Annotated in this window: 54 protein-coding genes, 1 tRNA gene and 1 rRNA gene (1 of these 56 only partly in view); 23 read left to right on the top strand and 33 right to left on the bottom strand. The window is 62.0% G+C overall.

The features are described 5' to 3' along the window. Window positions 1-165: the start of a hypothetical protein gene (locus ACB033_RS21575; protein ID WP_371140742.1), read on the bottom strand. The gene continues 282 nt to the left of window position 1, outside the view; 165 of the gene's 447 nt are visible here — the first part of the coding sequence; the start codon lies at window positions 163-165; the stop codon falls past the left edge of the window. A 553-nt stretch (window positions 166-718) separates the two neighbouring features. Between ACB033_RS21575 and ACB033_RS21570 the strand changes: the two genes are divergently transcribed. Continuing rightward, window positions 719-1,150, top strand: coding sequence for a hypothetical protein (locus ACB033_RS21570; protein ID WP_371140741.1), 432 nt, complete (start codon window positions 719-721; stop codon window positions 1,148-1,150). Window positions 1,151-1,259: 109 nt separating this feature from the next. Here the strand turns inward: ACB033_RS21570 and ACB033_RS21565 are convergent, their stop codons facing one another. Further along, complete coding sequence (locus ACB033_RS21565; protein WP_371140740.1) at window positions 1,260-1,766, bottom strand: AAA family ATPase; 507 nt, start codon at window positions 1,764-1,766, stop codon at window positions 1,260-1,262. A 567-nt stretch (window positions 1,767-2,333) separates the two neighbouring features. On the opposite strand from ACB033_RS21565, the gene ACB033_RS21560 reads away from it, so the two are divergent. The 3 genes from ACB033_RS21560 (at window position 2,334) to ACB033_RS21550 (ending at window position 3,986) form a co-directional block, all read left to right on the top strand. Next, on the top strand, window positions 2,334-2,714 hold the full coding sequence (locus tag ACB033_RS21560; RefSeq protein WP_158198263.1) for a hypothetical protein: 381 nt from the start codon (window positions 2,334-2,336) through the stop codon (window positions 2,712-2,714). A 272-nt stretch (window positions 2,715-2,986) separates the two neighbouring features. Further along, entirely contained in the window at window positions 2,987-3,394 is a 408-nt protein-coding gene (locus tag ACB033_RS21555; protein ID WP_005307387.1) for a hypothetical protein, read from the top strand. Window positions 3,395-3,506: 112 nt separating this feature from the next. Then, a complete protein-coding gene (locus ACB033_RS21550; protein ID WP_139753628.1) occupies window positions 3,507-3,986 on the top strand; it encodes a DM13 domain-containing protein in 480 nt (159 codons plus the stop codon). 95 nt (window positions 3,987-4,081) lie between these two features. On the opposite strand, the gene ACB033_RS21545 is transcribed toward ACB033_RS21550, so the two are convergent. Next, window positions 4,082-5,620 carry an AexT-like T3SS ADP-ribosyltransferase toxin gene (locus ACB033_RS21545; RefSeq protein WP_371140739.1) on the bottom strand — a complete coding sequence of 513 codons (1,539 nt, stop codon included), beginning with the start codon at window positions 5,618-5,620 and terminating at the stop codon, window positions 4,082-4,084. A 198-nt stretch (window positions 5,621-5,818) separates the two neighbouring features. On the opposite strand from ACB033_RS21545, the gene ACB033_RS21540 reads away from it, so the two are divergent. Beyond that, window positions 5,819-6,175 carry a CesT family type III secretion system chaperone gene (locus ACB033_RS21540; RefSeq protein ID WP_139432720.1) on the top strand — a complete coding sequence of 119 codons (357 nt, stop codon included), beginning with the start codon at window positions 5,819-5,821 and terminating at the stop codon, window positions 6,173-6,175. A gap of 105 nt (window positions 6,176-6,280) precedes the next feature. Here ACB033_RS21540 and ACB033_RS21535 read toward each other — a convergent pair whose 3' ends face one another. The 6 genes from ACB033_RS21535 to norV all read right to left on the bottom strand — a co-directional run bounded on the left by ACB033_RS21535 (window position 6,281) and on the right by norV (window position 12,645). Beyond that, window positions 6,281-6,580, bottom strand: coding sequence for a hypothetical protein (locus tag ACB033_RS21535; RefSeq protein ID WP_005307369.1), 300 nt, complete (start codon window positions 6,578-6,580; stop codon window positions 6,281-6,283). A gap of 177 nt (window positions 6,581-6,757) precedes the next feature. Further along, the gene (locus ACB033_RS21530) at window positions 6,758-7,978 is read right to left on the bottom strand and encodes an aromatic amino acid transporter (RefSeq protein ID WP_005307366.1); all 1,221 of its coding nucleotides are present in this window, start codon (window positions 7,976-7,978) and stop codon (window positions 6,758-6,760) included. Between the two features lie 288 nt (window positions 7,979-8,266). After that, window positions 8,267-9,484 carry a 4Fe-4S binding protein gene (locus tag ACB033_RS21525; RefSeq protein WP_371140738.1) on the bottom strand — a complete coding sequence of 406 codons (1,218 nt, stop codon included), beginning with the start codon at window positions 9,482-9,484 and terminating at the stop codon, window positions 8,267-8,269. A gap of 120 nt (window positions 9,485-9,604) precedes the next feature. Continuing rightward, complete coding sequence (locus tag ACB033_RS21520; protein WP_041218431.1) at window positions 9,605-9,946, bottom strand: DUF1971 domain-containing protein; 342 nt, start codon at window positions 9,944-9,946, stop codon at window positions 9,605-9,607. Window positions 9,947-9,997: 51 nt separating this feature from the next. Then, window positions 9,998-11,164, bottom strand: coding sequence for an NADH:flavorubredoxin reductase NorW (norW, locus tag ACB033_RS21515; protein WP_268037795.1), 1,167 nt, complete (start codon window positions 11,162-11,164; stop codon window positions 9,998-10,000). Then, entirely contained in the window at window positions 11,161-12,645 is a 1,485-nt protein-coding gene (norV, locus tag ACB033_RS21510) for an anaerobic nitric oxide reductase flavorubredoxin (RefSeq protein WP_010635554.1), read from the bottom strand. Before norV ends, norW begins: the two co-directional genes overlap by 4 nt. 170 nt (window positions 12,646-12,815) lie before the next feature. On the opposite strand from norV, the gene norR reads away from it, so the two are divergent. Then, window positions 12,816-14,342 carry a nitric oxide reductase transcriptional regulator NorR gene (gene norR, locus ACB033_RS21505; protein ID WP_371140737.1) on the top strand — a complete coding sequence of 509 codons (1,527 nt, stop codon included), beginning with the start codon at window positions 12,816-12,818 and terminating at the stop codon, window positions 14,340-14,342. Between the two features lie 78 nt (window positions 14,343-14,420). Here norR and ACB033_RS21500 read toward each other — a convergent pair whose 3' ends face one another. Next, on the bottom strand, window positions 14,421-15,128 hold the full coding sequence (locus ACB033_RS21500; protein ID WP_010635556.1) for a GntR family transcriptional regulator: 708 nt from the start codon (window positions 15,126-15,128) through the stop codon (window positions 14,421-14,423). A gap of 284 nt (window positions 15,129-15,412) precedes the next feature. Here ACB033_RS21500 and ACB033_RS21495 point away from each other — a divergent pair, with 284 nt between their 5' ends. Together ACB033_RS21495 and ACB033_RS21490 are read left to right on the top strand one after the other, a co-directional pair. Further along, window positions 15,413-16,999: an alpha-glucoside-specific PTS transporter subunit IIBC gene (locus ACB033_RS21495; RefSeq protein ID WP_324008381.1), complete on the top strand. Its 1,587-nt coding sequence runs from the start codon at window positions 15,413-15,415 to the stop codon at window positions 16,997-16,999. A 2-nt stretch (window positions 17,000-17,001) separates the two neighbouring features. Then, window positions 17,002-18,321, top strand: coding sequence for a 6-phospho-alpha-glucosidase (locus ACB033_RS21490; protein ID WP_371140736.1), 1,320 nt, complete (start codon window positions 17,002-17,004; stop codon window positions 18,319-18,321). Between the two features lie 69 nt (window positions 18,322-18,390). Here ACB033_RS21490 and ACB033_RS21485 read toward each other — a convergent pair whose 3' ends face one another. Continuing rightward, the gene (locus ACB033_RS21485) at window positions 18,391-19,395 is read right to left on the bottom strand and encodes a substrate-binding domain-containing protein (RefSeq protein ID WP_371140735.1); all 1,005 of its coding nucleotides are present in this window, start codon (window positions 19,393-19,395) and stop codon (window positions 18,391-18,393) included. 435 nt (window positions 19,396-19,830) lie between these two features. Here ACB033_RS21485 and ACB033_RS21480 point away from each other — a divergent pair, with 435 nt between their 5' ends. From ACB033_RS21480 to ACB033_RS21455, 6 genes are all read left to right on the top strand, one after another. Then, window positions 19,831-20,952 (top strand): branched-chain amino acid ABC transporter substrate-binding protein, encoded by a 1,122-nt coding sequence (locus ACB033_RS21480; protein WP_005307334.1) that lies wholly within the window; start codon window positions 19,831-19,833, stop codon window positions 20,950-20,952. 64 nt (window positions 20,953-21,016) lie between these two features. After that, a complete protein-coding gene (gene livH, locus ACB033_RS21475) occupies window positions 21,017-21,943 on the top strand; it encodes a high-affinity branched-chain amino acid ABC transporter permease LivH (RefSeq protein WP_005307331.1) in 927 nt (308 codons plus the stop codon). Then, window positions 21,943-23,211, top strand: coding sequence for a high-affinity branched-chain amino acid ABC transporter permease LivM (locus ACB033_RS21470; RefSeq protein ID WP_019841062.1), 1,269 nt, complete (start codon window positions 21,943-21,945; stop codon window positions 23,209-23,211). Before livH ends, ACB033_RS21470 begins: the two co-directional genes overlap by 1 nt. A gap of 100 nt (window positions 23,212-23,311) precedes the next feature. Beyond that, on the top strand, window positions 23,312-24,085 hold the full coding sequence (gene livG, locus ACB033_RS21465) for a high-affinity branched-chain amino acid ABC transporter ATP-binding protein LivG (RefSeq protein WP_005307326.1): 774 nt from the start codon (window positions 23,312-23,314) through the stop codon (window positions 24,083-24,085). A gap of 10 nt (window positions 24,086-24,095) precedes the next feature. After that, on the top strand, window positions 24,096-24,797 hold the full coding sequence (locus tag ACB033_RS21460; protein ID WP_005307325.1) for an ABC transporter ATP-binding protein: 702 nt from the start codon (window positions 24,096-24,098) through the stop codon (window positions 24,795-24,797). Window positions 24,798-24,800: 3 nt separating this feature from the next. After that, on the top strand, window positions 24,801-25,634 hold the full coding sequence (locus ACB033_RS21455; protein WP_010635561.1) for an AraC family transcriptional regulator: 834 nt from the start codon (window positions 24,801-24,803) through the stop codon (window positions 25,632-25,634). Here the strand turns inward: ACB033_RS21455 and ACB033_RS21450 are convergent. Next, window positions 25,631-26,317, bottom strand: a complete 687-nt coding sequence (locus tag ACB033_RS21450; RefSeq protein WP_139726395.1) for a LysE family translocator — start codon at window positions 26,315-26,317, stop codon at window positions 25,631-25,633. The genes ACB033_RS21455 and ACB033_RS21450 overlap by 4 nt on opposite strands. A gap of 70 nt (window positions 26,318-26,387) precedes the next feature. Between ACB033_RS21450 and glpE the strand changes: the two genes are divergently transcribed. Beyond that, the gene (glpE, locus tag ACB033_RS21445; RefSeq protein WP_005307320.1) at window positions 26,388-26,711 is read left to right on the top strand and encodes a thiosulfate sulfurtransferase GlpE; all 324 of its coding nucleotides are present in this window, start codon (window positions 26,388-26,390) and stop codon (window positions 26,709-26,711) included. After that, the gene (gene glpG, locus ACB033_RS21440; protein ID WP_005307318.1) at window positions 26,708-27,541 is read left to right on the top strand and encodes a rhomboid family intramembrane serine protease GlpG; all 834 of its coding nucleotides are present in this window, start codon (window positions 26,708-26,710) and stop codon (window positions 27,539-27,541) included. Before glpE ends, glpG begins: the two co-directional genes overlap by 4 nt. Window positions 27,542-27,679: 138 nt before the next feature. Here the strand turns inward: glpG and ACB033_RS21435 are convergent, their stop codons facing one another. Next, window positions 27,680-30,097, bottom strand: a complete 2,418-nt coding sequence (locus ACB033_RS21435; RefSeq protein ID WP_139726396.1) for a VolA/Pla-1 family phospholipase — start codon at window positions 30,095-30,097, stop codon at window positions 27,680-27,682. A 301-nt stretch (window positions 30,098-30,398) separates the two neighbouring features. Here ACB033_RS21435 and ACB033_RS21430 point away from each other — a divergent pair, with 301 nt between their 5' ends. After that, window positions 30,399-30,656 (top strand): accessory factor UbiK family protein, encoded by a 258-nt coding sequence (locus ACB033_RS21430; protein ID WP_139726397.1) that lies wholly within the window; start codon window positions 30,399-30,401, stop codon window positions 30,654-30,656. A 131-nt stretch (window positions 30,657-30,787) separates the two neighbouring features. Here the strand turns inward: ACB033_RS21430 and fre are convergent, their stop codons facing one another. The 5 genes from fre to trxA all read right to left on the bottom strand — a co-directional run bounded on the left by fre (window position 30,788) and on the right by trxA (window position 36,081). Continuing rightward, window positions 30,788-31,486, bottom strand: a complete 699-nt coding sequence (fre, locus tag ACB033_RS21425; RefSeq protein ID WP_017780576.1) for an NAD(P)H-flavin reductase — start codon at window positions 31,484-31,486, stop codon at window positions 30,788-30,790. A 168-nt stretch (window positions 31,487-31,654) separates the two neighbouring features. Further along, window positions 31,655-33,124: a 4-hydroxy-3-polyprenylbenzoate decarboxylase gene (gene ubiD / locus ACB033_RS21420; RefSeq protein ID WP_005307312.1), complete on the bottom strand. Its 1,470-nt coding sequence runs from the start codon at window positions 33,122-33,124 to the stop codon at window positions 31,655-31,657. 30 nt (window positions 33,125-33,154) lie between these two features. Continuing rightward, entirely contained in the window at window positions 33,155-34,174 is a 1,020-nt protein-coding gene (locus ACB033_RS21415) for a hypothetical protein (RefSeq protein ID WP_139726398.1), read from the bottom strand. A gap of 107 nt (window positions 34,175-34,281) precedes the next feature. Then, entirely contained in the window at window positions 34,282-35,547 is a 1,266-nt protein-coding gene (rho, locus tag ACB033_RS21410) for a transcription termination factor Rho (RefSeq protein WP_005307308.1), read from the bottom strand. A 207-nt stretch (window positions 35,548-35,754) separates the two neighbouring features. Continuing rightward, a complete protein-coding gene (trxA, locus tag ACB033_RS21405; protein ID WP_005307306.1) occupies window positions 35,755-36,081 on the bottom strand; it encodes a thioredoxin TrxA in 327 nt (108 codons plus the stop codon). A 113-nt stretch (window positions 36,082-36,194) separates the two neighbouring features. On the opposite strand from trxA, the gene rhlB reads away from it, so the two are divergent. From rhlB to ACB033_RS21385, 4 genes are all read left to right on the top strand, one after another. Continuing rightward, window positions 36,195-37,484, top strand: coding sequence for an ATP-dependent RNA helicase RhlB (gene rhlB, locus ACB033_RS21400; protein ID WP_005307299.1), 1,290 nt, complete (start codon window positions 36,195-36,197; stop codon window positions 37,482-37,484). Between the two features lie 13 nt (window positions 37,485-37,497). Further along, window positions 37,498-38,988 carry a guanosine-5'-triphosphate,3'-diphosphate diphosphatase gene (gppA, locus tag ACB033_RS21395; RefSeq protein ID WP_139726399.1) on the top strand — a complete coding sequence of 497 codons (1,491 nt, stop codon included), beginning with the start codon at window positions 37,498-37,500 and terminating at the stop codon, window positions 38,986-38,988. 195 nt (window positions 38,989-39,183) lie between these two features. Further along, on the top strand, window positions 39,184-40,164 hold the full coding sequence (locus ACB033_RS21390) for a DUF4382 domain-containing protein (RefSeq protein ID WP_162852115.1): 981 nt from the start codon (window positions 39,184-39,186) through the stop codon (window positions 40,162-40,164). Between the two features lie 26 nt (window positions 40,165-40,190). After that, window positions 40,191-40,460: a Rho-binding antiterminator gene (locus ACB033_RS21385; protein WP_139432698.1), complete on the top strand. Its 270-nt coding sequence runs from the start codon at window positions 40,191-40,193 to the stop codon at window positions 40,458-40,460. Between the two features lie 60 nt (window positions 40,461-40,520). On the opposite strand, the gene ACB033_RS21380 is transcribed toward ACB033_RS21385, so the two are convergent. Next, window positions 40,521-41,267, bottom strand: a complete 747-nt coding sequence (locus tag ACB033_RS21380) for a class I SAM-dependent methyltransferase (RefSeq protein WP_026141124.1) — start codon at window positions 41,265-41,267, stop codon at window positions 40,521-40,523. A gap of 76 nt (window positions 41,268-41,343) precedes the next feature. Between ACB033_RS21380 and ACB033_RS21375 the strand changes: the two genes are divergently transcribed. After that, the gene (locus tag ACB033_RS21375) at window positions 41,344-42,084 is read left to right on the top strand and encodes an ABC transporter substrate-binding protein (protein ID WP_010635569.1); all 741 of its coding nucleotides are present in this window, start codon (window positions 41,344-41,346) and stop codon (window positions 42,082-42,084) included. A gap of 3 nt (window positions 42,085-42,087) precedes the next feature. On the opposite strand, the gene ACB033_RS21370 is transcribed toward ACB033_RS21375, so the two are convergent. The 12 genes from ACB033_RS21370 to ACB033_RS21315 all read right to left on the bottom strand — a co-directional run bounded on the left by ACB033_RS21370 (window position 42,088) and on the right by ACB033_RS21315 (window position 55,327). Continuing rightward, window positions 42,088-44,631: a putative bifunctional diguanylate cyclase/phosphodiesterase gene (locus tag ACB033_RS21370; protein WP_371140734.1), complete on the bottom strand. Its 2,544-nt coding sequence runs from the start codon at window positions 44,629-44,631 to the stop codon at window positions 42,088-42,090. A 204-nt stretch (window positions 44,632-44,835) separates the two neighbouring features. Further along, entirely contained in the window at window positions 44,836-46,878 is a 2,043-nt protein-coding gene (gene prlC, locus ACB033_RS21365) for an oligopeptidase A (RefSeq protein ID WP_371140733.1), read from the bottom strand. Window positions 46,879-47,105: 227 nt separating this feature from the next. Continuing rightward, window positions 47,106-48,125, bottom strand: coding sequence for a porphobilinogen synthase (hemB, locus tag ACB033_RS21360; protein ID WP_042052090.1), 1,020 nt, complete (start codon window positions 48,123-48,125; stop codon window positions 47,106-47,108). Window positions 48,126-48,128: 3 nt separating this feature from the next. Beyond that, complete coding sequence (locus ACB033_RS21355; RefSeq protein WP_139726403.1) at window positions 48,129-48,914, bottom strand: TatD family hydrolase; 786 nt, start codon at window positions 48,912-48,914, stop codon at window positions 48,129-48,131. A gap of 111 nt (window positions 48,915-49,025) precedes the next feature. Continuing rightward, on the bottom strand, window positions 49,026-49,781 hold the full coding sequence (gene tatC, locus ACB033_RS21350; protein WP_005307280.1) for a twin-arginine translocase subunit TatC: 756 nt from the start codon (window positions 49,779-49,781) through the stop codon (window positions 49,026-49,028). Next, the gene (gene tatB, locus ACB033_RS21345) at window positions 49,778-50,227 is read right to left on the bottom strand and encodes a Sec-independent protein translocase protein TatB (RefSeq protein ID WP_139726404.1); all 450 of its coding nucleotides are present in this window, start codon (window positions 50,225-50,227) and stop codon (window positions 49,778-49,780) included. The genes tatC and tatB overlap by 4 nt, the downstream gene beginning before the upstream one ends. A gap of 3 nt (window positions 50,228-50,230) precedes the next feature. After that, window positions 50,231-50,482 carry a Sec-independent protein translocase subunit TatA gene (gene tatA, locus ACB033_RS21340; RefSeq protein ID WP_005307275.1) on the bottom strand — a complete coding sequence of 84 codons (252 nt, stop codon included), beginning with the start codon at window positions 50,480-50,482 and terminating at the stop codon, window positions 50,231-50,233. A gap of 41 nt (window positions 50,483-50,523) precedes the next feature. Next, window positions 50,524-52,164, bottom strand: a complete 1,641-nt coding sequence (gene ubiB / locus ACB033_RS21335) for a ubiquinone biosynthesis regulatory protein kinase UbiB (protein ID WP_017783285.1) — start codon at window positions 52,162-52,164, stop codon at window positions 50,524-50,526. Then, a complete protein-coding gene (locus ACB033_RS21330; RefSeq protein WP_017783286.1) occupies window positions 52,164-52,772 on the bottom strand; it encodes an SCP2 domain-containing protein in 609 nt (202 codons plus the stop codon). The genes ubiB and ACB033_RS21330 overlap by 1 nt, the downstream gene beginning before the upstream one ends. 8 nt (window positions 52,773-52,780) lie before the next feature. Next, window positions 52,781-53,533: a bifunctional demethylmenaquinone methyltransferase/2-methoxy-6-polyprenyl-1,4-benzoquinol methylase UbiE gene (gene ubiE / locus ACB033_RS21325; protein WP_010635575.1), complete on the bottom strand. Its 753-nt coding sequence runs from the start codon at window positions 53,531-53,533 to the stop codon at window positions 52,781-52,783. A gap of 65 nt (window positions 53,534-53,598) precedes the next feature. Continuing rightward, window positions 53,599-53,976 (bottom strand): fluoride efflux transporter CrcB, encoded by a 378-nt coding sequence (crcB, locus tag ACB033_RS21320; RefSeq protein WP_005307266.1) that lies wholly within the window; start codon window positions 53,974-53,976, stop codon window positions 53,599-53,601. Between the two features lie 85 nt (window positions 53,977-54,061). Continuing rightward, window positions 54,062-55,327, bottom strand: coding sequence for a cytosine deaminase (locus tag ACB033_RS21315; protein WP_139726405.1), 1,266 nt, complete (start codon window positions 55,325-55,327; stop codon window positions 54,062-54,064). 92 nt (window positions 55,328-55,419) lie between these two features. Between ACB033_RS21315 and ACB033_RS21310 the strand changes: the two genes are divergently transcribed. After that, complete coding sequence (locus tag ACB033_RS21310; RefSeq protein ID WP_010635577.1) at window positions 55,420-55,674, top strand: hypothetical protein; 255 nt, start codon at window positions 55,420-55,422, stop codon at window positions 55,672-55,674. Between the two features lie 48 nt (window positions 55,675-55,722). Here the strand turns inward: ACB033_RS21310 and ACB033_RS21305 are convergent. Both ACB033_RS21305 and rrf read right to left on the bottom strand, forming a co-directional pair. Beyond that, window positions 55,723-55,798: transfer RNA gene (locus ACB033_RS21305), tRNA-Thr, on the bottom strand. 47 nt (window positions 55,799-55,845) lie between these two features. Further along, window positions 55,846-55,953: ribosomal RNA gene (rrf, locus tag ACB033_RS21300) — 5S ribosomal RNA — on the bottom strand; the annotation flags it as partial.

Here is a 55,953-nt window from a genome sequence, read left to right as displayed (position 1 = left end):
CAAATCACTTAATTTAGACATTGATGGATATTCTTTTAGGATACGTCTTCTAAATTCATCCAATGACACATGTTCAAAAAGCTCGTCATAGTTATCAAAATAAATATAATCAATAACATTGTTCATTGACTCAATTGCGTTAACAAAATACCTGAATACTTCCATATCAAACTCAATCGTATCGGTTATCCTGTCTCGAGTATAATACTGATTAAAGTCCCTTCCATTAGGGAGTACGATATAACCTATATATTCAACGTGATTACTAAAACATCCAAGCATATAAACTAACACCTAATTAATTACAAGCTGTTTAATTATATAGAAGATCTCACTTATAAATTGAGTGAGATCTCACGAAACCCGTATATTCAATTAGTCTGTAGGTTCGATTAGCCGTCAGGCGTAATCGGACTTTCGCGTAAATGGATTCCCCCCTCATAACGGCCAACCGAATTTTCCAATTTTCTGGCCGCCAGCTGATTGGCAGGAATAGGTGGAAAAACAGCATATCAGTCATCCGACTGATAACTCGCTAATCTGACCCATGACGCCTTTGCCAGCAAAGTGGATAGATTCCGGGATCCACATCCTTTGCTACCAATATATTTCTCATATATCTCTTTACGAGATAACAAAACATCCCTCATATGGATACTTACTAAAAACATTAATTAACGTACCATATCAAATGCTTTATTATGCATAGGAGATTAACATGAAATATTTAGCCAGAGCACTACTACTTGTACCTAGTTTTTCATTCGCAGGGTCAGCAATAATTCCAGACTTTTATACCTTGGAGCAAGTAGGTCAGACATGTATTAAGATATCAAATGTTTCTGGAGAGCCAGCTCAAGTATCAGTAAAAATATATGGTAAAAATGGTGAGAATTTTAATGGTACTTTTGTCCCTTGGAACATTATTCCGGGCCTCAACACTCCATTTGTTCTTGAACCAAGAAAAACTGCTCATTTTTGCCTTCGCGATGCTCAAAAAATAACACCGGGGTATGGTGTGATTGATAGCCAACCTCTCGATGGATCTACAGGACAAGTATTTGTGGTGGCTAGTGGATACTATGGAAGTGCGTCAAAAGACTACAGCATGGGGTTCTTGATTCCCATCAATGGAGGCCTTCCATTCTAATCGCCATAATGGCCAGCCGAATTTCTCCCTCTGGCTGGCCGATCCTGCTTCACGGCAACAACCGCCATCAAAGCCTCTCAATCGTCCAATTAGGCAGCGCTAATCGAACCTACGATTCCTGTGCCAACGCGGCGACAATCTTTTCCACGCTCTGGGTGACCGACAAGGTGGCGCTATCCAGTACCAGACGCTCACTGCCCCAGGGTTGATAGTCGCGGTCGATCACCGCCTGCCAATCCGGCAATGCCAGCCCCTCGATATCCACCGTCCGGTTTTCGACCCGTTCGCGGTGCAACTTCAGATTGGAGCAGATCACCTCGACATCGAGACAGGGCACCCCGACCGAGAGGGCGATGTCGTGGTAAGCATCCCGAGTGAGCTGGATGGGGTTAACTGAATCCGTGATGACGATCGAGCCAAGTGCCAGGTTCTCTCGAGCCAGCCCATAGGCGACGAAATAACCGGCGGACCCCATCTCGTTATCTGCCTGCTCAGCGGCACGAATGGCCTGCTCTATGGTATCGATGCGCAGGTAGACGGCCCTCAACCGCTGGGCCAGAGCCCGTGCTATGGTGCTTTTTCCGCTGCCCGGCAAACCACTGAAGATGATCAGCATGTCCCATTCCCGTGATAAAAGAAGAATCCGAGCCATAGGGTATCGGATTGCCATCGCGCCTACAGCGTCTTAGTTCAGGGCTGCACGGGATATGCCCGCCAGCGGCTTCTCTTGCTCGACAGCCATCATCGAATACGCGCGAAGATAAGCCTGCCTCTCTACCGATCATCCAAATTCATATGCAAGCTGGCTGATGGATAGCAATAACCACAAAAGATATTTGGTACGCCCCATTTCTTCTTGTTGCGCCTCATCAATCGAGCTGTTTTTTATGCCAAGACATACCTAAAAATAAACAACGCAGCATTAAAATGGCGTTATTTTATATATCCCGCGATCTTTCATCTCACCGTGATGATGAAAAATGGTGACATCCACATTCAAAAACAAACCATTGAAAATCAATTGGTTATCGTTAAACCAAAATGCATAATCCAAACAGGTCAATCAAAAATCAATATATAAAATCAACATCAGACTTATCAAAATTAAATAGACATGGCCTTTTCCACCTCCCCATTTTAATTTCCGCCATTCACCCAAAACACACAGATGGAGATGTGTAGAATGATAATGAAACAGAAATTCGTTATGTTGGCCGCCTTGTCCACCCTGATGTTATCTACCAGTGCCTTGGCCACTTACCGGGTCGACGTGCAGTGTCTTGATCGGGTCATGTTGACCGATGTGCATGCCGGCTATATCAAATCGGCCAGTGGCGGCCCCGACGCCGGCAATGCGGTGGTGATTTCATGGGAAAAGAATTATGAGCAGGGCAGCACGAGCTTCCATGTCTTCAAGAACCTGAATGATTACCCCGGCAGAGGCATGTTCGAGATGGCCCTGCTGGCGCTGGAACGCGGCCTGCCGGTCAGCGCCTGGGGCAATGATGCCCAGTGCTCCGGCGGGATTCATCAGCTGAAGATCACCCGCAGCTTCAACCCCTAATCCTGCCCGCGCACAGATTGGTGCGGTAAAGGGAGTGAACACCAAGCCGGGCCAGTCAGCTGCGCCCGGCTTTAACAACCCGCGCGACCGTCGCTTGCCTTGCGCTGCAACATGCGAGGATAGGGTCGCCAGGTATCTCACCCGTTCGCACCACATCTGCCCCATCGACACATCTGACCCGACCACCACCCGGATAGCCAGCCCGCCGATTTAGTCATATCTTGTCAGGGCGGCTCTGCCAGGGTGACAGGGCCCCTTCACGAGGTGCAACGATGAAACGAGCAATTCAGGCCGCCCTGCTGGCCGTCACCATGGCCGCCGCCGGTGCGCAGGCCGCCGACAAGATCACCACGGTCCCGGTGCAGTTTGCCAAGGGGGCCCACAGCGCCCAGCTCAAGGGCAGCTTCGCGGGTTACGACACCATCCACTACACCCTGGTGGCCAAGGCGGGCCAGACCATGACGGTCAAGATCGGCGGCAGCAGCAACGCCAACTTCAACGTCTTCGCCCCCGGTGCCCAACCCGGTCAGGCCGAGGCGCTGGGCCGCAACGATGGCGATGGCCAGTGGCAAGGTGCCCTGCCCGCCTCCGGCAAGTACCTGATCCAGGTCTATCAGATGCGCGCCTCCGCCCGCCGTGGCGAGCAGGTGCCCCACACCCTCTCGGTCAGCATCCAGTAAGCCCCGCCAACGCGATGCCCGAGCAACCACCGTCATGCCCTCCTCCCGGGCTGGGCATGACGGCGGCCTGCTGGTAGGGTGGAGCCATCAATTAATCAACGACCGAGACACTATGCAACGCAAGACCCTGACCCTGCTGCTGGCCAGCCATCTGCTGGTGGGCGCCGCCGGCTTTGCGGCCGGCATCTATGCCCTGCCGATCCTGATCGCCCCGCCCGCCCCCGCCAACGAGCAGGTTGCCGCCCGGCAGGCTCAGGCCAGCTTTCACGGCACCTTTCGCCGGGATCTGCAAGACAGCGACCGGCTGCACTGGGGCGAAGGGCAGGTCAGCATAGGGCCCGATGCCATCAGCCTGATGGGCAGGCTGGCGCCTGGCCCCGACTACCAGCTCTACCTGTCGCCCACCTTCGTCGAGACCGAGGCCGACTTTGCCCGCCAGAAGGAGAAGATGGTGAAGATCGGGCCGGTGAAGACTTTCGACAACTTTATCGTCCCCCTGCCTGCCGATGTGAACCCGGCCGACTATGACAGCGTGATCATCTGGTGCGAGACCTTCGGCCAGTTCATCACCGCCGCCCGCTACCGGCCGTAACTTTACAACCGGCTCATTCTCCATAAAAAAACGGACACCAGAAGGTGTCCGTTTTAACGCCATGAATCTTGCCTTACGGGTAACGAGCAAGCTTGTTACAGATAGTCGGCCCCGACACCGATATGGGCCAGAGCCGCCAGCTCCAGCGGAGTCAGCTGGCTGACGGAGTCGATCATGGTCGGCTCACCGCGTGCTGACTCGGGCAGCTGAAGGCGTGCCTTGAGTTCGTCGGTCAGGCTGCCCACCAGATTGCCCATACGGGTCAAGCGGGAGACCAACACGGCTTCCGGGCTGCTCTCGCTGTCGGCAAAGGTAGAGACCTGTGCCACCGCGAAATCACAGATAGCCTTGGCTCGATCACCAAAATCCCCCTCCAGCTGTTGCAGTACCTGCCGAGCCGCACTGTCATCAAGGCGGGCCAGTTCAGCCTTCATGTGGCCGGTGTCAAAGCGCAGTCGCGCCCCTGCATCGAGTCGATCTTCCGGCTTGCCGGCGGTCTGGTCTGCCCATGCCTGGTCGGTCTGACCTGCAAACTGCATCAGACCGCCCAGCACCAACCGCTGGTTGGGACGCGCCGAGGCGAGACTGTCGAGTGCATTGCCCAGAGAAGCGCCATTGGCATCGCTGCCGCTCGCAAGAGAGAGCGCCAATGTACGCAGGATCTGCAGATCACCTCGGGTTTGCAGCTTGGCCATATGGGAGCCATTGATGGAGCCATCGGCAATGTGTTGGTGCAAGGCGTTGAGGTCATCACTGCTCAGGGTAACCTCGGTCGAAACCTGATCCCGCAGCAGATAGCTGGCCTGGTAGCTGATGAGCTCCAGCGCCTGCTTGTAACCGGTGACCTCGGTCTGGCGCGCCATGGCGACGGTTTCACGGGCGGCAGGCTTGGCCTCACCATGTGGGGCCACCACAACCTCGGCACTGGTGGCAGCTGGCAATGGTTCACCGGCAACTTCGGCCTTGACCGCGCGTTGCAGGTCGGCCACTTCCGCCATCACGGCGTGCAGCTGGCTCATTGCCTCTTGTAACTGCTCCGGAGTCGCGTTGGCGATCAACTCCGTCACCTTGCCACCCACAGTCCCCCATTGCTGGAGCGGGATGCCGGCGATGGGACGTTCAAGCAACCCGGCCGCCAAGGTTTGGCTCTCCTGCCGCATGGAGCCATCCTTGATCCCGTTCAGTGAGGTTGCCAGCGAGCGCAGAGCGCCATTGCCTGTCGCCAGCCGGGCATGTTCCAGCCCCAACTGCTGTGCATCTATGTTATTGAGCTCGTTCGCCTTATCGAGACCGCCCAGGGTAAAGGGCAATGCCTTTTGCAGCAGCAGACGCTTTTGATCGACCAGGGAGAGGCTGTCTGCCGGTGGGGCAGAGTGTGCGGGCGCTTCGCTACGGGCCCCCAGCAGATTGCCGATCCACTCTTTCAGCGCCACAAACGGACGAGCCAACTGGGCCCCCAAACGGGCCAGCAGCCCCTGTCCTTTTTGCGGTTCACTGCGGTTGCCCAGCTGAAGGGCATCCTGACTGGTAGCAACCTGACGAGCCTCCAGCTGGCCCAGTCGGCCAACCTCCGCTGTAGCGTCATTATGCTGGGCGACGGCCTGCAAGCCGCTGGTATGTGTTTGAATCTGCATGGCGTTTATCTTCTCGTGATGTGTCGTGGCCAGTCTAGGAGAGGCAGTGGGTGCGGACTATCGCGAGTGGTCGGGATTTTTGCACTGAACGCGGCACACCACCCCACCAGCCGGAAAGCTAAAAAAACAGAGCCACCATTAACAGTGTCGTCACCGGTGAGCTGCTCTAATTGCCCCATCACCAACTTGGAGCCCTCGATGAACCCTCTTTATCACGCAGCCCTCCATCAGCTGTTTCTTTCCCTCTCTCTCCCCATGCCAGCACAGGAAGAGAGCGTCACCACCCTGCAGATCGGCGAGCATACCTACCACCTGACCGAACACCCGGCCAACTACCTACTGATGTTTACCCGCCTGGAAGCCGCCACCAGCGCACAAGCCGCAGCCCAGAACCTGTTTAGCCAGGACCCTTGCAAACCGGTTCTGGCATTCGATCCGGATAGCCTGACCCCGGTACTCTGGAGTCGTCAGCCACTACAACAACTCGATCGCGGCCAGATCCATCATCAGCTGGAGCAGTTGGTACATGCCGCCCGCGAGATTGGCCAGATCTGACTCGCCCACAGCAATGCCGCATGACCCACTGCTGACCACGCTGTGGCGGCTGAAAGCCAATAAAAAAGGCGCCATCAGGCGCCTTTTTGCACGCAACCAGACCACTCAGCCCGGCGGAAAATGGCCACCAATGCTGATTACGCTGACCTGCTGCAGGGTGCTGTTGATGGTAAAGGCGACCCTGTGCTCCTGACTGAGGCGGATCGTGTAGATCCCCTTGTGCTTGCCGCCCAGCTGTTCGTAGTGCATGTCGCCCACCTTGTCGGCGGCGTTCTTGGGGTCCGTGCCTCGCACTATCTCCCGCCGCCACTCGTGGTATTTGCTCATGGCCGACGCCGTCACGGCTACGTGCTTGTCCTTGTTGTAGAGGATGCGAGGTTGAGAATCATCGATAGTCCATGCCATAGCCAGCTCCTATTTTTGGCTCCAAAAAGAACCAAACTATAGTGCACACCCGCCAGCCGGCCAGCCCGCCCAACCCCAACCTGTCTGTCTGAGTCACAATCTGGCATGCAAAACGGCGCCATCAGGCGCCGTTTTTTGTCGCAGCCTGCCGCGGCAGACCGGGGAGATTCAACCCCTTCAGCCGGTATAGACCGGCAGCAGGCCCGCCATGTTGAGCAGGTGGAAGGCGGCGGTCAGCACCCCGAACAGGAAGACGCCGACGATCATCGGCATGCCGCCCGGTGCGCGGAAACCCTCGTCCTTGCCCTCCTGCTTGCCGGCCCGCACCTTCCAGGCCAGCAGCGCCGGGATGATGCAGGTCCACAGGGTGGCCACGGCGCCCGCGTAGCCGATGGCCATCAGGAAGCCGAACGGGAACAGCAGGGAGAGCAGCAGCGGCGGCAGGAAGGTGGCGGCCCACGACTTGGCGCGGCCCTGGCGGCTGTTGTCGAACTTGAACAGATCCGCCAGATAGTCGAACACCCCCAGCCCCACTCCGATGAAGGAGGAGAGGATCGCCGCCATGGAGAAGGCGTTGAGGGCGCTGGCGACCGCCTCGGATTCAATCACCGAAGCCAGCGCCTTGAGCAGCACGTCGACGTTGCCGCCCTGCGCCACCACGGGCCCGAACTCGCTGCGCGGCAGGTTGCCGAACACGCTCACCAGCCAGATGAGGTAGAACAGCAGCGCGATGGCGGTGCCGCCGAGGATGGCGTAGCGGGCACGGCGCTCCTCACCGTAGTAGGCGCGCATGGAGGAGACAGAGTGGTGATAGCCGAACGAGGTGAGCGCCACCGGCAACATGGCCAGCGCATAGGGGGCATAGCTGGCATGCTGGCTCAGGGTGTCGAACAGCAGGGTCGGCTTGATGTTGATGGAGAGCCCGGAGATGCCAAACACGAAGCTCAGCCCCATAGCGATGACCAGCACCACGGAGATGCGATCCACCGCCCGGGTGGAGTGCCACACCAGGCCGGAGAAGCCCAGGGTAAACAGGATGGAAGCCCACTGGCTGCCGATGCCGGTCATGCCGTCTATGATGAGGCCGGCCGAGGTGATGTAGGCGTAGAGCAGGATGCCGCCGACGAAATAGACGGTGAGGTTGTTGAAGGCGTTGACCTTCTCCCCCAGCAGCTCACGGGTGACGGTATCGAACGACACGCGCAGCGGATAACCCTGATAGGACTCCAGCAGCATCCAGCCGGAGACTGTCATCACTATCATGGTCAGGGTGATGGCCAGTACCGACCAGAGGGTCCAGGCACCTGCCCCCGCACTCGGCAAACCCAGCATGCCAGCCCCGACACAGACGCCGGCAATGATGCATGCCCCGCCTACCAACGATGGTTTCTGTCCCATTTACTTCTCCAAAGACGATTGTGGATCTGATCGCGACCGCGGACCGTTGCATTTGCTACGCCGGTTGTCATGGTAGATCGCGCTCATCTAGGTGCCGGCGCCCGGCGCTGGCTGCTTCGAAGGGGAAGCGAGGTGCGCTCAGGGCTGACTGCCGGCCCGGCACGGCTGCAGAGCCGCCATGTCGGGGAAGGGACTTTACCCTGCTCCCCCTCAGGTATCAAATTTGGGTGCATTTTCAGGCAGCCCGGCCCCCCCTGGGCAGACCGCCTTTGACCGGCGTGTCGGTATTCAATGGGTCAACTGCGGCAGCAGTTGCAGCAGCTGAGCCCGCACCTCGAGCGGTGTCTGGCTGACCCAGATCCCCAGCAGGCCATAACAAAGCAGTGGCAACACCAGCAGCAACAGACAGAGCAGCCCCAGCAAGCGTGGAGGACTGAGCCTGCGCCGTGGCGTGCCAAGATGCAGCGCATCGGCCCGCTTGGGGCAGGCGGCCACGCAGCTCAGACAGCTGGTGCACTCGAGGCTGCGCACCGCGATGAGCTGGTGCACCTGGATGCGCGACGGGCAGGCCCGGCTGCACTTGTCGCAATCGTGGCCGGCACTGCGCAGGCAGCGAGCCGGGTCGCGGCGGATGCGCAGCACCGTCAATAGACCGAGCAGGGCCAGCCAGGCGCCATAGGGGCAAAGATAGCGGCAGAACCCCTGGCGGAAGGTGGCGGTGAGCAGCAGCACCCAGCCAAGGCACAGACCCGAGATCAGGGTCAGGTTGAAGAAGAAGGCCCCCATCTTCATGTCCGCCGCCTGATGGTAGGGGCTGGTGAAGTAGCCGGGCAGGGCAGCGCCTGGCACCGCGATCAGCACGATAAACAGCAGGAAAGCGAGCACCATGAACTTCTGGCCGCGCAGCACGACATCGAACCAGCGTGGCGGCGTCCACTCCCCCGTTATCCATCGGCTGCGCAAGCCGTGCAGCCATTCACCCACCAGTCCGAGCGGGCAAAACCAGGCACAGAATGCCCGTCCCAGCAGCAGGGCCGACAGCGAGAGCACCAGCACAGTCACGGTAGCCGCCGGATGGTGCGGATCCACCAGCCCCTGCCCGAGCCAGGCCCGCAGCCCGAGCCCGCCGGCGATGGGCAGGAAGCCGTCCACCACGTCAGGGCGCACCAGCCAGGGGCTCATCCCCTGCCCCAGCTGCCAGACATGCAGGCCGTACTGCAGCGTCACCAGCCCCCAGCAGAGCAACAGCAGCTGGCGTGTACGCGCTCGCAGCCGCTGACCGTCGAGCGCCTCGAGGGCGGGCAGCGGCCGCTGGTGGTGCCAGAGAGCAAGCGCGCCGGCCACCAGCCCCAAGCCGAGCCAGAGCAGACTGTCCGCCGCCAGCAACCAGAGCATGAGCAGCAGGCCGAGGGCAAGACGCCACGGCCAGCCCGATCGCGCCTGCCATGCCAGCAGCACCAGATAGGCCAGGCTGGCGGCCATGGTCACGGCTTCGATCACGCTCATGTTTCCCTCACTGCCTCATCCACCACTGGCGGCAAGGATAACGGACATCTGAGTTGACTGTTTTGATCTGCATGGGCAGAGAGGGCATTTGCGCCCAATGCCCCTCCCCATGGTTGAACCTTATGCCTTGCGGCTGTTGAACAGCGGCTGGTCGGATTCGGCCTGCTCGGCCCAGAAGTGGATGTTGAAGCGGGCATCCTCCGACAGCTCGACCCTGTGCCAATACTGGGGCGGGCTGGTAGCAAACTCCCCGGCCCGGATCACCAGGCTCACCTCGGGCTCCTCGGCCTGCTCGTTGGCAAAGCCGTGATAGGTGACGGTGCCCTCCATCACGCAGAGCTGGCCGAACACCCCGGCCGCGGTGTTGTGGTGGGTGAGCAGGGCCTGGGGCACATTCTGGCGGGTGAAGAAGGGGGTGGAGCGACGCACCACCCAGTGAGACGGAATCAGTTGCATGGCCATATCAGTTCTCCTCGAGTGGCCGGGTCGACCCGGCCGGTGCAATAAAAGGGGTTAACGGGGCAGCTGACGCAGCAGCGGGAAGGCGGCGCTCATCTGGTCGCCCCCCACCACGAAACCGCACAGCTCGCCGGCTTCATCGCGCGCCTCGGCCACCATGCCGTGGCTGTTCCAGCGGCACTGCCAGGCGAGATCCTCGCCCTTGGTGCGGCCGGCCAGTTGCAGCGGGTAGCGCGGCGTCTTCACCTTTACCAACATGGGCGGCAGGGTCAGCGGGGTCGGCGTGCCGAGCAGGGTGCGCGCCAGCGCATTGGCCCCCAGTACTATGGGTTGCAGGAAGGGAAGCAGCTGACCTTGCCACTGCACGCAATCCCCCAGCGCGAAGATATGGGGGTCGCTGGTCTGCAGCCGCTCGTCGACCAGGATGCCACGCTCCACGGCCAGCCCGGCCCCGCGGGCCAGGGCCAGATTCGGCCGCAGGCCGATCGCGGCGATCACCAGATCCTGCTCGCTTATGCGGCCGTCACTCAGGGTGACACGCCAGCCATCCCCCGGCTGGGCATCCATCCTGGCGAGACCTGTCCCGAACTGCAGACTGACCCCCTGGCTGCGCAGCGCCTGTTGCAGCGGCTGGGTCAGGACGGCGGGCAGCAGGGTGCTCAGCGGGCTGTCGGCCAGATCCAGCAGGGTGACCTCGCAGCCATCGCTCGCCATGTCCATCGCCAGCTCGCAGCCGATGAGGCCGGCCCCCAGCACCAGAATGCGGCGGGCCTGCTGGATTGCCCCCTCGGCGGCGGCATACTCCTGCTGGCTGTTGAGGGTGACCAGATGCTCGCTGCCCGGCAGCTCGGGGCGTACCGCACTGGCGCCGGTGGCCAGCACCAGCCGGCCATAGGGGAATTCCCCCTGCTCGGTCAGCACCAACCGCCGGGCAGGGTCGATGCCGAGCACCGGGCAGTGGGGTAGCAGCGCGATGCGCTGCTGCTCGGCAAAGTCGCAGCCACTCTGGCGGGTCATGGCCGCGGCGGCGCAGCCCCGGCTCACCACGTGGCTCAAGTCGGGCTTGTTGTACTCGTCGCCACTGTCGGCGGTGATAAGGCGGATGGGCTGTTCGGCGTCCAGCTTGCGCAGGCTCTTGACCAGCTGCTGGGCGGCGAAGCCGCTGCCGATCACCACTATCTCCCGGCTGATGCCGGCGTCACTCTGCGTTGCTGCGTTCATACACAGGCCTCCACGGCGCAGGGTTCGAATACCTCCTTGCCGATGCCGCAACCCGGGCAGAGGAAGCTGTCCGGCACCTGGGCCCAGGGGGTGCCCGGCGCAACCAGCTGATCCGGCTCGCCCTGGGCCGGGTCGTAGACCCACTGGCAGACGGTGCAGAGCATGGCCTGGTCGTCATCCCACTCGGCGACAGCCGCTGCGGCTTTCGGCTCAGCAGCGGGCATCAGGGGGGCAGGTGTCACCGCCGCCTGAGTGGGGGTGATCGGGCGGGGCGCGTCCAGCGGATGCAGCGCCCACTGACGGGCGAGCTGGCGGCCGTGCTCGCGGCATTCCGCCAAGGCGGAACCATCCGGGCGCCACTTGGCCTTGAGGGAGATGCTGATGTCAAAGCCCGCATCCATCAGCCGGGTCTGGATCCGGTCCACCGCGCCGCCGGTCCAGCCGTAGCTGCCGAAGGCCGAGGCCCGCTTGTTACGGAAGCGCAGGCCGGTGATCTCTTCGAGCATGCCCGCCACCTTGGGCATCATGACGTTGTTCATGGTGGAAGAGCCCACCAGTATCCCCTTGGAGCGGAACACCTGGGTCAGGATCTCGTTCTTGTCGTGGCGCGCCACGTTGTAGATCTTCACCGCCACGCCCGGATCCACCTCGTGGATGCCCTGGGCGATGGCGTCGGCCATCATGCGGGTGTTGTTGGACATGGAGTCGTAGAAGAGGGTGATACGATCTTCCTGATAGTGGTCGGCCCACTCCAGGTATTTCAGGATGATCTGGGTGGGGTCCTCGCGCCAGACGATGCCGTGGGAGGTGGCCACCATGCTCACCGGCAGGTTGAAGCCCAGCACTTCCTTGATCTTGGCGGTCACCAGCGGGCTGAAGGGGGTGAGGATGTTGGCGTAATAGCGCTGGCACTGCTCCATCAGCTCGGTCTGATCCACTTCGTCGTTGAACAGGTGCTCGTCGCAGTAGTGCTGGCCGAAGGCGTCGTTGGAGAAGAGCACCGCATCCTCTGTCATGTAGGTCATCATGCTGTCGGGCCAGTGCAGCATGGGGGTCTCGATAAATACCAGCTGCTTGCCGTTGCCGATGTCCAGGCTGTCCCCTGTCTTGACCGGGTGGAAGTTCCACTCCGGGTGGTGATGATGGCCAGTGATGGAGTCGATGGCGTTGTGGGTACAGTAGATGGGGGTGCCGGGGATGCGGGCCATCAGCTCGGTCAGGGCACCGGCGTGATCCTCCTCGGCGTGGTTGATCACCACATAGTCGATGGCGGCGAGATCGATCTCCGCCGCCAGGTTCTGCACGAACTCGCGGCTGAACTTGTGATCGACGGTATCGATCAGCACGTTCTTCCCTTCGCGGATGAGATAGCTGTTGTAGCTGGTGCCCTTGTGGGTCTTGTACTCGGTACCGTGGAAGTCGCGTACCTCCCAGTCCCGTTGGCCGACCCAGTGGATGTTGTTCTTGACGTGAATGCTCATCAGGCAGTTCCTCGAATGCAATAGTGTATGTTCGACTGAACCAGCTATTGCAGCGGACGTGCCAATATGTAACTTGTTGTTTTTAATAGATACACACATCTATCATTGTCATTTAGACAGCCTCTCTTTATAGTCAAAATCACAAACACACTGTCATTTGGACAATCATCGTGATCTCAACCGACAGCCTGGCGCGCATCGCCCTCGACCTGCAACTCGGCATCTCCCATCAGGACCGCTTCCACCGCCTGATCCAGAGCGTGCGCAGCCTGCTGAACTCGGATGCCTCGGCCCTGCTGCGCTACGAGGGGGGCCAGTTCATCCCGCTGGCTATCGACGGCCTGATGCAGGACGTGCTGGGGCGCCGCTTCGCCCTCAAGGATCACCCGCGCATGGAGGCCATCGCCCGCGCCGGCGACGTGGTGCGCTTCCCCGCCGACAGCAGCCTGCCCGACCCCTATGACGGCCTGCTGCCGGATCACGACGACTTCAAGGTGCACGCCTGTGTCGGCCTGCCGCTGTTCTCGGATCAGGCGCTGATCGGCGCGCTGACCATAGACGGCATGAACCCGACCCAATTCGACGGCATCAGCGACGAGGAGCTGCGGCTGGTGGGCGCCCTGGCCGCCGCCGCCCTCAACAACGCGCTGCTGCTGGAGCGGCTCGCCCACCAGAGCAGCGAACCGCTGGTCCCCGGCACCCGGCCCGGCCCTGAGCAGCCGGAGATGATCGGCCAGTCCCCCGCCATGGCCCGGCTGCGCCACGAGATCGAGGTGGTGGCCAGCTCGGAGCTGAACGTACTGATCCTGGGGGAGACCGGGGTCGGCAAGGAGCTGATCGCCAAGGCGGTGCATCGCGGTTCCCAGCGTGCCAAGGCCCCGCTGGTCTACCTCAACTGCGCCGCCCTGCCGGAGTCGGTGGCCGAAAGCGAGCTGTTCGGCCACGTGAAGGGGGCCTTTACCGGCGCCATCCACAACCGGGCGGGCAAATTCGAGCTGGCGGATCAGGGCACCCTGTTTCTCGACGAGATCGGCGAGCTCTCCCTGCCGCTGCAGGCCAAGCTGCTGCGGGTGCTGCAGTACGGCGATCTGCAGCGGATCGGTGACGACACCCCGCTCAAGGTGAACGTGCGCATCCTGGCGGCCACCAACCGGGATCTGAAGCAGGCGGTGGTCGAGGGGCAGTTCCGGGCCGACCTCTACCACCGGCTGAGCGTGTTCCCGATCCACGCCCCGGCGCTGCGCGAGCGCCCCGGCGACATCCCCCTGCTGGCCGGTTATTTTTGCGAGCGCTGCCGGCTCAGCCTGGGGCTGGAGCGGCTGCGCATCCAGCCACAGGCGCTGCAACTGCTCGAGCGCCACGACTGGCCCGGCAACGTGCGCGAGCTGGAGCACGCCATCCACCGCGCCGCCGTGCTGGCGCGGGCCGAACAGGGCAGCCAGACCCCGACCCTCGCCAGCCATCACTTCAACCTGGCGGCCGGCCCCCTCCCCCCCTCCACCAGCCCCGCCATGGCGCCAATGACCCCCTTGCCCGGCGGCCTCGGCCTGCGGGCCGCCACCGACGCCTTCCAGCTCGCACTGCTCGAGCAGACCCTGGCCGCCCATGACGGCAACTGGGCCGCCACCGCCCGCGCGCTGGAGCTCGACAGCGGCAACCTGCACCGGCTCGCCAAGCGGCTCGGCCTCAAAGCCTGAGGCGCCCATTCAGGGCCATCAAACAAAAACCCCCTCGCTGGCGAGGGGGTTGGCATACGCAGCAAGATGCGGGTCAGGCTAACCGCGGGCGCGACGCAGGTGGTAGTCAACGTGATAGTCGTTGGCATTGCGGAACATGATGGAGTAGTTGAGAAACTCGCCGTTTTCACCGTAGGAGAGCGAGGTGAGCCGCAGGATGGGCGCCCCCTGCTCGATGTGCAGCAGCTCGGCCATGCGCCGGTCGGCCAGCACGGCGCTGAAGCTCTCGTAGTTGCCGGCGATGGGGAGCTGGCACTCGTTCTCGATGTAGGCGAACTTGGATCCCTCCAGGTGTGCCACCGAGAGGGTGCGAAACAGCCGCACCGGCATGTAGCTCTCCTCCACCAGCAGGGCCCGGCCGTCCACCGAGCGCACCCGATTGGAGAAGTAGACCGGCTCGTTCACCTTGATCCTGAGCTGGCTGGCGATGGCGGGTGGGGCCGGCATGGTGCGAAACTCCAGCACCTCGCTGGTCAGGCTGCGGCCCTGTTCACGCATCAGCTCGGTGAAACCGCTCAGCCCCTTGGTCTCGTGCTGCACGTCCTTCTTGGTCACGTAGGTGCCGCTGCCGTGGCGCCGCTCCACCAGCCCCCACTCGATCAGCATGTCCACCGCCTTGCGCACCGTCATCCGCGATACCCCGAACTGACTCGCCAGGGTTTTCTCGCTCGGCAGGACATCCCCCACCCGGCAATCCGCCCCGTTGACCCGGATACGCAATCGATCCGCCACCGATTTGTAGATCACTGCTAGACCTCTCTTTACCCAGCCGGGGTGGCGGCCCATTTGCTCGCCTTTATTTCAACCAGCTGAAAATAAACAATTTTAAATTCAAATAACCCGATAAAAACGTCACAAAAACAAGACGTACAACAATATCGCAAAATTTAGATCTCTTTGTCTAAATAAGTGCATGCGCCGGATCACATAACCACCACATATTTCATGAGGGCCTGATCGCTTGTTGTTAGGTTCAATTCAGCAATACGACAACAGCAGTCAGACAATTCTCTAATAAAAAGGGACGCTATATGCTCAGTCAAATTCAACGTTTTGGCGGGGCAATGTTTACGCCTGTATTACTGTTTCCATTCGCAGGTATGGTGGTAGGCATTGCAATCATGCTGAAAAATCCCATGTTCGTGGGAGAGACACTGGCAAATCCTCAGGGACTGTTTTTTCAAATAGTCCATATTATTGAAGAGGGTGGCTGGACGGTATTTCGAAATATGCCGCTGATATTTGCCATCGGCCTGCCGATCGGGCTGGCAAATAAGGCTCAGGCCCGCGCCTGCCTCTCCGTGCTGGTCAGCTTCATGACCTGGAACTACTTCATCAATGCCATGGGGATGACCTGGGGCGACTATTTCGGGGTCGACTTCAACCAGGCGGTGGGTGGCGAGAGCGGGCTAGCCATGGTGGCCGGTATCAAGACCCTGGACACCAGCATCATAGGTGCCATCGCCATCTCCGGCATCGTCACCGCCCTGCACAACCGGTTGTTCGACCGGCAGCTGCCGGTCTTTCTCGGCATCTTCCAGGGCAGCTCGTTCGTCACCATAGTCGCCTTCTTCGTGATGATCCCCTGCGCCTGGCTGACCCTGCTGGGCTGGCCCAAGGTGCAGATGGGCATCGCCTCCCTGCAGGAGTTCATGCTGGTCTCCGGCCCGCTCGGCGTCTGGGTTTACACCTTCCTCGAGCGGATCCTGATACCGACCGGCCTGCACCACTTCATCTACGGCCCCTTCATCTTCGGCCCGGCCGCGGTGGAAGGCGGCATCCAGCTCTACTGGGCCCAGCACATGCTGGAGTTCAGCCAGAGCACCCGGCCGCTGATCGAGCTGTTCCCCCAGGGCGGCTTCGCCCTGCACGGCAACTCCAAGATCTTCGGGGCCATGGGGATTGCACTCGCCATCTACGCCACCGCCGCCAGGGAGAACAAGGCCAAGGTGGCCGGCCTGCTGATCCCGGCCACCCTGACCGCCATGCTGGTGGGGATCACCGAGCCGCTCGAGTTCACCTTCCTCTTCATCTCGCCCCTGCTGTTCGCCATCCATGCCCTGCTGGCTGCCACCATGGCGACCGTGATGTACCTGTTCGGGGTCGTCGGCAACATGGGCGGTGGTCTGCTCGACCAGTTCCTGCCGCAGAACTGGATCCCCATGTTCCACAATCACGCCGGCATGATGTTTACCCAGATTGCCATCGGGCTGACCTTTACCGGGATCTGGTTCCTGATATTCCGCACGCTCATTCTGAAATTCAATTTGAAAACCCCTGGGCGGGATGAAAGCGAAATAAGACTTTATTCCAAGGCCGATTATCAGGCCGCCAAAAAACAGCGTGGCCATGATATTGCCGGCCATATTCTGGCGGCGCTCGGTGGCGCGGAAAATATCAACAGCCTGAACAACTGTGCCACCCGGCTGCGCATATCGCTGCGCGATACGGGCCTGGTGGCACCAGATGATGCTTTCAAACAATTGGGTGCCCACGGCGTGGTCCGCCACGGTGACAGCATCCAGATCATTATCGGTCTGCATGTACCCCAGCTGAGGGAAAACATGGAGAGCCTGATGAACAACCCCTCCTCCTCTTCTTTCGTAACGGAGTCATGATCATGAAAAAATTCTCTGTCGTCATTGCCGGCGGTGGCAGCACCTTTACCCCGGGCATCGTTCTCATGCTGCTGGAGAACCAGCACCGCTTCCCGCTGCACGAGATCAAGTTCTACGACAACGATGGGGCCCGCCAGGAGGTGATCGCCGAAGCCTGCCGCGTCCTGCTCAAAGAGAGAGCCCCGGACATTGCCTTCAGCTACGGCACCGACCCCAAGGCGGCCTTCAGCGGGGTGGACTTCGTCATGGCCCACATTCGGGTCGGCAAGTACCCCATGCGCGAGCTGGACGAGAAGATCCCGCTGCGCCATGGCGTGGTCGGCCAGGAGACCTGCGGCCCAGGCGGCATCGCCTACGGCATGCGTTCCATCGGCGGCGTGCTGGAGCTGGTCGACTACATGGAGCAGTACTCGCCGGATGCCTGGATGCTGAACTACTCCAACCCGGCCGCCATCGTGGCCGAGGCGACCCGTCGCCTGCGTCCCCACGCCAGGATCCTCAACATCTGCGACATGCCCATCGGCATCGAGGGACGGATGGCCCAGATCGCCGGCCTGCCGTCACGCAAGGAGATGCGGGTGCGCTACTACGGCCTCAACCACTTCGGCTGGTGGACCCGCATCGAGGATCTGGCGGGCAACGACCTGATGCCGGCCATCAAGGCCCACGTGGCCAAGCACGGCTATGTGCCCAAGCAGGCCGGCCACGCCGAGGCCAGCTGGAACGACACCTTCGCCAAGGCCAGGGACGTGTGGGCCCTTGATCCGGACACCCTGCCCAACACCTATCTGAAGTACTACCTCTACCCGGACTATGTGGTGGCCCACTCCAATCCGGAGCACACCCGCGCCAACGAGGTGATGGAGCACCGCGAGAAGCAGGTGTTCAGCGCCTGCCGCGCCATCGTGGCAGCCGGCAACGCGGCGGCCGGCGAGCTGGAGATCGACGAGCATGCCTCCTACATAGTGGATCTGGCCACCGCCATCGCCTTCAACACCCAGGAGCGGATGCTGCTGATCGTGCCGAACCGGGGCGCCATCCCCAACTTCGACCCGGAGGCCATGGTCGAGATCCCCTGCCTGGTGGGCAGCAGCGGCCCTGAACCGCTGCAGGTGGGCAACATCCCGCTGTTCCAGCAGGGCATGATGGGCCAGCAGGTGGCCGTCGAGAAGCTGGTGGTGGAGGCGTGGATCGAGCGCTCCTATCAGAAGCTGTGGCAGGCGATCACCCTCTCCAGGACGGTGCCAAGCGCCTCGGTGGCCAAAGCCATCCTGGACGACCTGATCGCCGCCAACAAGGAGTACTGGCCGCCCCTGCAATAAACGCGAGCCAAACAAAAACCCCCTCGCTGGCGAGGGGGTTTTCTTGTTGCTGGCTCTGCCGTGGCGCGATCAGCGCAGGGACTTGACCGAGCGGCGGACGATCAGCTCGGGCTGCACCGTCATCGACTCGACTTCCAGCTCCTTGTTGCGGATCCGGCTCACCAGCTGCTGCACCGCCAGCAGGCCGAGCTCGGCCTTGGGGTGGCGGATGGTGGTGAGCGGCGGGCTGGAGAAGCGCGCCATCTCCACGTCGTCATAACCGATCATGGAGATATCGTCCGGCACCTTGACCCCGGCTTCCCAGGCGGCGCAGATGGCGCCGATCGCCATGGGATCGTCGAAGGCGAACACCGCGGTCGGCCGCGGCTTGAGGGCCAGGATCCGCTGCATGGCATCGAAGCCGCTCTGGCTCTCGTAATCCCCTTCGAAGATCTGCTCGTCTTTCAGGGTCAGACCCTGCTCGCCCAGGGCATCGCGCACCCCGTCCAGCCGCTGCTGGGTGGTCGGCTTGGCCAGCTGACCGGTGATGCAGACGATGTCGCGGTGACCCTGCTCCAGCAAATGACACACGGCCAGGCGTGCCCCGATGCGGGCGTTGTCATTGATGACGTTGGCAAAATCGCACTCGGTACCCCAGTCCAGCACCACTTGCGGCACGTTCTTGTGGATGCGAAGCATGTCGCGCAGCGGGGTATCGATGTCGGTTCCCAACACCAGCAGACCGTCGACCCGCTTCTCCATCAGCATGCGCAGGTAGTGCTGCTGACGGGGCGGCTGGTTCTCGGTGTTGCAGAGGATCAGGCTGTAGCCCTGCTCGAAGCAGTACGCCTCCACCCCCTGCACCACTTCCGCAAAGAAGGGGTTGGCACTGGTGGTCACCAGCATGCCGATGGTCTTGGTCGAGTTTATCTTGAGGCTGCGCGCTACCGAGTTGGGCGCGTAGTTGAGTTCTGCCACCGCCTCAAGCACTTTTTGGGTTGCGTCTTCGCTGACCCGACGGGTGTGATTGAGTACATGTGAGACGGTGGAGATGGATACGCCTGCGCGGGAGGCGACATCCTTGATAGTGGCCATCTCTGTCTCCTGAAGATCAAAGGCGGAACATTAGCAGATTTCCCGAATAAAGGCTTGGTTTTAACGAGTGCTGCCAATGAATTGTCAATGCTGGCTAATCTAGGCGGTCATTTCTATTTGCGCAAACGGATTTTGGTCAAAATGGGAGCAGCGTCAGAGTAAAATATCGTCAGTTTTTTCATCTATCATTTATCGAAAGTGCACCTTGTTGAGAAGATGTTAATTGCCATCATCAACATAAACCTCTAAATAGACAACTGTAATTAGATATTTGTTTCAAAAAAGCACTATTACCCCCTCTCTGGTTAGTATCTTTAACAGCTTGTTATTGCCCAGCGAGGAATGATAGAACCATACCTATTGCCGGACTGGCGGGATCACGGTTCGGAATGGCACACGGAAAATGAAACAATCCACTGATTAAGGGACGAATCGATGAATAAGTTGAGCAAAATGGCAGTCAGGGCAGCGGTTTCTATGGCCCTGTTCGGATCGGTCTCACTGGTCCACGCGGCGGATACCATCAAGATCGGCATCGCCGGCCCAGTCACTGGCCCGGTCGCCCAGTACGGCGACATGCAGTTCACCGGCGGCAAAATGGCGGTCGAGCAGATCAACAAGGCCGGTGGCATCAAGGGCAAGCAGATCGAAGCCGTCATCTATGACGATGCCTGTGACCCGAAACAGGCCGTGGCGGTCGCCAACAAGGTGATCAACGACGGCGTCAAGTTCGTGGTCGGTCATCTCTGCTCCGACAACACCCTGCCCGCCTCCGACATCTATGAAGATGAAGGCGTGCTGATGGTGACCCCGGCCTCCACCAACCCCAAGATCACCGAGCGCGGCTATCAGCTGGTGCTGCGTACCATCGGCCTGGACAGCGACCAGGGTCCGACTGCCGCCAAATACATCATCGAACAGGTCAAACCCCAGCGCGTGGCCGTCATCCACGACAAGAAACAGTACGGTGAAGGCATCGCCTCCAGCGTGAAAGCGGCGCTGGACAAGGCCGGCGTCAAGGTGGTGGCGTTTGAAGGCATCACCGCCGGTGACAAGGACTTCTCCGCCCTGATCGCCAAGCTGCAAAAAGAGAACGTCGATTTCGTCTACTACGGCGGCTACCACCCTGAGCTGGGTCTGATCCTGCGTCAGGCCGGCGAGAAGGGCCTCAAGGCCAAGTTCATGGGTCCGGAAGGGGTGGGTAACAAGGACATCTCCGCCATCGGCGGCCCGGCTTCCGAAGGCCTGCTGGTCACCCTGCCGAACAAGTACGACCTGGTGCCGGCCAACGCCCCGCTGGTTGCCGCGTTCAAGGCCAAGGGTCAGGACTCTTCCGGTCCGTTCGTGTGGACCACCTATGCCGCGGTGCAAACCCTGGCTGCCGGTATCGCCAAGGCGGGTGAGGATGACCCGGCTGCCGTTGCCGCCGCCATCAAGGCCGCGCCGGTCGATACCGTGATGGGCCCCCTCAGCTGGGCTCCCAACGGCGACCTGAAAGGGTTTGAATTCGGTGTGTTCCAGTGGCACGCCGACGGTACCTCTACCCAACTCAAGTAATCTGCCGGTCGGGGTGACGTGAGTCACCCCTCCTTTCTTTGCGGGCAAGTACAGGGAACGCAGTATGTCCGAACACTTCCTTTACCTGGTTCAGCAGTTGCTGAACGGGTTAACCATAGGCAGCACCTATGCGTTGATCGCCATCGGCTACACCATGGTCTATGGCATCATCGGCATGATCAACTTCGCCCACGGCGAGGTCTACATGATCGGCTCCTATGTCGCTTTCATGGTGATGGCGGGGCTCATGATGATGGGCATCGACAGCACCTTTCTGCTGCTGGGGGGCGCCTTCCTGGTCAGCATCATCATCACCGGCAGCTATGGCTGGACCATAGAGCGGGTCGCCTATCGCCCGCTGCGGGGCGGCAACCGGCTGATCCCCCTCATCTCCGCCATCGGCATGTCGATCTTCCTGCAGAACATGATGCGGATGGCCCAGGGCTCGCGCGACATCGCCATGCCCACCCTGATCTCCGGCGGCTGGACCCTGGGTGAGGCCGACGGCTTCCAGGCCAGCCTCTCCTGGATGCAGCTCATCATCTTCGTGGTGACCTTCATCACCATGCTGGCGCTGACCCAGTTCATCGGCCGCTCCCGCATGGGCCGCGCCTGTCGCGCCTGCTCGGAAGACATCAAGATGGCCAACCTGCTGGGGATAGACACCCACGTGGTCATCTCCATCACCTTCGTGCTGGGGGCCACCCTGGCCGCCGTCGCCGGCGTGCTGCTCGGCATGTATTACGGCGTCATCAACCCCTACCTCGGCTTTATGGCCGGTCTGAAGGCATTCACAGCCGCAGTATTGGGCGGTATCGGCAGCATTCCCGGCGCCGTGCTGGGCGGCCTGCTGCTCGGTGTGGTGGAGGCGCTCACCGCCGGCTACCTCAGCACCGAGTACAAGGATGTGATGGCGTTCGCCCTGCTCATCTTCGTACTGCTCTTTATGCCCACTGGTATCCTGGGCCGCCCGGAAGTGGAGAAAGTATGATGAAACGCCAATTCATTCATGCCTGCATCGCCAGCCTGGTGCTGCTGGTGCTCTCCTTCTGGCTGCTCGGCTTCAAGCTGGAGACCGACGGCACCCGCCTGCTGGTAGTGAGCCGGCTCGACGTGTCGCTGGCCTGGCTATTGGGCGGTGCCACCCTGGTGTTCTGGTTCCAGATGCTGCGCGGCCAGATAAGCCGCCTGTTCCAGGCCTCCATCAGCGGCTTCTCGGTCGGCTTCACCAAGCTGGTGCTGCCAAGCCCGGAAGAGGCGCCCAAGCTCTATAACCTGACCGCCGTGTTGGTGCTGCTGTTTGCGGTGAGCTGGCCCTTCATGGCCTCCCGCGGCGCCATCGATCTGGCCACCCTCACCCTGATTTACATCATGCTGGGGCTGGGTCTGAACGTGGTGGTGGGCCTCGCCGGCCTGCTCGATCTCGGCTACGTCGGCTTCTACGCGGTCGGCGCCTACAGCTATGCCCTGCTCAACAGCTACTTCGGCCTCAGCTTCTGGGAGTGCCTGCCCATCGCCGGCCTGATGGCGGCCACCTTCGGCTTCCTGCTCGGCTTCCCGGTGCTGCGGCTGCGGGGGGATTACCTGGCCATCGTCACCCTGGGCTTTGGCGAGATCATCCGCATCCTGCTCAACAACATGACCAGCCTGACCGGCGGCCCGAACGGCATCTCCGGCATTCCCAAACCGACCCTGGGAGGGCTGGAGTTCAACCGCACCGTCAAGGATGGCGGCTTCGAGACCTTCCACGAATTCTTCGGCATCGCCTACAACGCCAACCACAAGGTGATCTTCCTCTACCTGATGGCGCTGGTGCTGGTGGTGGCGACCCTGTTCGTCATCAACCGCCTGCTGCGCATGCCGCTCGGCCGCGCCTGGGAGGCGCTGCGGGAAGACGAGATCGCCTGCAAGTCGCTGGGGCTCAACCCCACCATCATCAAGCTGACCGCCTTCACCATAGGCGCCTGCTTCGCGGGCTTTGCCGGCAGCTTCTTTGCCTCGCGCCAGGGCTTCATCAGCCCGGAGTCCTTCGTCTTCATCGAGTCGGCCATCGTGCTCGCCATCGTGGTGCTGGGCGGTATGGGCTCCCAGATCGGGGTGGTGCTGGCCGCCATCGTGATGACGGTGCTGCCGGAGCTGGCGCGCGAGTTCAACGAGTACCGCATGCTGATGTTCGGCCTCTTGATGGTGTTCATGATGATCTGGCGGCCACAAGGATTGCTGCCGATGACCCGCCCGCATCTGGAGTTGAAGAAATGAGTACGCATCAGAAGTTGTTGGACGTCTCTGAGCTGTCGATGCGCTATCTGGCCGGATTGCTGGCGGTGACTTGCTCCACCCTGGACTGGGAGCTGAAAAAATGAGTACTCATCAGAAGTTAATGGAAGTCTCTGATCTGTCGATGCGTTTCGGCGGCCTGCTGGCGGTCAACGGGGTCAAGCTGGACGTGGAAAAGGGGGAGGTGATCTCCATCATAGGTCCCAACGGGGCCGGCAAAACCACCATCTTCAACTGCCTGACCGGCTTCTACCGCCCGAGCGGCGGCATCATTCGCTACAAGGGCGAGGAGATCCAGGGGCTGCCCGGTCACCTCATCGCCCGCAAGGGAATCGTGCGCACCTTTCAGCACGTGCGGCTGTTCAAGGACATGACGGCGGTGGAAAACCTGCTGGTGGCCCAGCACAGGCACCTCAACACCGGTTTTCTGGCCGGGCTGTTCAAGACCCCGGCCTTTCGCCGCGCCGAGCGGGAGGGACTGGAGCAGTCCGCCTTTTGGCTGGAGAAGGTGGGGCTCAAGGATCTCGCCAACCGCGCCGCCGGCAACCTGGCCTATGGCCAGCAACGCCGGCTCGAGATCGCCCGCTGCATGGCGACCCGGCCCGAGCTGCTGATGCTGGACGAGCCGGCCGCCGGCCTCAACCCCCACGAGACCGACGAGCTGAACGAGCTTATCTCCAACCTGCGGGACGAGTTCGGGGTCTCGGTGCTGCTGATCGAGCACGACATGAAGCTGGTGATGGAGATCTCCAACCGCATCTTCGTGGTCAACCAGGGTACCCCGCTGGCCCACGGCAAGCCGGATGAAATCCGCAGCAATCCGGCAGTGATCAAGGCCTATCTGGGCGAGTCGTAAGGAAAACAAGATGTTAGAACTTCGCAACGTATCGACCCACTACGGCAAGATTCAGGCGCTGCACGACGTCAGCGTCGAGGTAAAAGAGGGGGAAATCGTCACCCTGATCGGCGCCAACGGCGCCGGCAAGACCACCCTGCTGATGACCCTGTGCGGCGAGCCCAAGCCCAGCAGCGGCTCCATCTGGTTCGAGGGGGAGCAGATAGACTCGCTCTCCACCGCCCGCATCATGCGCAAGGACATCGCCGTGGTGCCGGAGGGGCGCCGCATCTTCGCTCGCCTGACGGTGGAGGAGAACCTGCTGATGGGGGCCTTCTTCGTCGACAAGGCCGAGCAGCGCGGCCTGCTGGATCAGATTTTCACCCTGTTCCCCCGCCTGCACGAGCGACTGGAGCAGCGTGCCGGTACCATGTCCGGCGGTGAGCAGCAGATGCTCGCCATCGGCCGCGCCCTGATGAGCAAGCCGCGCCTGTTGCTGCTGGATGAACCCTCGCTGGGGCTGGCCCCCATCGTCATCCAGCAGATCTTCGACACCATAGAGCAGCTGCGCCGCGACGGCATGACCATCTTCCTGGTGGAGCAGAACGCCAACCAGGCGCTCAAGCTGGCCGATCGCGGCTATGTGCTGGAGAACGGTCACGTGGTGCTGCAAGACACGGGGGCTGCCCTCTTGGCCAACCCGGCCGTCCGCCAGGCCTATCTCGGCGGCTGACCCATGAGCAGGGCCAACACGGCGCCGGATCACCACAGTTTCTGGCACGATCCGGCCCTGCCTTTCATCGAGGCGCGGGCGGTGCAGGATGGCCGCCGCGTCTGCTACGACAAGCACAGCCACCCCCACTTCTCCATCGGCGCCATCACCGGCGGCCACAGCCACTACCTCAACCAGCGCAGCCGGCAGGAGGTCGGCCGCGGCCACCTGGTGCTGATGAACCCGGAAGAGGTGCACGCCTGCAACCCGGTAGCCGATGAACCCTGGTCCTATCTGATGTTCTACTTCGACACCGGCTGGCTGCAGCGCCAGCAGGAGGAGGCAGGGCTGGGCCACGAATTTCGCCCCTTCGACATGACCGCCAGCCGGGATCCCCTGCTCTATCAGGGGCTGTGCCGGCTCCATCGGCAGCTGTGGCAGGAGCCGGAGCCGCTGGCGCGCGAGGTGGCCTGCCACCAGTTCAGCCGTCAGCTGCTGGCCAGACTCACTCCGGCCAGCTGGGACGATCGGCCGCCGCAGCACCTGCAGCGGGCCGCCGAGCTGATGCAGGACGACTGCAGCAGCGCCCTCACCCTCGCGCAATTGAGCGCGGTGGCCGGGCTCACCCCCTCCCACTTCGTGCGCAGCTTCAGCCGCCACTACGGCATGACGCCCCACGCCTACCTGCTCGATCAGCGCATCCGCCACGCCCGCACCCTGCTCAGGCGGGGAGAGCCGCTGGCAGAGGTGGCGCTGGCCAGCGGTTTTGCCGATCAGGCCCACTTCCAGCGCCAGTTCAAGCGGCGGGTGGCCGCCACCCCGGGTCACTACCGCACTCAGCTGATCCGGCCGGGCTAGCGCACCAGATAGGCGGCGCAGAGCAGCAACAACAGCGCCATCGCCCTGTTGAACCAGCGCAGCCGCTGCGGTACCAGCAGCAACCCCTGCAATCGGCTGCCAGCATAGGCCCAGCAAGCGATGGAGCACAGACAGATGACCAGGTAGAGGCCGCTGAACAGGGCCACCTGCCCCACCCCGCCCGCACTGCCATAGGCCCCCATCCCCATGCTGGCGGCGAGCCAGGCCTTGGGATTGAGCCACTGCATCAGCGCCCCGTACCAGAAGGAGGGCGCCACCCCGTCGACCCCTTCCACCCGGCCGCAGTCCACCAGCAATTGCCAGGCCATCCAGCCGAGAAAGACCACCCCGCCCCAGCGCAGCAGCTCGGCCGCCGCCGGCCATTGCAGCAGGGTGGCGCCCAGCCCCAATCCCATCAGCAACAACAGCAGGATAAACCCCAAGGTGGCCCCGACCACGTGGCGCAGGCTGGCCGCAAAGCCGTGCCTGGCACCGCTGCCGAGGGCGACCAGGTTGACCGGTCCCGGGGTGATGGACATGGCCAAGGCAAACCCGGCCATGGATAACAGCAGACTCGTCTCCATGAATAACGCTCGTATCGGTAAAAGGAGCCCCCAGCCTAGCCGGCACCCCGCCCCGGGTATTGAAGGAAATTGCGATCGGCCCCGGCAATAACCGGACACATTGCGGGCTTAGCGCCGGCCCCCGCTTGCGGTAAACTGGCCCTCAATCACCTATTCGCAGGACATGTTAATGGACCAGTTTGCCCATATCAGTGCCCATGATGCCCACCAGAAGCTCAGCGCCGGTGAAGCCCGCCTGGTGGATATTCGCGACCCCCAGTCGTTCGAGACAGCCCACGCGGTCGGCGCCTTCCACCTCACCAACGGCACCCTGGTGCGTTTCATGAACGAGGTGGACTTCGACACCCCGGTGATCGTGATGTGCTACCACGGCAACAGCAGCCAGGGCGCAGCCCAGTACCTGCTGCAACAGGGGTACGATGAGGTCTACAGCCTGGACGGCGGCTTCGAGGCGTGGCGCAGGGAGTTCCCGATCCAGGCGGGCGACGCATGATCCAGCTGCTGGTGCTCGACAACGCCCGCATGGCCCAGGCGCTGGTGGACTACCTCTCCACCCTCGGCATCTCGTGCGAGCTGACCCAGTCGGAGTTGGGGGTCACCATCTGGCTGGCGGACGAGCAGCGCCTCGCCCAGGCCCAGCAGGAGGTGAAGCGCTTCCTGGCCGAGCCGAGCCACCCCCGCTACATGGAGGCCTCCTGGCAGTCCGGCCGGGCCGATGCCCGCATCGACTACAGCAAGGGGATGAGCGACCCGGTCACCGACTTCCTCCACCAGGCGGGGCCGCTGACCCTGGTGGTGATCATCGCCTGTCTGGCCATCTACGGGCTCGACGCCATCGGCCTGCCGATCTTCGACGAGCTGGCCTTTCACCCGACCCTGGCCCAGTTCACCGATTGGCAGGCGTGGCGCTACTTCACCCCTGCCTTCATTCACTTCTCGGTGTTGCACCTGGTGTTCAATCTGCTGTGGTGGTGGTATCTGGGGGGCCAGATCGAACAGCGACTCGGCAGCGGCAAGCTGCTGATCCTGCTGCTGGTAGGCGCCGCCCTGCCCAACCTGGCCGAGTTTTTCGCCAGCGGCCCGCTGTTTGGCGGTCTCTCCGGCGTGGTCTATGCCCTGCTCGGCTACTGCTGGCTGCGCAGCAAGTTGCAGCCGGCCTGCGGCCTTACCCTGCCACCGGCGCTGATGGGCTTCATGCTGTTCTGGCTGGCACTCGGTTTCTTCGATCTGCTCGGCACCCGTACCGCCAACATGGCCCACCTGGCCGGCCTGCTGGTCGGCCTGCTGCAGGGCTGGCTGGACAGACACCACCAGCCTGCCTGAGTGGGAGTGGTCATCGAGGTGAGCAATCAGCTTGCCAGCCATAGCGGCCACCAACCAGGCCAGTCTGAACCGGCGACAAGTGCTATACACGAAAAAAAACGCCGCCCCGAGGGGCGGCGTTTTTATTGGCCGACTGGCTTACTGCTTGAGCAGGGTGGGATCGGTCACCTTGACCGCAGTGCCGCCGCTCATGAAGAAGCTGGCGAACTCGGACTGCATCTCGGTGGTCACGTCGCCGCTCGGATCGAAGTTCTCGTCCGGTGCCAGCAGCGAGCTGTGGCCACCAGCCACGAAGCGGGCCGCGTTGTGGCTGGCCGCACCGGTGGCGGTCAGCGGTTGCAGCGCCAGCACCTTGAACAGCGGCTCGGTGCCGCCCAGCGGGGCGGAGGCGATGCTGTTCGGGATCACCTGATCCGACAGGCTCAACGCGCCATCGCCAACGATCTCGGTGGCGAACAGCGGGAAGTCGCTCTTGATACCGCTGCCGAGGTTGATCGGGTCAGCCGAATCCAGCACCGACTGGGCCGCGAAGCTGTAGCTCTGCAGCGTGCTGGCCGCTGCGGCCTGCTGGGTGGCGCTCAGGCTCGGCAGGAACTCGTTGACGAAGCAGGTCGGCACCTCGGTCTTGCAGCTGGGGGCGTAGGCGGTAAAGCCCGCTTTCAGCTCGGCACTGCCGCTGGTCAGCACGCCCATCTTGATGGTCGGACCAAAGGTCGGCGAGTTCAGCAACAGCGGCGCTATGCCGCCACCCGGCATGGCCAGGCCACCGGTATCGAACTTGAACAGGGCATCCGCCTGGACATTGCCGATGGACTGGTTGGCGACTGCCAGCAGGTTGGTGCCGGAGATGGCGCCCAGGGAGTGGCCCAGGAAGTGCACCTTGAGGCTGCCGGCGCTGCCGATGGCGCCCTTGGCATTGGCCAGACCGACCGCCAGACGCAGGCCCAGCAGATCCGCCACGCTCTGTTTCAGGTTGTCGCGGGCCACGGTCAGGTAGCTCAGGTTCAGGTAGGGGGTCGGATTGTCGGAGGTGGTGACTGTGTCCATGCTGCCGCTCAGGGCGAAGCCGCGCTCACCGTGCAGCGGGTGATCGATCACCACCAGCGCCACCTTCTTGCCTGCCTGCATGCCGGCATAGATCTGGCCCAGCGCCAGCGCATAGGCGTTCTCTTTCACCGAGGTGACACCATGCTGGTAGATGATCACGTCGGTGATGGTGTTGAGGGCATCCTTGGCGAAGACCCGCATCGGCACCGACTGCACCTCTTCCAGCATGGGCAGCGGGTTGAAGCGGCCGATGTTCTGCTCGGCATCCAGCGGCTTGCCGCCGGAGGTGAGGGTCACCCCGATCAGCTTGCTCGCCTCGGCCAGCAGCTCGCTCTGGCGGGTCGGATCGGCAATCAGCGTCGCCAGCAGGGCCGGGTCTACGCCCGCGCCCACCAGCCCGGCGATCACTTCGCTGTCAGACGCTTTCAGGGCATTGGCGATGGCATACAGGCTGGGGATGGCACCGTGCCAGGACTGGGTCTTGGCCTTGTCCCAGGAGCCGGCGGTGGCCGGCGAGGAGAGGAAGTAAGGCAGCTTGACGGTACCGGTATAGACAGTGGTCAGCTGGGCCAGCCCGTTGAGCGGGGTGCCGGGGCCGAAGGCGGTGGCCAGCGCATCTTTCTGCTCCTGTGGCAGGAATACCTCGGCGTCCAGCTGGGTCAGGAAGGGGTTGCTGCCAGTCACGGCTAGGGTATAGGTACCCGGCAGGCTGGTGTTGCCCTTGGCATCCTGCTTCCACAGGGCGGCCGCATCCAGGGTCGGGCTCTTCAGCACGGATGCCGCCGCCCCTTTCACCGCGACCAGCACGTCGGCACCGGACTGGGTACCGAACCAGTCGGAGAAGATGACGTGATCGGTGGAGACGCCGGTGGCGGCCTTGAACAGGCCCTCCTGCAGGGCGATCAGACCGTTGATGGTCTGCTCCTGGGCATTGCTGCCGACGTTGTTCTTGTAGTTGCCGTAGTCGCTGCCGGCCTTGACCGCGTTGCCGTTGCTGTCCTTGAGGGAGTCGGTGGCCACGATCATGTAGTAGGAGGAGGGGTTCAGCGGCTTGAGCGGTACCAGGTTCAGCTTGCCAGCCGAGGCGGCCACCACGAAGTCCACCCCGTAGGTCAGCACCTTCTTCACGCCGCTCGGGCGCAGGGCTGTACTGTCAAAGCTCAGCTCCAGCAGGTAGAGCGGGGCCACCGAGGCGGCAAACTCGGTCGCAGCCGGTACCTGGACAGTGATGCCGGACGAGGTGACGGGCACGATCTGGATGGCCTGGGTCGTGGACCAGCCATCCAGAGTCGACATGGCCGACACCGGGTTGGAGAGATCCGCCGTTTCGGTGGAGAATTTCAGGGTGCCATCGCTGGCGCGGGCCGCCAGGGCACTGGGGCGCACTGCGTTGGAACCGGTCAACAGATAGTCGAGATAGCTGGAGGTGTCGCCTTTGTTATCGTCACTGCCACCACAGCCGGCCAGCATAGCACTGACGACTGCGGCATAAATTAGCTTCTTTTTCATATCCTTATCTCTTTTTAGTTGTTATCCATGAAATGCTGACGGCGTTGGGTATAAACCCGACCGGTACATCTTAACAGCAACGCAACAATTATTAAGTAGCTGGTCGGTCATCTGATCTGCTTTTTTTGTGTACAGCATCAAGGAATTGGAATAGAAACGGGACTCGATAGGTTAACAGCTTCATCCCGAATACCAGACCCGACCAGCGGTCACTTGTACGCCAGATGGCAAAAAGCGACCCCCGATCTCGGCAAAGCGGATCAATTGCCGGTAGAATGGCGCATTGCTTAAGGAGAACCACATGATCGACCCGAAGAAACTGGAAGAGATCGCCAAACAGGTGCACAACTCCCTGCCGCCCGGCATTCGCAGCATGGGTGAAGAGGTGGAGAAGAAGATCCGTCAGGTGCTGCAGTCCCAGCTCGGCAAGCTGGATCTGGTCAGTCGCGAAGAGTTTGACGTGCAGACCAAGGTGCTGCTGCGCACCCGCGAGAAGCTGACCACCCTCGAGGCCAAGCTGGCCCAGCTCGAGCAGCAGCTCGGCGCCAAGGGCGAATAACACCGCCCCCATAAAGCAAACCCCAGCCAGGCTGGGGTTTGTTGTTTCTGGCCTGCCGCAAAGCAAACGGCGGCAGGCAGAACTAGCGAGGCACTCCCGGCCAATCCATGGGGCCCGGCCTCATGCCGAACTCAGATAAACTCGTAGGCGTCGCCGAAGATGCGCTCCGGCTCGGCACCCAGGATCTTGAACTCTTCCCGCGCCGCACCCGCCATCTCGAAGCGGCCGGCCACATAGATGTCGTAGTCGTGCAGGCTGACGAAGTCATCCATGATGGCCTTGTGCACCAGTCCGGTCTTGCCGGTCCAGTCGCTCTCCGGCTCCTGCACCACGGGGATGTAGGTGAGCGGGGCGTAGTCGCGCTCCCACTGCTGCATCTGCTCCTGCTCGTAGAGCCAGTGCGCCTGGCGCACGCCCCAGTAGAAGAACACCGGGCGCTTGCTGCCGCTGTCGATCAGGTATTCCAGAATGGCGCGGGCGTAGGAGAAACCGGTGCCGCCTGCCATCAGGATCAGCGGTCGGGGTGACTCTTCCCGCAGGAAGGCCTTGCCCGCCGCCAGTTCAATCTCGATCTCCCCCTGCTCGCGCATGCGGGCCAGCACCTGGCCGGCATAGGCGTTCTCCGGGGTGGCGCCGATCTGCAGCTCCAGCACGCCAGGGCGGGTCGGCGAGTTGGCGATGGAGAAGGGACGCTTGTCCGAATCGCTCATCACCACCAGCAGATACTGGCCCGGCTTGAAGCTGACCTCTTGCAGCGGCGTCAGGGCCACGTGCCAGATGGTGTCGACATATTCGCGCAGTTCCTCTACGCGGCACTTGATACGTTGCATTCTTATCCTTGTGACGGGCTCGTTCGGCCCGCTTTCGCTCTTGATTCACTGTGGACTGGCGACCAGCAGAGTGGTCAGGTCAGTCGAGCATACCCAATTCAGCTCAAATGGCATCAATCTTTTGCATCCCGGCCAGGCGGCACGGCCCGCCGGGCCGGCCGCCGCTCATCAACCGAGAATGTTCAGCTCGTCCCAGAGGGCATCGATCTTCTGCTTCACCGCCTCGTCCTGGACGATGGGCTGGCCCCACTCGCGGTTGGTCTCTCCTGGCCACTTGTTGGTGGCGTCCAGCCCCATCTTGGAGCCAAGGCCGGAGACCGGCGAGGCGAAGTCCAGGTAGTCGATCGGGGTGTGCTCGATCAGGGTGGTGTCGCGGGCCGGGTCCATCCGGGTGGTGATGGCCCAGATCACGTCCTTCCAGTCGCGGGCATTGATGTCGTCGTCGCAGACGATCACGAACTTGGTGTACATGAACTGGCGCAGGAAGGACCAGACCCCCAGCATCACCCGCTTGGCGTGGCCCGGATAGCGCTTCTTGATGGTCACCACCGCCATCCGGTAGGAGCACCCCTCCGGCGGCAGGTAGAAGTCCACGATCTCGGGGAACTGCTTCTGCAACAGCGGCACGAATACCTCGTTGAGCGCCACCCCCAGCACCGCCGGCTCATCGGGCGGACGGCCGGTGTAGGTGCTGTGGTAGATGGCATCCTTGCGCATCGTCATGTGGGTGATGGTGAAGACCGGGAACTCGTCCACCTCGTTGTAGTAGCCGGTGTGATCGCCATAGGGCCCCTCGGGAGCCAGCTCGCCCGGCTCCAGATAGCCTTCCAGCACGATCTCGGCGCTGGCAGGCACCTCCAGATCGCAGCTGATGGCCTTCACCACCTCGGTACGGCTGCCGCGCAGCAAACCAGCGAAGGCGTATTCGGAGAGGGTATCCGGCACCGGTGTCACCGCGCCGAGGATGGTCGCCGGATCGGCGCCCAGCGCCACCGCCACCGGGAAGCGCTCACCCGGATGGGCCTCCTGCCACTCGCGAAAATCGATGGCACCGCCGCGGTGATCCAGCCAGCGCATGATCAGCTTGTTCTTGCCGATCTTCTGCTGACGATAGATGCCGAGGTTCTGCCGTTTCTTGTAGGGGCCGCGGGTGATGGTGAGCCCCCAGGTGACCAGCGGCGCCACGTCGCCAGGCCAGCAGTGCTGGATCGGGATCTGGTCCAGATCGACCGCCTCTCCCTCCAGCACCCGCTGCTGGCAGGGGGCGGACGAGAGACGCTTGGTCGGCATGTTGAGTACCTGCTTGAAGATCGGCAGCTTCTCCATCAGCTCCTTGAAGCCACGGGGCGGCTCAGGCTCCTTCAGGTAGGAGAGCCAGGTCCCCACCTGGCGCAGGGCGGCCACGTTGGGCTGGCCCATGCCCATAGCGACCCGGTCCGGCGTGCCGAACAGGTTGGTCAGCACCGGCATGGCGTAACCCTTGGGATTTTCGAACAGCAGGGCCGGCCCACCCGCACGCAGGGTGCGGTCGCTGATCTCGGTCATCTCCAGATAGGGGTCTATCTCGCGCGTGATGCGCTTGAGTTGTCCGCTTTGTTCCAGCTGCGCGATGAAATCACGCAAATCCTTGTATTTCATGCAGGTACCCTGTGTGCAGGCGATGCCGCATTATAACTCCGGGGAGCCGGCGGGTGTACCCGGTTCGGGTTGCACCATCGGACTTGCATGACGCTTTTCCTGCCGGGTCAGCCGATCGGCAAGCTGGGCCAGCAGCCTCGGCTCGTCCACCTGCAACAGCAGGCTGGCCACCTGACCGCTGTACTGGCGGTTGCCCAGCTCCGCCAGCAGGAACTGCTGGGCCGTGTCGGGCAGCGGCGAAAGCTGACTGAGCTGGTGCAGGGCGGTCTGTTTGAGGGAGGCGTTGCGGCTGGCGGCGATCAGCAGATCGCTCGCCGTCTGACCCTGATGAAAGCGCCCCACGCTGGCCAGGGCCGCCACGCTGTCGTGATCCGCCGGTTGACGCCACAACTTCTGATAGAGGGCACTGTCGCCGGTACGCTCAGCCAGCAGCCGCAGCAAGCGGTTGTCGGGCAGGAAGATGTTCAGGTCGGCCAGCTTATGCGCCTCGCGCTGCAGCACAGTGACAGGCTGCCCGGCGAGCACGTTCAGCAGCGCCTGCTGTTGCTGGGCCAGATCCGGGTTGCGGCTGTTGTAAACCTGCTTGAACTCGAAGCGGTTCGCCTCCAGCAGCTGGCGGTAGTTGTCCTGCCAGGCCTGCTGCTGCCAGCGGCTCAGCACCTGCCGCGCCGCGGCGGCAAAGTCGTAGGCGGGTTGCTGCACCAGAAAGCCGTCCACCTCTTTTTCCACCAGCCAGCTGGGGGCCTTGAACGACTGGGCGCGCACCCAGGCCAGCAGTTGCGGGCTGGCAGCCCTGGGCTGACCATCGAGGGTGGCAAGCAGCTGGCACAGCAGATACTCCCGCTGCCCCACGGCCAGGGAGTCCAGCAGGGAATCGATGGCGGCAAACTGTCCCTGCTGCAAGCGGCCGGTCAGGTAGTCGAAGTGGCCCTGCAGCCCCTCGTCGGCCACCAGCGCTATGCGGGGCGCCGTCCCGCCGGGCGGGGTCTGGCCCGCCAAAGCCGGCGGCACCAGCAGCCAGCTCAGCATTATCAAGAGTACATGCTTCATGACGTCCCTATCCTTGTGACATCGAGGTTTCATACTACTCAGGCGACCGCAAAATAGATAAACAAAAACCGCGACCTGGGCCGCGGTTTCATCATTTTTCGAGTCGGTTACTTCTGCTGGCGCCGCATGGCGTCGAAGAACTCGTCGTTGGTCTTGGTCATCGCCAGCTTGTCGATGAGGAACTCGATGCCGTCGATCTCGCCCATCGGGTGGACAATCTTGCGCAGGATCCACATCTTCTGCAGCTCGTCGCCGGTGGTCAGCAGCTCTTCCTTGCGGGTACCGGAACGGGTGATGTCGATGGCCGGGTAGACGCGCTTCTCGGCGATCTTGCGCGAGAGGTGCAGTTCCATGTTGCCGGTGCCCTTGAACTCTTCGTAGATGACTTCATCCATCTTGGAGCCGGTATCGATCAGCGCGGTGGCGATGATGGTCAGGCTGCCGCCCTCTTCAACATTGCGCGCGGCACCGAAGAAGCGCTTCGGACGGTGCAGAGCGTTGGCGTCCACACCACCGGTCAGTACCTTGCCGGATGACGGGATGACGGTGTTGTAGGCACGGGCCAGACGGGTGATGGAGTCCAGCAGGATCACCACGTCCTTCTTGTGCTCGACCAGACGCTTGGCCTTCTCGATCACCATTTCGGCGACCTGGACGTGACGGGAAGCCGGCTCGTCGAAGGTGGAGGCGATCACTTCGCCCTTCACCATCCGCTGCATCTCGGTCACTTCTTCCGGACGCTCGTCGATCAGCAGGACGATCAGTTCGCAGTCGGGGTGGTTGTAGGCGATGCTCTGGGCGATGTTCTGCAGCAGCATGGTCTTACCGGCCTTGGGCGGTGCGACGATGAGGCCGCGCTGGCCTTTACCGATCGGGGATGCCAGATCCAGTACGCGGGCGGTGATGTCTTCGGTGGAACCGTTGCCACGCTCCATGCGCAGACGCTCGTTGGCGTGCAGCGGAGTGAGGTTTTCAAACAGGATCTTGTTGCGGGAGTTTTCCGGACGGTCGTAGTTGACCTCGTTGACCTTGAGCAGCGCGAAGTAGCGTTCGCCCTCTTTCGGCGGCCGGATCTTGCCGGAGATGGTATCGCCGGTGCGCAGGTTGAAGCGGCGGATCTGGCTCGGGGAGACGTAGATGTCGTCCGGGCCGGCCAGGTAGGAGCCGTCTGCACTACGCAGGAAGCCGAAACCATCGGTCAGGATTTCCAGCACACCGTCGCCGAAGATATCCTCGCCACCCTTGGCGTGCGCCTTGAGGATCGCGAAAATAATGTCTTTCTTGTGCGCCCGAGCCAGATTTTCCAACCCCATGGATTCGCCAAGCTGTACCAGCTCGGACACAGGAGTGTTCTTTAATTCAGTCAGATTCATAGTGGTGAAAGTCTGTAAGCAAGGATTGAAATGAGGAGACAGTCTGCTGGATTGATGCTGATCGGATTTGATTTGCCGGGCTGATGTGTGAGCAAAGAGTCAGGCAAAAAGGTTAGCAAACGAGCGATAAATTAGCACCAATCGGGGTGAGCGTCTAGGTGATAAAACAGAAGGAGCGCATTATTGCAATGCGCTCCTCGATGATTATTACAGGTTGCCGTCCAGGAACTCTTTCAGCTGAGTCTTGGACAGGGCACCGACCTTGGTCGCTGCCACTTCGCCATTCTTGAACAGCAAGAGGGTCGGAATACCACGAATGCCATATTTGGGCGGAGTGTCGGCGTTATGGTCGATGTTCAATTTCGCTACGGTCACACGACCGGCATACTCTTGGGCGACTTCGTTCAGGATCGGGGCAATCATCTTGCACGGACCACACCATTCGGCCCAGAAGTCGACCAGAACGGCGCCATCGGCTTTGATTACATCTGCCTCGAAGCTGGCATCGCTCAGCTGAACAATCTTGTCACTCATCTCCAACTCCAGTCAGTAATTAAGGCTTTATTGACGTATCAACAAAGGCAATAGTTGCCCTATTTGAAATGATCCTGTTTATTATTGCAAGCCTAACCTGATAACCTACCGCCATGAGCAAAACACACTTAACGACCGACAAATTCGCCCAAATGGGCCTCGAACCCGAAGTTCTGGCTGGTCTGGAATCAAAGGGATTTCACTATTGCACCCCCATCCAGGCACTCTCTCTGCCGCTGCTGGTAGAAGGCCATGACCTCGCCGGCCAAGCCCAGACGGGTACCGGCAAAACCATCGCCTTCCTGGCTGCCACCTTCAACTATCTGCTGACCCACCCGCTGACCAAGCCGCGCCTCATCAATCAGCCGCGCGCCATCATCATGGCCCCGACCCGGGAGCTGGCAGTACAGATTTACAACGATGCCGACAGCATGGCCGCCTCGACCGGCCTCAAGCTCGGCCTCGCCTACGGCGGTGAAGGGTACGACAAGCAGCTGGCCGTGCTGGAGCAGGGTGTCGACATCCTGATCGGCACCACAGGCCGCATCATCGACTACTTCAAGTCCAAGGTCATCGATCTGAGCAACATCCAGGTCGTGGTGCTGGACGAAGCGGATCGCATGTTCGATCTCGGCTTCATCAAGGACATCCGTTTCCTGTTCCGCCGCATGCCGCCCGCTACCGAGCGTCTGAGCATGCTGTTCTCCGCCACCCTCTCCCTTCGGGTGCAGGAGCTGGCCTACGAACACATGAACCACCCGGAACATGTGCAGGTCGAGCCGGAGCAGATGACCGGCGTACGAATCAAAGAAGAGCTCTTCTACCCTTCCAACGAAGACAAGATGTTGCTGCTGCTCTCCCTGATGGAAGAGGAGTGGCCGGAGAAAGCCATCGTCTTCGCCAACACCAAGCACGTCTGTGAAGACGTTCACGCCTGGCTGGAGAATGACGGCCACCGGGTCGGTCTGCTGACCGGCGACGTGCCACAGAAGAAGCGGATGAAGATCCTGGAGGACTTCACCAAGGGTGCGGTAGACATTCTGGTTGCCACCGACGTGGCCGCCCGTGGTCTGCACATCCCCGACGTGACCCACGTCTTCAACTACGACCTGCCCGACGACGCCGAGGACTACGTACACCGCATCGGTCGTACCGGTCGTGCCGGCAAGAGCGGTCACTCCATCAGCCTGGCCTGTGAAGACTATGCCTTCAACCTGCCGGCCATCGAGGAGTACATCCACCACCCGATCCCGGTCAGCAAGTATGACCGCGAGGCGCTGCTGGATGACGTGACCGCGCCGAAACGGGTGTTCCGCAACCGTCAGCCGGTGAACCGCAACATGCGCGATCGCCAGGGCGGTGGCAACAGCAACAACCGTCGTCGTCCTCCCCGCAAAAGCTGAAGGATAGGCCCAGTTGCACAACTCGCCTCTCTATGCCGCCATCGACCTCGGCTCCAACAGCTTTCACATGCTGGTGGTGCGCGAGGTCGCCGGTGCCCTGCGCACCGTCACCAAGGTCAAGCGCAAGGTGCGCCTCGCCGCCGGTCTGGATGCCGATTTTCGTCTCAGCCGTGCCGCCATGGAGCGGGGCTGGGACTGTCTGCGCCTCTTCTCCGAGCAGCTGCAGGACATTCCGGCCGACAACATCCGGGTCGTCGGCACCGCAACCCTGCGGCTGGCCACCAACGTCGACGAGTTTCTGCGTGAAGCGGAACGGGTGCTCAACCACAACATCGAGATCATCTCGGGTGAGGAAGAGGCCAAGACCATCTATGAAGGGGTCTCCTGGACCTCGGCGGGGGAAGGCAACCGGCTGGTGATCGACATCGGCGGCGCCAGCACAGAACTGGTGATCGGCGAACAGAGCGAGGCCAAGCTGCTCAACAGCCTGCACATGGGCTGCGTCACCTGGCTCAACAACCACTTCGGTGACGGCGAGCTGAGCGAAGCGCGCTTCAACCAGGCCATTGCCGCCGCCAAAATGGTGCTGGATAAGGTGTCGGACGATTACCGCGTGCTCGGCTGGCGCACCTGTGTCGGCGCCTCCGGCACGGTGCAGGCGCTGCAGGAGATCATGCTGGCGCAGGGCAAGAGCGAGCGGGTCACCCTACCGAAGCTGCAGGAGCTGATGGGTCAGGCCATCGCCTGTGGCAAGCTCGACCAGCTGCAACTGGAAGGGCTGGCGGCCGAGCGGCTGACCGTGTTCCCCTCCGGCCTCGCCATCCTGATCGCCATCTTCGAAACCCTCGGCATCGAGAGCATGACGCTGGCCGGCGGCGCCCTGCGCGAAGGCTTAATCTACGGCCTGCTCGGCAACAATCACGACTGTGATGCCCGCGATCGTACCGCCGACAGCCTGATCAGCCGCTACCAGCTGGACAAGGAGCACGCCGAGCGGGTGCGCGATACCGCCATCGAGGCGTTCACCCAGCTGCAGCCGGCCTGGCGTCTCTCCAAGCGCTACGGTCGCCCGATCCTGCGCTACGCGGCCCTGCTGCACGAGATCGGTCTGTGCATCGAGTACAAGAAGGCGCCGCAACACGCCGCCTACATCATCGACAACATCGACATGCCGGGTTTCACCCCCGCGCAGAAGAAGCTGCTGTCGGCCCTGCTGTTCAACCAGCGGGACGAATTCAAGCTGGAACCGCTGGAGAAGCAGGGTGCCGTCACGGCTCGCCAGGCGATCCGGCTGGCCCGCATCCTGCGCATCGCGCTGATCCTCTGCATGCGCCGCACCCAGGGCACTGTGCCGATCTTTACCCTGCAGGCGGATGACGAGGCCTTGACGCTGACCCTGCCCAAGGGGTGGCTGGACGAGCACTACCTGCGCGCCAGCGAGCTGCGCCTCGAAGTGGAGCGCCAGCAGAAGATGGGCTGGCCTACCCGGCTGCTGGAAGCCTGATTGGGCCCAGCCCAATCAGTGCCCCAAGGTTCCGACAATCTCTTTCGCAGCCAGCACTGGCGCCACTCAGGCCTGCCCCTTGATTTTATTGGGCTGACGGGCTGATCCCGCCCTTGCGTCTGGGCTCTGCCTCCCCCTCATGGCCTACGTTCGACTAGAGTAGGGTTGTCTTCACAACCAACCGGAATGGACGCCATGAAACCTTTGACCCTGATCGGACTGACCGCCCTGCTCACCGCCTGCGGCGGCGGGGGCGGCGACAACAGCAGCCAGCCACCACAGGCCCAGCTCTCGCTGGCCTTCTCCGACGCCCCGGTAGATGGCGTCAGCAAGGTCTGCATCGCCGTCTCCAACATCAGCATCCACCCCGTCGCCGGCACCGAGCAGAGCTGGACCACCGCCAGTTTCCTCACCTCGGCCCAGGACGATGGTTGCACCCCGAGCGGCGAGACCATTCCGCTCGACAGCGCAGGGAGGCCGCTGTTTACCTACATCGATCTGCTGAGCTATCAGGGTTCCGCCAGTCGCCCCCTGCTGGCCAGCCAGAGCGTGGTGCCCGGCAACTACAGCCAGATGCGGCTGCGGGTGCTGGACGGGCGGGAGGTCGCCAACCAGTTTCTGGACGGCACCCCCTACTCCTACGTCAAGCAGGATGATGGGGTGATCAAGCCGCTCGAGGTGCCCAGCAGCGAGCTCAAGCTGGACGCCTTCACCATCGCCGCCAACGGCCTCAGTGCCTTCACCACCGAATTCGATCTGCGCCAGTCCATGGTGCTGCCAGGCCACGAGCAGTACTACAAGCTCAAGCCGAGAGGCGTACGGCTGGTGAACAACACTCAGGTCGCCACCGTCAAGGGCTCGGTCGCGGCCGGGCTGTGCGGTGGTCAGCTGACCGACAAGGCCTTCGTCTACTTCTACCAGCCCAGAAGCGACGACAACTACCCCGACATGGCGGACAGCGACAACGGCTTCTACGCCAGCGCCCCCGTGCTGCCGCAGACCGGAGGCGGCTTTGGCTACGAGCTGGGATTTGTTAATCTCGGCAGCTACGATCTGGTGCTGGTCTGCAACGGCGACGAGGATGATCCGGCAGTGGCCGACGATCCGCTGCAGCAGGTGCAGATACAGAAAGCCCAGACGGTGGTGGCGCCCACCACCAGCATCAACTTCCAGTAACGGGCGACAAGGGGGACGACGACCGCATGAGCAGATACCAACCCATCAGTTGCGATCTCTACGACTGGCTGGAGATCGCCGCCAGCTGGCAGCTGCCGGTCACCCTCACCTGTAAGGATGGCCGCCAGTGGGCGGACAAGATCCGCACCATAGAGGCCAGAGAAGGGGTCGAGTACCTGCTGCTGCACGGCGGCGAACGGCTCAGCCTGGCGGAGCTGGCGACCATGACGCTCAACTGGCAGGGGGAGGAGAAGCTGATCCGCTTCGCCCTGTCAGCACCAGCCGACAGCCAATAGATGGCAAGAGGGCCAACCCCATCGGGTTGGCCCTCTTCTTTATATCCCTCGCGTGCGGCGTTATCCCGCCAGCGCCGCCATCACGTAGACATCGAAGCGGTTGCTTTTGGTCTCGATGGCCATGCTCGGCTTCTGCTCGTTGAGCCAGCCGGCGTAGTCCGGCCGCTTCACCACCACCCGCCGGTCCGCCATGGTGAGCGCCGCCGGCAGCAGGGCATCGGCGTCGAGATCCGCCCCCACCAGCGACTGGAACACCCGCATCTCTTTTTTCACCAGCGCCGACTTCTGCTTGTGGGGGAACATGGGATCGAGGTAGATGACATCCGGCCGCTCGGCCAACCCCAACAGGGTCTCCACCGCAGGGCCGTGCAGCAACTGCATTCGCTCGCGCACCCAGGGGCCTATCTCGGGATCCTGTGCGGCGCGCGCCAGCCCGTCCTGCAACAGGGCCGCCACCACGGGGCTGCGCTCGATCATGGTCACCTTGCAGCCGAGGGAGGCGAGCACGAACGCATCGCGCCCCAGCCCGGCGGTGGCATCCACCACGGTCGGCATGGCGCCCGCCTTGAGCCCCACCGCCTTGGCGATGGACTGGCCACGGCCGCCGCCGAACTTGCGGCGATGAGCCACCGCCCCTTCGACGAAATCCACGTAGACAGCGCCCAGCTTGGGTTCGTCCAGCTTGCGCAGCTCCAGCCGCTCCGGGGTGAACACCAGGGCAAACTGGGGCAGGTCGATCTGGTCAAGCTGGCTGTTCAGGGCTTCTGCCTGGGCCGCCTTGGCGGGGTCTTCGAGGAGGATTTGCATGGGCTCTGGATGCATTCTAAGTTCAGTGAACCGAGTGTATCACAGCCCCTTTACGTGGCTGTAGGGAGGAAACCCCATGCACCTGCTTATCGCCCTGCTGCTTGCCGCCCAGAGCGGCGGCCAGCTCAAGGTCTGCGGCGTTGACTGGCCCCCCTTCTCCTACGCCGAACAGGGCAAGCTGATGGAGGGCATATCGGTCGAGATCCATCAAGAGGTGGCACACCGCCTCGGCATGCAGCTCACCCTGCTCGAACTGCCGTGGGGACGCTGCGAACAGTACGTCAACACCGAGCTGGCGGACGGCATTCTCGACAACGCGCCCCTCCCCGGCTGCTACCACTCCGATCTTGCCACCGCCTTCTACCCGCTGGCCGCCTATGTGCGCAGCGACAGCCCGCTGCAAACCTTCTCGTGGGAGATGGCCAAGGGGCTGAAAGTGGGGATGGTCAGGGGCTATGACTACACCGACAGGATCAAGCACTTCACCGGCTGGGTGCCCATCAAGGCCCACTCCGACAAGCAGCTGCTGCTGATGTTGGAGAAGAGCCGGGTCGACCTGATAGTGCTGGATTACTTCTCGGCCCCCATTCTCTCCAGAGAGCAGGACGTCAAGATCCGCGCACTCACCCCCTTTCTCGACTCGACTCCGCTCTACCTCTGCTTCGGCAAGCAGAAGGCTGACCTGCTGCCCGCCTACAACAAAGCGCTGCAACAGATGCTGGACGAAGGGGTACTGGATCGCATCTATCTGCGCTATCTCGGGGAGGATTACCGGACACTGAAGGAGAAACAGGAGAGGATGAAAGCGGCGCAGTAAGGGTTAGCTGGTCTGCAGGAACATGCTCTTGTCGTTGAGCTGCAAATACTCGGTGAGGTCGTCGTAGGCGAGCGGCCGGCTCAGCAGATAACCCTGGGTGAAGGCACACCCCTTCTGGCAGAGGAAGTTGAGCTGCTCGCGGGTCTCCACCCCCTCGATCACCACCTGCATGCCGAGGTTGTGCACTATGTTGATGATGCCGTCCAGCAGCAGCCGGTCCTGCTCGTTGAACGGAATGTGGCGCACGAAGGCCCGGTCGATCTTCACCAGGTCCACCGGGAAGTTGCGCAGATAATTGAGCGCCGAGTAGCCGGTACCGAAGTCGTCGATGGCCAGCTTGCAGCCTGCCTCGCGCAGGGCATCGATCCGCACCCTGTGCTGATCGCTGGTCTCCATCAGCAGGGATTCGGTGATCTCGATGACGATGTCCGCCGGATCCAGCCCGAAGTGGTGGATCACCTTGAGCCACTCGCTCGCCTCCGGATCTATGGTCTGGAACTCCAGGGTGGAGCGGTTGATCGACATCTGCAGATCCGGGAAGCCGGATTGCTGCAGCCGCGCCAGATCCCGGCACGACTGCCACAGCACCAGCGCCCCCAGCCCCTGGATGAGCCCGGCCTCCTCCGCCAGCGGAATGAAGTCCGCCGGCGACACCTGACCCCAGTGCGGGTGATACCAGCGTACCAGCGCCTCCAGCTTGGCGACCCGGCCGCTGCGGTTGTCCCAGATCGGCTGGTAGGCCATGGTCAGCTGCTCGAGCTTGATCGCCTCCGCCAGATCCTGCTGCATCTGGTGACGCTGGCGCACCTCTTCGCGCATGGAGGCACAGTAGCTACCGAGCAGCCGCCCCTGCCGCTTGGCGGCAAACAGCGCCTGCTCGGCGTTGCGCAGCAGCTCGTCGCTCTCCAGCCCGTCGCCCGGGCAGAGGGTGATGCCGATGGTGGCCGTCACGTAGAGGTGCTGGTTGGCCAGCATGAAGGGGCGGGCGAAGCCGCCGACCACCTGCTTGGCAAACACCTCGGCCTGACGGCGGTTGACGATGCCGGGCACCAGGAAGGCGAACTCGTCGCCGCCGATGCGGGCCACCAGATCTTCGGTGCGCACCCGGCTCACCAGCCGATCCGACACCTCCCGCAGCAGGGCGTCACCGGCATGGTGATCCATGCTGTTGTTGACCGCCTTGAAGTTGTTGAGATCGAGCACCATCAGTGCGAAGCGCTCGCCCCGCTCGCAGAAGCGGCTGAGGCAGCGGCCGAACAGCCAGCGGTTGGGCAGCCCGGTGAGATTGTCGTAGTTGGCCTGGGCGGCGATCTTCTGCTCCGCCAGCTTGGTCTGGGAGAGATCGCTGAAGATGGCGATGTACTGGCTGATCCGCCCCCCTTCCCGCAGGGTGCTGATCATCAGCTGCTGGGGGTAGAGCTTGCCGTTCTTGCGCTTGTTCCATACCTCGCCGCGCCACACCCCCACCCGCTCCAGCGCGTGGTACATGTCGGCGTAGAAGGCCTGATCGTGCAGGCCGGACTTGAGCAGGCTGGGGCGCTGGCCACACACCTCCTCCTCGCTGTAGCCGGTGATCTGTTCGAACGCCGGGTTGACCGAGATGATGCGACTGTCGGCGTCGCACACCAGGATCGCCTCGGATAGGTTGTCATAGACCCGGTGGGAGAGCTTGAGCTGCTCGGCGTGACGCTTGAGGGGGTCTATGTTCTCCAGCACCACCATCAGGTAGTCGGGCTGCAATTGATCGTCCCGCACCAGGGTGACGGTAACCCGCCCCCACAGCAGCTGGCCGTCACGGTGCAGATAACGCTTCTCCTGGGTGAAGGCGGTACGCTCGCCGCGCCTGAGCTCTTCATAGCAGGCGACGCTGCGCAGCCAGTCTTCCGGATGATTGAGCTCGGCTGCGTTGCGATGAACCAGCTCCTCCTGGCTGTAGCCCAGCATCTTTTCGATGGCCGGATTGGTCCAGAGGATCTTGCCGTCCAGATCGAGCTTGCCGATCCCTACCGGGGCGTGGGACATCATGGTGTGCAGAAAATCGTGGTACTCGGGCTGGGGCGGCGCCGGCTGCTGCAGCATCAGCGCCAGTTCGCGCCCTGCCAGCGGAGCCAGCAGGCGCAGCAGGCCCATCACCTTGTCCATGTTGGTGAGCGGCCGCTTGAACAGCAGGCTGCAGATGCCCACCGTCTCCCCCTGCGCACTCTTGAGGGCGATGCCGGCATAGGCCTGGACCTGCCAGGCCTGCAACACGGCGGCGTGGGGGAACAGCTGCTGTACCCGATCGCTGAACCAGGCCTCGCCCTCCTGCAGGGTGATCTCCCCCAGGGTGGCGCTGACCGGAAAACTGAAGCGGGTCGTATCGAGAGAGGCAGGATAGGTTGCATGCACCTTGCAGGAGAGCCCCGCTTGATCCCTACCCGAAATAAGGACGAAGTCGGCCCCCACCGCTGCTGCGATTTCACTCACAAAGGTATCGAAATATCCCTGACCACTCGAATGAGACAGACTTGAGATGATTTGATAGACAGACTCGAGTGCTCGCCTCATGGCAAGGTTCTTTCTCTCCTTGGAAGGTAGACCCCGACTCTACTGAAGAGGCGGGAACAGTGCAAACATGCTATCCGCAAGATATTAAAATGCCTTGAGAAAAGGGACCAAAAGGTCCCTTTTTATCTCAAAAATCACGCGGTGATCGCACTCTGTGGCAGAGGTGTACCTGCTTGAAGCTCACGCCTGGCGGGGCCTGCAGCCTCATGCGGCAATCCCGCTGTGGCGCAGCAAGGCATCCACCTGAGGCTCACGACCACGGAAGGCGCGGAACAGCTCCATCGGCTCCTTGGAACCACCCTTCTCCAGGATGTTCTTCAGGAAGGAGTGGCCGGTCACCGGGTTGAAGATCCCCTCCTCCTCGAAGCGGGAGAAGGCGTCGGCGGAGAGCACTTCCGCCCACTTGTAGCTGTAGTAGCCCGCCGCATAACCGCCGGCGAAGATGTGGGAGAAGCTGTGCTGGAAGCGGTTGAAGGCCGGCGGCGTCATCACCGCCACCTCTCGACGCACCTCGTCCAGCAGCGCCGGGATCTGATCCGCATTGGCCGGGTCAAACTCCTGGTGCAGACGGAAGTCGAACAGGGCGAACTCCAGCTGGCGCAGCATCTGCATGGCCGCCTGGAAGTTGCGGGCGGTCAGCATCTTCTCCAGCAGATCGGCAGGCAGCGGCTCGCCGGTCTCGTGATGGCCGGAGATGAAGGCCAGTGCCTCGGACTCCCAGCACCAGTTCTCGAGGAACTGGCTCGGCAGCTCCACCGCATCCCAGGCCACGCCGTTGATGCCGGCCACGCCGGCCACGTCGATCCGGGTCAGCATGTGGTGAATGCCGTGGCCGAATTCGTGGAACAGGGTGACCACTTCGTTGTGGGTGAACAGGGCGGGTTTGCCATCCACCGGGCCGTTGAAGTTGCAGGTCAGGTAGGCCACGGGCTTTTGCAGCGAGCCGTCCTGACGGTAGCGACGACCCAGGCAGACATCCATCCAGGCGCCACCCTGCTTGTGCTCGCGGGCATAGAGGTCGAGATAGAAGCTGCCGCGCAGCTCGTCCTCGGCGTCGAAGATGTCGTAGAAGCGCACGTCCGGGTGCCAGGTGTCGATGCCGAGGCGCTCGCGCACCTTCATGCCGAACACCCGCTTGACCACCTCGAACAACCCTTTCACCACCTTGCTGGCGGGGAAGTAGGGGCGCAGTTGCTCGTCGGAGATGGAGAATTTGTGCTGCTTGAGCTTCTCGGCGTAATAGGGGATATCCCAGGCCGCCAGCTCGCTCTGGCCGTGCTGTTCGCTGGCGAAGGCGCGGATCTCTTCGAGCTCGGCCTTGCCCTGCGACAGGGAGCGGCGCGCCAGATCGGTGAGGAAGTTCACCACCTGCTCCGGCTTGTCCGCCATCTTGGTGGCCAGGGAGAGCTCGGCGTAGTTGGCAAAGCCCAGCAGTTGGGCCAGCTCGCGGCGCAGGGTGAGCAGCTCGGTCATGATGGCGGAGTTGTCCCACTTGCCGGCATTGGGGCCCTGGTCGGAGGCGCGGGTGGTGAAGGCCTCGTACAGCTCGGCGCGCAGGCCGCGGTTGTCGGCATACATCATCACCGGCAGGTAGGAGGGGATGTCCAGAGTGAACAGCCAGCCTTCCTTGCCCTTCAGCTCGGCCAGCTGGCGAGCGGCGGCCTGTGCACTCGCAGGCAGCCCGGCCAGCTCGGCCTCGTCGGTCACCAGCTTGCTCCAACCCTGGGTCGCGTCCAGCACGTTGTTGCTGAAACGGGAGGCCAGCTCGGAGAGACGGGCCTGGATCTCGCCGTAGCGCTGCTGTGCCTCGGCAGGCAGGCCGATGCCGGACAGGCGAAAATCGCGCAGGGTATTCTGGATCTCCTTGCGCTGGGCGGCGCTCAGCAGGGGGAAATCGTCGCTCTCGGAGAGGGCCAGGTAGGCTTGATAGAGCCCTTCGTGCTGACCGACATAGGTCTGGAATTCGGACAGCAGCGGCAGGCAGGCGTCGTGGGCCTCGCGCAGCGCCTCGCTGTTGAGCACGGAGTTGAGGTGGCTGACCGGCGACCAGATCCGGGACAGACGGTCATTTACCTCTTCCAGCGGGGCGATCAGGCTGTCCCAGGTGTGGGGCTCGCGCTGGGCCAGCACATCGCTGATCTTCTGTTTGCAATCGGCAATGGCCTGCGTCACGGCAGGCTGTACCTGGTCGGGCTGGATCTGGCTGAACGGGGGCAGCGAGTCCATTGTCAGCAAAGGGTTAGTCATCCGGCAATACCTCTAAATTCTCTACAGCCCCTGCCGTCCAGAAGCTTGCTTGGACTACCTAAGATGTAGGCAGAAACCCCATTAATCAAGCCTTTGCCATCGAGAGCGAGGGCCGCTGCCCACATTTGGTCAAAAGGTGCGCACAAAACGACCAGATAGCCCCCCAGAAACGACAATGCCGGCCCCGGGGCCGGCATTGTCTGCATTGCACTGAAGGCGTCCTGCCATCAGGTCCGGGCATCTTCCTTCAGCCACTGCGCCACGCGCTTGGCGAAGTAGGTGAGGATGCCGTCGGCCCCGGCCCGCTTGAAGCAGAGCAGGGACTCCATGATGCTCTCCTTCTCCTTCAGCCAGCCGTTCTGGATCGCCGCCATGTGCATGGCGTACTCGCCGCTCACCTGGTAGGCAAAGGTCGGCACGCCGAACTGATCCTTCACCTGGCGGATCACGTCCAGATAGGGCATGCCCGGCTTGACCATCACGCTGTCGGCCCCTTCCTGGATATCCAGCGCCACCTCGTGCAGGGCTTCGTTGCTGTTGGCCGGATCCATCTGATAGGTGGCCTTGTTGCTCTTGCCGAGGTTGCCGGCCGAGCCGACCGCGTCGCGGAACGGGCCGTAGTAGCAGGAAGCGTACTTGGCGGAGTAGGCCATGATCTGGGTGTTGATGAAGCCGTTCTCTTCCAGCGCCGCGCGAATGGCACCGATACGGCCATCCATCATGTCGGACGGCGCCACGATATCGACCCCGGCGGCAGCATGGGAGAGCGCCTGTTTCACCAGGATCTCGGTGGTGATGTCGTTCAGCACATAGCCTTCATCATCGATGATGCCGTCCTGACCGTGGGTGGTAAACGGGTCGAGCGCCACGTCGGTGATGACCCCCAGCTCCGGGAAGCGGGCCTTCAAGGCACGCACGGTGCGCTGGGCCAGCCCGTCCGGGTTGTAGGCTTCTTCCGCCAGCAGGCTCTTCTGCTCGAGTGGAGTGACCGGGAACAGGGCGATGGCCGGCACGCCGAGCGCCACCAGTTCGGCAGCCTCCTCCAGCAACAGATCGATGGAGAGACGCTCCACCCCAGGCATGGAGGGGACGGCTTCACGGCGGTTCTCCCCCTCCAGCACGAACACGGGGTAGATGAGATCATTGGCGGTCAGTACGTTCTCGCGTACCAGACGACGGCTGAAATCATGTTTGCGCACCCGGCGCAGGCGGCGGCCCGGAAAGGCGCCTGGAAGAGTTGTAGCCATGAGTCACTCCAAAAGAGGAAGTTGGAAAAACGCGGCGGAGGTGGCCCGGGTATGGGCCAGCAAGGCCTCGGGCGCTTCACCACGGCAGGCCGCCACCACCTGGGCGATGTGCGGCAAAAAAGCGGGTTCGTTGCGTTTGGGTCTGGGTTTCAGATCCCGCGGCACCAGGTAGGGGGCGTCCGTCTCTATCATCAGCCGGCCGGCCGGAATGCGGGCCACCTGCTCGCGCAGCAACTGACCACGGCGTTCGTCACAGAGCCAACCGGTCACCCCGATATGCAGCCCCAACGCCAGACACTCGTCCAGCTCCTCATCGGAGCCGGTGAAGCAGTGCAGCACGGCCCCCGGCAGCTTGGGCAGCCAGGGGCGCAGGATCTCTATGAAACGGGTGTGGGCATCGCGGCAATGGAGAAACACCGGCATCCCGAGCTCGGCGGCCAGCGCCAGCTGGGCGTCGAACACCGCGTCCTGCACCGGACGGGGCGAGAAGTCGCGATTGTAGTCGAGACCGCACTCGCCGATGGCCACCACCTGGGGCAGTGCCGCCAGCGTGCGCAGGGCCGGCCAGGTGTGGTCATCCACGCTCTTGGCGTCGTGGGGGTGTATCCCGGCGGTGGAGAAGCAGTAGCCAGGCCAGCGGGCGGCCAGGGTGGCGCTCTCGCGGCTGCCGACCAGATCGGTGCCGGTCAGGATCAGCGCCTCCACCCCGGCGGCGCGGGCGCGGGCCACCAGATCGGCCTGTTCATCGGCGAACTGGCTGCTGGTCAGGTTTACACCTATGTCGATCATGGGGTCAGCGGGTCCGAACAAAAGGAAGACATTTCAGGTATTTGAAAACCATCTACTCGATGGGGCCTTACCATACGCCTCGAACGGGAGCATGAAAAGAGGAAGGGAGCCTCAGCTCCCCTCTTCCGTTGATTCCTGTTGCTCCTCGTCCTCTTTCTTCACGTAGAAGCGGGCGAAGAACAGACCTATCTCCCACAAAGCCCACATGGGGATCGCGAGCAGGGTCTGGGAAAAGACATCGGGCGGCGTCAACAGCATGCCGACCACGAACACCCCGACGACGACGTAGGGACGCTTCTCCTTCAGGCTCTTGGGGGTGGTCACCCCGGTCCAGCACAGCAGTATGGTGGCCACCGGAATTTCGAACGCCACCCCGAACGCGAAGAACAGGGTCAGCACGAAGTCCAGATAGCTGGCAATGTCGGTCGCCACCGTTACTCCGGCGGGCGCGGTGCTGGTGAAGAAACCAAACACCAGCGGGAACACCACGTAGTAGGCAAACGCCATGCCGGCGTAGAACAACACGGCACTGGAGGCGACCAGCGGCATGATGAGACGCCGTTCATGCTGGTACAGACCGGGGGCGATGAAGGCCCAGGCCTGGTAGAGCAGATAGGGGATCGCCACGAAGAAGGAGACCACCAGGGTCAGCTTGATGGGCGTCAGGAAGGGCGTCGCCACGTCCGTCGCTATCATGCTGGTCCCTTCCGGCAGCTGGCTGAGCAGCGGCTGGGCTACGAAGTCGTAGATGTTGTTGGAGAAGTAGATCAGCGCGATGAACACCAGCAGGATGGCGGTGATGGAACGCAGCAGGCGCGTTCTCAGCTCCACCAGGTGGCTGATCAGGGGTTGTTCGGCCTGACTCATGGCTGCTTCACCTCCCCTTGTTCGGTACGTGGCTGGGCACCGGGGCGCTCATCCACGATCGCAGTCTGTTCCGGCGCGGCCACCGCGGCGGCTGGTGGCACAGATTCCTCCTTCACCTCGGCCGATGCCGGTGCAGGATGGATGGTGTTTTGCTGTTCGTATGGACGGGTCACCGATTGTGCGGCCGCTTTCAGCTGCTCGATAGACTCCTGCAGCTCGGGGCTCAGGTTGTTCATCTGCAGCTGTTCGGCCTTCTTCAGGTCGTTGTGCAGATCCTGCAACTTGAGCTCCTGCTCCAGCTCGGCCTTGACCGAGTTGGCAGTGCTGCGGATCAGTCTGATCCAGTGGCTGGCGGTACGGATCGCCACGGGCAGCCGCTCGGGGCCGAGCACCACCAGGGCGACGACACCAATGACAACCAGCTCCCAGAAACCGATATCGAACATGGCTTAGGCCTGATCTTTATCTTTCTGCTTGGCGGCATCGCTAGGCTGGCCGGCCGCTTCGTTCAGCTGCTTCGGCGGAAACTCGGCATCCTTCTGCTCGGACTTGGCATCGCTCGGCTCGTCAGAGAGCGCCTTCTTGAAACCCTTGACCGCGGCGCCCAGATCACCACCGATGCCACGCAGCTTCTTGGTACCAAACAGCAGCACGACGATGACTGCGATGATCAACAATTGCCAAATACTGATACCACCCATGATTTTTATCTCCAGGACAGGCGCCCGCTGGCGCGGTTTATTTAATGAGAACGGGTCCGCAACCAACCCAGCAGCCAGCATAACCCGGCGCCGGCGAGGCTGATTTGTCCCCACTCAATGTGTTGTTTTTGGGTCAGCAAGAATACACCGGCCAATAGCAGGCTGGCTCCAACCCCTAAGAGGTAGCGAGCCTGACCCTGCCGACGACTGTGACGGCGGAACTCGGCGAACATCTGGTCGAAATGGTGCTGTTGATGGCGAGTCTGGCGCAGGGTCTCGTAGACCAGCTCCGGCAGTTCCGGCAGCTTCTCCGCCCAGAATGGCGCCTTCTCCTTGATGGCGGTCCACACCGCCTTGGGCCCCACCTGCTGGTACATCCAGTTTTCCAGATAGGGTTTGGCAGTCTGCCACAGGTCCAGCTGGGGATAGAGTTGACGACCCAGCCCTTCCACATAGAGCAGGGTTTTCTGCAGCAACACCAACTGCGGCTGCACCTGCATGTTGAAGCGACGGGCGGTGTTGAACAGGTTGAGCAGCACGTGGCCGAACGAGATCTCGGACAGCGGCTTCTCGAAGATGGGTTCAAGCACGGTGCGGATGGCGAACTCGAACTCGTCCACCTTGGTATCGGGCGGCACCCAGCCGGACTCCACGTGCAGCTCGGCCACCCGGCGGTAGTCGCGGTTGAAGAAGGCGAGGAAGTTCTCCGCCAGGTAGCGCTTGTCTTCCCGGTTGAGGGTGCCGACGATGCCGCAGTCGATGCCGATCCAGAGCGGATTCTCGGGGTGCTCATAGGAGACGAAGATGTTGCCCGGGTGCATGTCGGCATGGAAGAAGCTGTCACGGAACACCTGGGTGAAGAACACCTCCACCCCGCGCTCGGCCAGCAGCTTCATGTTGGTGCCGTTGGCCTCCAGCGCCGCGATGTCGGAGACCGGAATGCCGTAGATCCGCTCCATCACCAGCACCTGCTCGCGGCAGTGCTCGGTGAACACCTCGGGCACGTAGAGCGCCTCTGAGCCGGTGAAGTTACGGCGCAGCTGGATGGCGTTGGCCGCCTCCCGCATCAGGTTGAGCTCGTCGAGGATGGTCTTGCGATACTCCTCCACCACCTCGATGGGGCGCAGTCGTCCGCTCTGGGGCACGAAACGGGCCACCAGACGGGCCAGCGCCTGCATCAGCCGCAGGTCGGCCTCGATGACCGGTTCGATATCGGGACGGATCACCTTGATGACGATCTCGCGGCCGTTCTCCTTCAGCCTGGCGGTATGCACCTGGGCGATGGAGGCGGACGCCAGCGGCGTCTCGTCGAAGTCGTCGAACAGGGTCTCAATGGTGCAGCCCAGGCTCGCCTCGATCTGGCGACGGGCGGCCTGACCGCAGAAGGGGGGCACCCTGTCCTGCAGCAAAGCCAGCTCCTCGGCGATGTCAGGCGGCAGCAGATCGCGCCGGGTCGAGAGCATCTGGCCGAACTTGATGAAAATGGGGCCGAGTGCCTCGAAGGCGAGCCGGATGCGGGCACCGCGGCTCAGCTCCTGGCGTTTGTTCTTGAGCCAGAACAGGCTGCGGCGGGCCAACCGGCCGGGCCAGGGCTGATAACGGGCGGGTACCAGCTCGTCGATGCCCTGCTCCAGCAGGATGCTGATGATGCGATAGAGGCGCTTGAACTCCTTAGGTGTCATCAGGCTACTCGCTGTTCGAAGCGGGCCAGCCGCAGCTCGACCGCTTTCATCTGTTGCGCCAGCAGCTCGACATCGTCATTGAAGCTGGCCACTTCCAGCGGACCCGGCGCAAGCCGGATCTCTTCGGTCAGATACTCGGCCAACTGACGCTGGCTGCGGCACAGTTCACGGCCCAGCAAGCGATGCGCCTGACGAGCACCACGCAGCAGAGTGTGGGCCAGCACGTCGCCGGTATAACGGGACAGCTCCTCTTCCCAGTCAATGTCGAGCTCACCCAGCAGCACGCTGAACGCCTGCACCAGCTGGGGGTCGCCGCTCAGATCCAGCTTCTCCTCGCGGATGTAACGCGTCAGAGAGGAGGGATCCTTGAGCAGGCCGAGGGCAGTCAGGGAGAGGCTCAGCACCGCATCGGCCTCCCCTTCAAACTTGGCCAGCACATCCAGCCGGCGCCCGGAGAAGACAAACCAGAGCGGCTTGAGCTCGCGCAGCTCCAGTTTGAGTACCTTGCCCGCCAGCTTGCGCAGCCGCTCGGGGCTCTGCTTGTCCAGTTCCAGCAGCCGGTTGAGGCTGGTTTCGATCACCGCGGTGACCATGGCATCCATCGGCATAGGCGACCTTAAAACTTGTAACCGCGGTGCAGGGCGACCACGCCCTGGGTCAGGTTGTAGAACTCCACCTGCTCGAAACCGACATTTTCCATCATGCCGGCCAGGGTCTGCTGATCCGGGTGCATGCGGATGGATTCCGCCAGGTATTTGTAGCTTTCGCTGTCGTTCGCGACGATTTCGCCCATTTTCGGCAGCAGTTTGAAGGAGTAAAGGTCATAGAGCTTGGCGATCACTTCGCTCACCGGCTTGGAGAACTCCAGCACCAGCAGACGGCCGCCCGGCTTCAGTACCCGGAACATGGAGGCGAGCGCCTTGTCCTTGTCGGTAACGTTGCGCAGGCCGAAGCCGATGGTGATGACGTCGAAATGGTTGTCCGGGAAGGGGAGCGCCTCGGCGTTGGCCTGAACGTAGGAGACGTTGTTGGCCACCCCCAGGTTGCGCAGCTTATCGCGACCCACCTTGAGCATGGAATCGTTGATGTCGGCCAGCACCACCTGACCGGTTTCACCGACGATGCGGGAGAACTTGGCGGTCAGATCGCCGGTACCACCGGCCAGATCCAGCACCTTCTGGCCCTTGCGCACACCGGAGCAGTCGATGGTGAAGCGCTTCCACAGGCGGTGGATGCCGAACGACATCAGATCGTTCATCAGATCATACTTGGCTGCCACCGAATGGAAGACGCCGGCGACCAGGGTTTCCTTCTCGGTCGCGGCCACGGTTTTAAAGCCAAAATGCGTTGTCGTAGTCTGTTCTGACATCCCTTAAACACCCATAGAGCAAAGAATGGCCGCCAGTTTACCAGAGCCAATGGCGTGCGGACACCTTAAACCCGGCTGGCGACCAACTGCATCCCCAGCACCACCATGGCCAGACAGAGAAACAGGTTGAGGCCGATGTTGAGCAGCGCCTTGAGATAAGCGCCGTGCTGGGCCAGCGCTACCGTGTCCAGCGCAAAAGAGGAGAAGGTGGTGAGGGCACCGAGGATCCCCACCATCAACAGCGGCTTCATCGGGTGTTCGGCTATGTGGCCGTGCAGGATGAGGGCGTAGGCTACCCCCATGATGAAGGAGCCGATCAGATTGACCATCAGGGTGCCGTAGGGGAAGTGGCGCCCCAGCAGCAGCGCCATCAGCTCGGCGATGCCAAAACGCAGGCAGGCACCGATGGCCCCACCGGCAGCAACAAATAACCAGGTTTGCATGGAAGCAGACTCCACAGTATCAGGCCGACATTATGCAAAATGTCGACCCGGGGGGACAGCAGGGCAATTAATCGACGCCCTCGGCTCAACGGCGAAAATCGACCGGTTCGCTCTGCTCCAGGTGCAGCGTGGTCTGGGCAGGCCTGGTGTCGGCAATCAATTTGCCATGGCGAATGGAGTAGCGCACCGGCACCTGGCGGCGCACCGCATCAAAGCCGTTTTCGGCAGGCAGGATCAGCAGGTTGGCCGGCTTGCCCAGCTCGATGCCATAACGATCCTGCACGTTCAGAGTGCGGGCACTGTGACTGCCGATCAGCTTGAGGCTGTCGTTGATCTCTTCGTACCCCATGATCTGACAGACATGCAGCCCCATGTGCAACACCTGCAGCATGTTGGCCGTCCCCATGGGATACCAGGGATCGAACACGTCGTCGTGACCGAAGCAGACGTTGATGTTCGCCGCCAGCATCTCCTTCACCCGGGTGATGCCGCGGCGCTTGGGATAGCTGTCGAACCGCCCCTGCAGGTGGATATTCACCAGCGGGTTGGCGACGAAGTTGAGGTCGGCCAGCTTCAACAGCCGGAACAGGCGCGACGCATAGGCCCCGTTGTAGGAGTGCATGGCGGTGGTGTGGCTGGCGGTCACCTGCTGGCCCATGCCGCGCTCGTAGGCCAGGGTCGCCAGCGTCTCGATAAAGCGGGACTGCTCATCATCGATCTCGTCACAGTGCACATCGACCAGAACTTGATACTTCTCGGCAAGATCGAACACATAGTGCAGGCTTTCGACCCCATATTCCCGAGTGAACTCGAAATGGGGGATGGCGCCGATCACGTCGGCACCCAGCTTGAGGGCCTCTTCCAGCAACGCCTTGCCGTTCGGGTAGGAGAGGATCCCCTCCTGCGGGAAGGCGACGATCTGCAGCTCCACCCACTCCTGCATCTCTTCCCTCACCTCCAGCATCGCCTTGAGAGCGACCAGATTGGGATCGGAGACATCGACGTGGGTACGGACGAACTGGATACCGTTGGCGATCTGCCACTTCAGCGTCTGGATGGCGCGCCGTTTCACATCCTCGTGGGTCAGCATTGCCTTGCGCTCGGCCCAGCGTTCTATCCCCTCGAACAGGGTGCCGGAGAGGTTCCAGCTCGGCTCGCCCGCCGTCTGGGTGGTATCGAGATGGATGTGCGGTTCGATAAAGGGGGCAATGGCGAGCCCCTCCTCCCCATCCAGCTCATGGGTGGAGAGCAGATGAGTGCTCATGGGCTCGATGGCACGGATCAGGCCATCCTGGCAGAGGATCTGCCAGGTCCCCTCCCTGCCGGCCAGGCGCAGGTTCTTTATCAGCATGTTTTTCTTCCTTTTTTCAGCCGCCAATTGCTTTTTCAAGCCACAACTTAGCTTGGATCAATTTGATAGAAAAGCGTTCATATTGAATACATATGAGACTGTTACTATTGATAGACAGCAACAATAAAAGGGAGTTGATTGGGATGAAAGCAGGATTGACCGAGATCGGCAGCGCAGGCTTGTTTCACGAGTATCTGCAGACGCTGGGCATCAGCAAGCCACCATTGACCTCGATAGAGAAGCAGTGGGAATACAAACGCGATGAACGACTGGTGGCTGCCATCCAGATAGAAGCGTCGGGACAGCCCCGTTTCTATCTCGATGCCAGACAGATATCGATGAATTGAAAAAGCAGAAACAAAAAAGCCTCCCGATTGGGAGGCTTTAATATTTAATGGTGCTGATACCCAGAATCGAACTGGGGACCTCATCCTTACCAAGGATGCGCTCTACCGACTGAGCCATATCAGCACACTAACCGGTAAAGACCACGCTCAGTGCGCAATCTTGAAATTGGTGCCTGGCAGTGTCCTACTCTCGCATGGCGAATGCCACACTACCATCGGCGCTACAGCGTTTCACTTCTGAGTTCGGCATGGGGTCAGGTGGTTCCACTGCGCTATTGC

It is taken from the genome of Aeromonas sp. S15(2024) (assembly GCF_041402265.1).
GTDB lineage: Bacteria > Pseudomonadota > Gammaproteobacteria > Enterobacterales > Aeromonadaceae > Aeromonas > Aeromonas dhakensis.
This window is presented reverse-complemented; position numbering and strand designations above follow the sequence as displayed.

Bases quoted from the DNA above. Each gene is read 5' to 3' on its own strand.
- trxA (WP_005307306.1), bottom strand. From the start codon at position 36,081: ATGAGTGACAAGATTGTTCAGCTGAGCGATGCCAGCTTCGAGGCAGAT.
- fre (WP_017780576.1), bottom strand. From the start codon at position 31,486: ATGCAACGTATCAAGTGCCGCGTAGAGGAACTGCGCGAATATGTCGAC.
- tatB (WP_139726404.1), bottom strand. From the start codon at position 50,227: ATGTTCGATATCGGTTTCTGGGAGCTGGTTGTCATTGGTGTCGTCGCC.
- crcB (WP_005307266.1), bottom strand. From the start codon at position 53,976: ATGCAAACCTGGTTATTTGTTGCTGCCGGTGGGGCCATCGGTGCCTGC.
- ACB033_RS21390 (WP_162852115.1), top strand. From the start codon at position 39,184: ATGAAACCTTTGACCCTGATCGGACTGACCGCCCTGCTCACCGCCTGC.
- ACB033_RS21570 (WP_371140741.1), top strand. From the start codon at position 719: ATGAAATATTTAGCCAGAGCACTACTACTTGTACCTAGTTTTTCATTC.
- glpE (WP_005307320.1), top strand. From the start codon at position 26,388: ATGGACCAGTTTGCCCATATCAGTGCCCATGATGCCCACCAGAAGCTC.
- glpG (WP_005307318.1), top strand. From the start codon at position 26,708: ATGATCCAGCTGCTGGTGCTCGACAACGCCCGCATGGCCCAGGCGCTG.
- ACB033_RS21415 (WP_139726398.1), bottom strand. From the start codon at position 34,174: ATGAAGCATGTACTCTTGATAATGCTGAGCTGGCTGCTGGTGCCGCCG.
- ubiD (WP_005307312.1), bottom strand. From the start codon at position 33,124: ATGAAATACAAGGATTTGCGTGATTTCATCGCGCAGCTGGAACAAAGC.
- ACB033_RS21555 (WP_005307387.1), top strand. From the start codon at position 2,987: ATGAAACGAGCAATTCAGGCCGCCCTGCTGGCCGTCACCATGGCCGCC.
- ACB033_RS21310 (WP_010635577.1), top strand. From the start codon at position 55,420: ATGAGACTGTTACTATTGATAGACAGCAACAATAAAAGGGAGTTGATT.
- ACB033_RS21385 (WP_139432698.1), top strand. From the start codon at position 40,191: ATGAGCAGATACCAACCCATCAGTTGCGATCTCTACGACTGGCTGGAG.
- tatA (WP_005307275.1), bottom strand. From the start codon at position 50,482: ATGGGTGGTATCAGTATTTGGCAATTGTTGATCATCGCAGTCATCGTC.
- ACB033_RS21560 (WP_158198263.1), top strand. From the start codon at position 2,334: ATGATAATGAAACAGAAATTCGTTATGTTGGCCGCCTTGTCCACCCTG.
- norW (WP_268037795.1), bottom strand. From the start codon at position 11,164: ATGAACGCAGCAACGCAGAGTGACGCCGGCATCAGCCGGGAGATAGTG.
- ACB033_RS21550 (WP_139753628.1), top strand. From the start codon at position 3,507: ATGCAACGCAAGACCCTGACCCTGCTGCTGGCCAGCCATCTGCTGGTG.
- ACB033_RS21490 (WP_371140736.1), top strand. From the start codon at position 17,002: ATGAAAAAATTCTCTGTCGTCATTGCCGGCGGTGGCAGCACCTTTACC.
- ACB033_RS21525 (WP_371140738.1), bottom strand. From the start codon at position 9,484: ATGAGCGTGATCGAAGCCGTGACCATGGCCGCCAGCCTGGCCTATCTG.
- tatC (WP_005307280.1), bottom strand. From the start codon at position 49,781: ATGAGTCAGGCCGAACAACCCCTGATCAGCCACCTGGTGGAGCTGAGA.
- ACB033_RS21355 (WP_139726403.1), bottom strand. From the start codon at position 48,914: ATGATCGACATAGGTGTAAACCTGACCAGCAGCCAGTTCGCCGATGAA.
- ACB033_RS21470 (WP_019841062.1), top strand. From the start codon at position 21,943: ATGAAACGCCAATTCATTCATGCCTGCATCGCCAGCCTGGTGCTGCTG.
- ACB033_RS21430 (WP_139726397.1), top strand. From the start codon at position 30,399: ATGATCGACCCGAAGAAACTGGAAGAGATCGCCAAACAGGTGCACAAC.
- ACB033_RS21435 (WP_139726396.1), bottom strand. From the start codon at position 30,097: ATGAAAAAGAAGCTAATTTATGCCGCAGTCGTCAGTGCTATGCTGGCC.
- ACB033_RS21530 (WP_005307366.1), bottom strand. From the start codon at position 7,978: ATGGGACAGAAACCATCGTTGGTAGGCGGGGCATGCATCATTGCCGGC.
- livH (WP_005307331.1), top strand. From the start codon at position 21,017: ATGTCCGAACACTTCCTTTACCTGGTTCAGCAGTTGCTGAACGGGTTA.
- ubiE (WP_010635575.1), bottom strand. From the start codon at position 53,533: ATGTCAGAACAGACTACGACAACGCATTTTGGCTTTAAAACCGTGGCC.
- ACB033_RS21480 (WP_005307334.1), top strand. From the start codon at position 19,831: ATGAATAAGTTGAGCAAAATGGCAGTCAGGGCAGCGGTTTCTATGGCC.
- ACB033_RS21485 (WP_371140735.1), bottom strand. From the start codon at position 19,395: ATGGCCACTATCAAGGATGTCGCCTCCCGCGCAGGCGTATCCATCTCC.
- ACB033_RS21460 (WP_005307325.1), top strand. From the start codon at position 24,096: ATGTTAGAACTTCGCAACGTATCGACCCACTACGGCAAGATTCAGGCG.
- ubiB (WP_017783285.1), bottom strand. From the start codon at position 52,164: ATGACACCTAAGGAGTTCAAGCGCCTCTATCGCATCATCAGCATCCTG.
- norV (WP_010635554.1), bottom strand. From the start codon at position 12,645: ATGAGCATTCACGTCAAGAACAACATCCACTGGGTCGGCCAACGGGAC.
- ACB033_RS21495 (WP_324008381.1), top strand. From the start codon at position 15,413: ATGCTCAGTCAAATTCAACGTTTTGGCGGGGCAATGTTTACGCCTGTA.
- ACB033_RS21455 (WP_010635561.1), top strand. From the start codon at position 24,801: ATGAGCAGGGCCAACACGGCGCCGGATCACCACAGTTTCTGGCACGAT.
- ACB033_RS21535 (WP_005307369.1), bottom strand. From the start codon at position 6,580: ATGGCATGGACTATCGATGATTCTCAACCTCGCATCCTCTACAACAAG.
- ACB033_RS21565 (WP_371140740.1), bottom strand. From the start codon at position 1,766: ATGCTGATCATCTTCAGTGGTTTGCCGGGCAGCGGAAAAAGCACCATA.
- ACB033_RS21540 (WP_139432720.1), top strand. From the start codon at position 5,819: ATGAACCCTCTTTATCACGCAGCCCTCCATCAGCTGTTTCTTTCCCTC.
- rho (WP_005307308.1), bottom strand. From the start codon at position 35,547: ATGAATCTGACTGAATTAAAGAACACTCCTGTGTCCGAGCTGGTACAG.
- ACB033_RS21380 (WP_026141124.1), bottom strand. From the start codon at position 41,267: ATGCAAATCCTCCTCGAAGACCCCGCCAAGGCGGCCCAGGCAGAAGCC.
- hemB (WP_042052090.1), bottom strand. From the start codon at position 48,125: ATGGCTACAACTCTTCCAGGCGCCTTTCCGGGCCGCCGCCTGCGCCGG.
- rhlB (WP_005307299.1), top strand. From the start codon at position 36,195: ATGAGCAAAACACACTTAACGACCGACAAATTCGCCCAAATGGGCCTC.
- ACB033_RS21375 (WP_010635569.1), top strand. From the start codon at position 41,344: ATGCACCTGCTTATCGCCCTGCTGCTTGCCGCCCAGAGCGGCGGCCAG.
- prlC (WP_371140733.1), bottom strand. From the start codon at position 46,878: ATGACTAACCCTTTGCTGACAATGGACTCGCTGCCCCCGTTCAGCCAG.
- ACB033_RS21315 (WP_139726405.1), bottom strand. From the start codon at position 55,327: ATGCTGATAAAGAACCTGCGCCTGGCCGGCAGGGAGGGGACCTGGCAG.
- ACB033_RS21520 (WP_041218431.1), bottom strand. From the start codon at position 9,946: ATGGCCATGCAACTGATTCCGTCTCACTGGGTGGTGCGTCGCTCCACC.
- livG (WP_005307326.1), top strand. From the start codon at position 23,312: ATGAGTACTCATCAGAAGTTAATGGAAGTCTCTGATCTGTCGATGCGT.
- ACB033_RS21330 (WP_017783286.1), bottom strand. From the start codon at position 52,772: ATGCCGATGGATGCCATGGTCACCGCGGTGATCGAAACCAGCCTCAAC.
- ACB033_RS21370 (WP_371140734.1), bottom strand. From the start codon at position 44,631: ATGAGGCGAGCACTCGAGTCTGTCTATCAAATCATCTCAAGTCTGTCT.
- ACB033_RS21545 (WP_371140739.1), bottom strand. From the start codon at position 5,620: ATGCAGATTCAAACACATACCAGCGGCTTGCAGGCCGTCGCCCAGCAT.